Raw genomic sequence first — 57,671 nt, 5'->3', positions numbered from 1 at the left:
TAATCGCTTCGCACTGCCGCTCCGGCGACAGCCGCTCAAACCCCAGCTGCAAACGGGCTGCTCGCTGCGTAATCTGACGCCGTAGTGGAGCCAGCAGGTAATCGACCTGCCCATACTGATAATGAAAGCGAGCGACCGCTTCTACATGCTCGCCCAAACTGCGTCGCTGTTGCAGACCCGGCCGCCTGATCGGACCAAAACGCCGCCCCAGGTGCAGCAACCAGCCCAGCAGGAGCGCACTCCCGGCTAACAGTGCCTCAGGCGCATACGTCCAAATCAGTTGTGACAAGGGAGGCCACTGGCTATAACGCTGAATATGAACCCTTGCGCTGTTGCGGGTGAGCCAGCCCAGCAAGTGCGCATGATCGAACAGGCCTATGTCATAGTTGGACCAGATGCTGACATCCTTCAGCACAGCCACTTCCCCCTGACCTAAACTCAGTAGCAGCATATCCACCCCGTTCCCGGAACGAGAAACAGCCTCCACTGTCGGGTAAATACCCTCACCCGGCTCAGCAAGGGTCGGCGACAACGACATGCTACCGGCCTGTTGGATGAGCATGTTCGGTCCCCCAAGTGGAGCAAAGCGGCTCAACTGCTCCTGCTGGATATCGGCCTCGCGCTGCCGGATATTGACTCGGACCCTCTCCCGAGCACTCACGTCTGCTGCTTCCGTTTCTGATGCTTGATTCGCACGGGCCTTGTCTTCAGAAAGCTCATCGGGTGTCGGCGCGGATACAGTTGATGTTTCCGGGTCCGATGCCGTGGTTTTGCTCCTATTCAACTGCTTGCCCTGAGCCTCGTCAGACTGCTTGCGTTCTAGCTGAATGCCCAGTGCCTCGGCTAATGGCTGCGCCTCTACCTCAGAGGTGTAGGGCCAGATCAGATGACCACCGGAACGCACCCAAAGCAGCAGTTGATGCACCGCCTCAGGATCATTCGCCAGATACTCGGTATCGGTCAGCAGCAGTGTATCCTGCGCAGCCAAAGCTTCCGGGTTTACCGGATAACGGCTGTGATCGACACCCAGTCCGCGCTGTTCCAGAAAGGCGCCGGCGGCATAATAGCGGTTACGCTGTACCTCAGGACTTGGCCCGTTGTCGACAACCTCAGTATGTCTTTCCAAATTGGCAGCCACCAAGTAGCCGATCCAGACCAGCAGCAGAACAATCAGGATTCGGAGTATTGTCGCCCCCATCACTTCAGCACCTTCTGCAAAGACACCAGCAGTTGCTCAATCACGGCACGTGAAGGCAATTCATGTGCGTATGCCAGACGCAGCCACACCCTCGTCAGGCGGTCAAACACCCCGTCCAGGACCAATTCGGTATGCCGGCGAACGGCGGCCGCACATTCCAGCTCCGTATGCCAGGACTCAACTTCAACACCATGATGGTGAACCAACCGGTGTAGCGCATAGCGATACACAAGTGACAACGCCGCACGCATGTCGCCCTGATCCAGCGCCGCCGCGACCGCGGCATTGATATCCTGCGGCAGACTACCGGCATCGATGGACATACCCATCAGCACTTTGGGAGCCTCGACGACCGTCTTTTCCGGGTCCGGCAACATATCAGGTGCACGCAAATAGCGCATCAACACCCGTGCCAGCAGGATCAGCAGCACTGCGATACCAGCCCAGACAACAGCTTCTGCCACCTGAAACAGGCCCGAACCATCCAGCGACATTGCATCCTGATTATCGAGCCAATCGATCAGCCAATCACTCAACCAGTCACTGGAAGCGTCTTCCGAGGCCTCACCCTCCTTCCAGCGCCACTGAGTAACTTCCTCTTCCACCACAAAGGGCGGTGACTCCAGCAGCGTCAGCATCTCTTCTTTGGACTGTTCAGGCATCATGCTTCCCGCCGACTCGGCAGCCAGGACACCCCCTGCAGGCAGGACCGTCAACGCGGTGATCAGCAGCAAACTTCCACACAGCAGCGAGGCTAAGGTAGCCGACGATGCCGCGCTCTGCTCACTGCGCTGGCGGGCTATCCGCCGGAACAACAGATCCAGATCCCAGGCTTCCAGTTCGATGCGGCGGTTGATATACAGACAAAAGCCCCCTGCAACATAAAACGGGGCGACAACAGACATGCAGAGCAAAGCAAAGGCATTGCTGGCATGCGCCAGCAGATTCCCATCGTCACCGAGAAACAGCCAGGTATCGATTTCGATCTGATCGCCCAGCAGCATCATGACCAGCACAGGACCGGCCATCATCAACAGGAACTCGACATGCGCCAGTACTACCGTCATCCAGGATGCCGCCGAACTACAGTTGGAGGACAGTATCCGCCAGCGACTTTTCCGCTGTGGCCCTTTTTGCTTTTCCAGCACGGTAATCGGTTGACTGAAAGCGCGCCAAGGATCAAAACGGCGCCACAGCAATACAGGCAGCGCGCCAAACACCAGGGTACCAAGCAACTGTCGTCGCGTCAGACCTCGAATTGAGTGCTCATTAAACACAAAACGGCTCAACAAGAGCAGCGGCCAGCGCTCCAGCAGCGGCTTCAGCCACCAGATAACCAGCATTACCACCCAGGGGTTTTGATTGAAGACCAGACTCAGCAACAGAAAGCACAGCCCGGCAGGCACCAGCCAAGCCAGCCACAATGGTAGAAACCAGCGGCGCGCCATCAACGCACCCAAATCCACGGCTTGCCAGGGAGTGCGCACCTTTGCCCGGATCTGTAGCTCAGACAGATTCACGGCGCCCCCCTAAGTTCGAGAAGAAGCAGAACCAGAGCACAAACAGCCAAAGCAAAGCGCCTGTCCCGAGTTTGACCGCCACCGGCAGGGTACTGCTGGACGACCAAAAGGCTTCCAGAAAAGCAGCTACAAAAAGCATAAACATCGCGCCGTACATCAACTTGACCGCTTCCGCCGCTGCCCGGCGCAAGGCGTCCAGTCGCCGCCAGCGACCCGGATGAATCAGGGCATGTCCGATCATCAGCCCGGCCGCACCACAAATGACGATTGCGGTCAGTTCAAAAGCTCCATGCCCGATCACGAAGGGATAAAAGGTAATGGCAAACCCGGCACGGGTCAGGTAACCGGCCACGGCTCCCAGATAAAGCCCGTTATGGAGCACGATCAATACAGTCCCCAGACCGAAAAACATGCCTCCGGCGAATGCCTGAAAGGCAATACCGATGTTATGACTGATGTAGTAGCCAAACATGGCCAGATCGGTTTCTGCATCTCGTTCCGGCCCCAAGCGTTCGTTGGCCGGATCATACATGGACTCCAATTCGGCCGCCTGTTCGGTCGAAATCAGACTGTAGGTGAAAGTTTCACTCAGATAGGAGCCAGCGCCCATTACCAGCGCGGGCAGAATAAACAGCAACGCCGAGCAGAGCAGATAGCGACGATGCCGCCTTAAGGCGGCGACAAATTCGGCCAACGCCTGTCCCAGTCGCTGCATCGAGGCACCGGTATCACGTCGGTAGAGCAGATGATGCCCCAGCATCACCAGTCGGTTAAGACGGGCCACCAATCCTTCGGAATATTCTCTTTGACGCGCCAGTGACAGCTGGCCACAGAGTTGGCGATAGCGCTCCGGAAAGGCTGCGTCCGGCGTGCCGCCGCCGTTGAGACAGGACTCAACCTGAGTTTCAAACTGCTGCCACAGCCACTCATGCTGCTGCTCGAAGTCCTTTTCTTTCATCCTTCCATCCGCTTACTTGCGCCCCAGCAGCCAGGCTCCCATGCCTTTCAGGTGCTTGAGACTTGCACCCCCATGTTCACCGGTCAAAGGTGCCAGTAGCCCGGCCAGCTCTTCCTGTCGGGATTGACTGATCGACCCGCTTCTTACGGTCAGACTGATGATCCCCTGGCGTTCTTCCCTCGTCAGCGCCTGCTGCGGCATGATCGGCTTGATTGTATCGTCAATTTTGAAAGACGGCTGACTGTCAACGTACACAACCAGACTGCCGGCTGCCAGATCACCCAGTCGCTGGAAACGACCGGTCAGCGCCATGCTGACAAGCCCGGCGACATAGAACAGTGGCAGAAAGTCGGCGGCGCGCAACAAATTGCGAATCACGGAAGCACTCCAGCCAATGGGGGTGAAGTCTTCATTCACGACACGCAGCCCCATTGATTTTTTACCTGGGGTTTGGCCACCTTTAAACACTTCAAAAAAGACCGGATAAAACCATTCCAGCAGGAAAGTGAAGATCAGAAACAGCCCTGTTCCCAGTCCACCCAAAAATTCGGAGATAATCGCAAGCACAACATACACCAGCCCACGCCAGCCGAAATCTATCAAATACGCCAGAATACGGGGGACAGGCCCGGCCATCGTTTGGACAAAATCGATACCTTCGGGCGTTTCGACACTGCAGTGGTTATCAAGCAGCCTGGATGTCTGCATGCGATCTACCGCCGGCTTAGTTGCGCTGGTCGATATTCTGATTAATCTTGTAGTTCAGATACAGAACGTTCAAGAAGAAGGTCAGGATCGGGCCGCACCAAGTCGGCTTACCAGCGCTCTGAGTCACGCGGTTAAGACGGTTGCGGAATTTGAAGGCCCATACGATGAACATGATGGAGCTGACCAGGCTCAGCACACTGCTGACTACGGCCAAAACACCGGCACCTTCGGTAACAAAGGAGACCACCAGCGACAGCGCCATGTTAGCGACATACAGCACGACCGCTGCGCTAACAAACCCCTGCGAAATGCGGTCAGAGGAGACTTTGTTCAGCTGCTGGGTACGGCTGTACAGCCAGTAGATACTGTAAATACCCATAGTAATGATCGACAGGCCTAACACGGCCCAAGTGCTGAAACGGGTGAATGCGGACAAGTCGCCGGCGGCATGCTGGACTTCCAGTTCCGCTTCAGGTGCTACGTAGGGGTTGTCTACAACTTGGTTCATGATTCTTCCTTAAAAAGTACAGTTGAGTCTCGCTGCATGAGGCCATCCAAGCTTGGCACGAATCCTATCCCAGGCACTATTGTTTGCCAATAGGGAAAAGTCCTCAGCATGGCATTCCCCCTGCGCCAAGAGTAGAATCTTGGCTGTTTTTTAACCCCAATCTACAGGCATATTGATGGCTCAGTACGTATTTACGATGAACCGAGTGGGCAAAGTGGTACCGCCCAAGCGTGAAATCCTCAAGGATATCTCTCTGTCCTTCTTCCCCGGCGCCAAGATCGGTGTGCTTGGCCTGAACGGTGCCGGTAAATCCACCCTGCTGCGGATCATGGCGGGTGTCGACAAGGACTACACCGGCGAAGCGCGCCCCATGCCCAACATGAAAGTGGGTTACCTGCCGCAGGAGCCGGAGCTGGACGACAGCAAGACCGTGCGCGAAGTGATCGAAGAGGCCGTATCGGATGTAAAGAACGCACTGACCGAGCTGGATCAGGTCTATGCCGCCTACGCCGACCCGGATGCGGACTTTGATGCTTTGGCCAAGAAGCAGGCCGAACTGGAAAACCTGATCACTGCGAAGGACGGCCACAACCTGGATCAAGCACTGGAACGCGCCGCCGACGCCATGCGCCTGCCCTCTTGGGACGCCAAGATCGAGCACCTGTCCGGCGGCGAACGCCGCCGTGTGGCCCTGTGCCGCCTGCTGCTGGACCACCCAGACATGCTGCTGCTGGACGAGCCGACCAACCACCTGGATGCCGAGTCGATCGCCTGGATCGAACGCTTCCTGCAGGAATACACCGGTACCGTGGTGGCGATCACCCACGACCGTTACTTCCTCGACAACGCCGCTGGCTGGATTCTGGAACTGGACCGTGGCCACGGCATCCCCTGGGAAGGCAACTACTCCAGCTGGCTGGAGCAGAAAGAAGCCCGTTTGGAACAAGAGGCCAAGTCTGAAGCGTCTCACCGCAAAGCGATGAAAGCCGAACTGGAGTGGGTACGCCAGGGAGCCAAAGGCCGTCAGACCAAGTCCAAGGCGCGTCTGAAAGCATTCGAAGAGATGAACTCCCGTGAATTCCAGCAGCGTAACGAAACCCAGGAGATCTACATTCCGCCGGGGCCACGCCTCGGTGACAAAGTGATAGAGTTGCACAACGTCACCAAGTCCTACGGCGACAAGCTGCTGTTCGAGAACCTGAACCTGGCCATCCCGCCGGGTGCCATTGTCGGTATTATCGGTCCCAACGGTGCCGGTAAATCAACTCTGTTCCGCATGCTGACCGGGGAAGAGAAACCGGATTCCGGCGAGATCGAGATCGGCTCCACCGTGCAGCTGTCCTACGTTAACCAGTCGCGTGAACTGAACGGCAACAACACCGTGTTCCAGGAGATCTCCGACGGTCAGGACATCATCACCGTGGGCAACTACCAGACCCCGGCCCGTGCCTACTGCGGACGCTTCAACTTCAAGGGCTCTGACCAGCAGAAATTCGTCAAGGACCTGTCCGGTGGCGAGCGCAACCGTCTGCACATGGCCAAGCTGTTGAAGGAAGGCGGCAACGTACTGCTGCTGGACGAACCAACCAACGATCTGGATATCGAAACCCTGCGTGCACTGGAAGAAGCACTGCTGGCCTTCCCGGGCTGCGCCGTGGTGATTTCGCACGACCGCTGGTTCCTCGACCGTATCTGTACTCACATCATCGCTTATGAAGGCGACTCCAACGTGGAGTTCTTCGAGGGCAACTACAGCGAATACGCCGAGGACTACAAGCGCCGTTTCGGTAAGGATCATCAGCCAGAGCGGATCAAGTACCGCCGCATGAGCTGATCCACTTCTGATACAAAAAGGGCCACTGTCAGAAAATCTGTCAGCGGCCCTTTTTCGTTATGGCAGCGCTTCGGTTCAGCGCCGAAGATCAGTCATTCTGGCTGGGTTCGGCTGCATCACCCGCCAGACAATAACGGTCACGCCCCGAGTCCTTGGCCTGATACAGGGCTTCATCCGCTCGTTGCAGCAGACCCGAGCGATCCTCCCCCTCGATAAGGGTGGCAATACCAATACTGGTGGTAAAACTCACCTCCTCCCCGGTAGGCACTTTCAACCGGGTCTGATGACAGGCAGTGCGAATCTGCTCTGCCAGCGATATTGCCTGATTCTGATCAGTCTCTGGCAGCGTCAACAGAAACTCCTCACCCCCAAAACGCCCGGCCAGATCAGTTTTGCGTTTGGCGTGATCCTTCAAAATACGGGCAAATTGCTTTAACACAATGTCCCCAGCAGCATGGCCGTGGTTGTCGTTGAAGCTCTTGAACTTGTCCAGGTCAAACAGCATCACCGTCAGAGGCGTACGATGTGTATGTGCCTCTTCAATGTCGCCGTCCAACTGCTCCATTACCTGACGTCGGTTGGCCAGCCCGGTGAGGGGGTCACGTGTAGCCTGCCGGTACAGGATCAGCAACATGCTGAGCTGGTTCACAGAAGCCCAACCGGCAATAAGCCCCAGCACCGCCAACAGCCACAGATCGTTGAGCCCCGGCACCAGGCCGAACTTACCGGTCCAGAGCTGGGTTACCAGTTCCACCAACAGCACAAAGATGGCAAACCCGGCCACTTCGAACATCGTCAGCGGGAATATCGCCAACATGGTCATGATCATGAAGGGGAAAAAGGCGTACCCGGCCAATACCTCAGACGCAAACCCTTGCTGCAACAGCACCATATTGCTCCAGGTCTGAAACACCGTCAGTACAAGTACCAGCAGTAACAGACGAATGAGCGATATTTCGAGTCTATATGGATGAGAGAACCAGAGGCCCAACAGAAGGCAGCACGCGCTGGCAGCAAGGCGGCCATAGGCGATGGTGCTACTGACCGCTTCAGGCAGGAGCAGCCAGTCGATCAAAATCCAGCCGCTTTGCAGCACCATTAACATCCAGGCGATCAGCCTTACACGCGTGAACAGATGATGACTGCGTGTGTGGTTGAAGTAGCGCGAGTGTCGGCCCGCTCTCAGCAGATCATTCATGATTTCGAACATACCTCGCCTCGGTAACTGTCGGTTACAAGATACGCCAGACTAGCGGAAGCTGTCACAGGTCATATTGATCTGGGGCAGCCGGGCTCCACAATGTCGACAGAGTGTAATACCATGCCTGAAGTAACTTCGATCAGCGAGGATTCCGAGCGTGAATACCAACAACGAACGCCGCCGCTTTACCCGCATCCCCTTTGACGCCGAGTGTGAACTGCACAGCGACAAGGGTTCGGCCGTGGTGCAGCTGGTCGACATATCCCTTCGTGGCGCGCTGGTTGAATCAAGCCACCCTCTGCCTGTCGGCATGAATGACCACGTCAAGCTGCATCTGTATCTTGCCAATGACATCCTGATCGAAATTCCGGCCATACTCACCCACTCTCAGCCCCCCCAATATGGTTTCACCGCCGGCGAGATGGAGATCGACAGCATCACCCACCTGCGCCGCCTGGTTGAATTGAACCTGGGGGACGAAGCACTGCTGGAACGTGAGCTGGAGCAGCTGCTGTCGGATGACGAGAGCGCTCAGGTCTGATCAGATCGCATCCAGCGCTTCCGACAGGGTTTTGACCCCGACCACTTCCATACCACTGAGCGGCTCACGCGGCACATTCGCCAACGGCACGATCGCTCGCTTGAAACCATGCTTGGCCGCTTCACGAATTCGCTCCTGACCATTGGGCACCGGTCGAATCTCGCCGGACAGCCCCACTTCGCCAAACACCATCAACTCCTGTGACAGCGGCCGATCACGGAAACTGGACACAATCGCCAGCAACAGCGCCAGGTCAGCACTGGTCTCCAGCACCTTGACCCCACCCACCACATTGACGAATACATCCTGATCGCCGGTCATCAAGCCACCATGCCGGTTGAGCACCGCCAGCAGCATAGCCAGCCGGTTCTGCTCAAGGCCTACGGCCACGCGGCGCGGGTTGGACAGATGCGAAGTATCCACCAGCGCCTGCAGCTCTACTAGGAGCGGGCGAGTTCCTTCCCACACTACCATCACCACACTGCCGGGGCTGGGCTCGCTGCCACGGCTAAGGAAAATGGAGCTGGGGTTCTTCACCTCTTTGAGGCCGTTTTCCATCATGGCGAACACGCCCAGCTCGTTGACGGCTCCGAAACGGTTCTTGTGGCTGCGAAGCGTACGGAAGCGGCTATCGGATGATCCCTCCAGCTGCAACGAACAGTCGATCATGTGCTCCAGCACCTTGGGGCCAGCCAGCGAGCCGTCTTTGGTCACATGACCGACCAGGAACAGCACGGTACCAGTTTGCTTGGCGTAGCGGGTCAGAAACGCAGCGCTTTCGCGTACCTGTGATACCGAGCCCGGTGCCGATTGTACATCGGTCACATGCATCACCTGAATGGAGTCGATCACCATCACCTTTGGCTGCAATTCATTGGCCAGGTCACAAATGGTTTCTACCGAGGTTTCCGACAGCATCTGCAACTGGTCTGCTTTCAACCCGAGTCGTGCCGCGCGCATCGCCACCTGTTGCAACGACTCCTCACCGGTGATGTACAGCGCGGGCATCTGCGCCACCAGATGGCACATGGTCTGCAGCAGCAGGGTACTCTTGCCCGCACCGGGGTGGCCCCCGATCAACACTGCCGAGCCCGGCACCAGGCCGCCCCCCAGCACCCGATCCAGTTCACTGCTGCCACTGGAAAAACGCGGCATCTCTTCCAGCGCCACCTCACTGAGGCTGACCACCTTTTTCTGCTTGCCGGCACCTCCGGCATACCCCTCAAACCGATTGCTGCGGGCACCACCGGCATCAGAGCCTAAACGCACTTCCGTAATGGTGTTCCAGGCCCCGCAGGCGTTGCACTGCCCCTGCCACTTGCGGTAGTCGGCGCCGCAATCATTGCAGACAAAGGCGGTTTTCGGTTTGGCCATCGGGGTGTCTCCTGAAGCGTTAGGGTTTACACTGAGCATCTGTTCACGTGGACTCGATTGTAGCAAGCGGCGGTGTCTCGGGTCAGCCTCGGCCCCCGAACACCACCGCCGGATCAAAACAACAAGGAACCAATCCCAATGAAACTGGAAACACTCGCTCTGCATGCAGGTTATGAGACTGACCCGACCACCAAGTCGGCGGCCGTACCCATCTACCAGACCACCTCCTATGCATTCGATGATGCCCAGCACGGTGCCGACCTGTTCGACCTTAAGGTGCCTGGTAACATCTACACCCGTATCATGAACCCCACCAACGATGTGCTGGAAAAGCGTGTCGCTGCACTGGAAGGCGGAATCGCGGGGCTGGCTGTTGCATCCGGCATGGCGGCCATCACCTACACAGTGCAGACACTGGCCGAAGTGGGTGACAACATCGTATCGACCAGCGAACTGTACGGCGGCACCTACAACCTGTTTGCGCACACACTGCCGCGTCAGGGTATCGAAGTGCGCTTCGTCAACAAGGATGATTTCGCCGGACTGGAAAGCAAGATCGATGCCCGTACCAAGGCGATCTACTGCGAATCGGTCGGCAACCCTTCCGGCGGCATCGCCGACATCGAAAAGATGGCCGAAATCGCTCACCGTCACGGTGTACCGCTGGTGGTGGACAACACCGTCCCCAGCCCGTCACTGTGGCGCCCAATTGAACAGGGTGCCGACATCATCGTGACCGCCGCCACCAAATATATCGGTGGCCACGGTACCACCATCGGCGGCGTGATTGTCGATTCCGGCAAATTCCCCTGGGCCGAGAACAAGGAGCGCTTCCCGCTGCTGAACCAGCCGGATGTATCCTACCATGGCGTGGTCTACACCGAAGCATTCGGCCCGGCCGCCTTTATCGGCCGCGCCCGTGTGGTGCCGCTGCGTAATATGGGGGCAGCCCTGTCACCGATGAACGCCTTTATGTTGCTGCAGGGTCTGGAAACCCTTTCCCTGCGCATGGAGCGCATCTGTGAGAACACACAGAAGGTGGCCGAATACCTTGAGAACCATCCAGACGTCACTTGGGTGAACTATGCTGGCCTGCCTAGCCACAAGGATTACGCCCTGGCGCAGAAGTACATGGACGGCAAGGCATCCGGTATTCTCAGCTTTGGTCTCAACTCAGGCCGCGAAGGTACGCGCAAGTTCTATGACGCTCTGCAGATCTTCCTGCGCCTGGTGAACATCGGTGACTGCAAGTCGCTGGCCTCCATTCCGGCCGAGACCACGCATCGCCAGCTAAATGACGAGGAACTGAAATCCGCCGGCGTTTCACCGGAAATGGTACGCCTGTCAATCGGCATCGAGCACGTTGATGACTTGATCGCCGATCTGGATCAGGCTCTGGCTCAGGCCCACAACTGATCTGACACTCTGAACCGTACAGCCGGGGCATGCGTAACAGTCGAAAACGGAGAACAAAATGAAACGTTTACTGACAACCCTGTGTGCCCTGCTGTTCGGACATTCCGCTTCGGCTTCAGAGCCCAACACCGATGCGCTCTATCACCACCAACTTAAACGACTGCATTCAGCCGAAGTAGTCGACCTGCGCGAGCGCTTTGCCGGAAAGCCCATGCTGGTGATCAACACTGCCAGCTTCTGCGGCTTTACCGGCCAGTTTGAAGGATTGGAAGCGCTGCATCAGCGCTACAAGGATCAGGGATTGATGGTGGTTGGCTTTCCGTCGGATGATTTCAATCAGGAAGCCAAAAACGAGGAAAAAAGCGCCGAGGTCTGCTTCGTCAACTTCGGCGTGACCTTCGACATGTTCAGCCCGATTCACGTCAAAGGCGACAATGCTCACCCCATCTTTCGCGAGATTGCCCGCCAGAGTGACACCCCGCCGCGCTGGAACTTCTACAAGTACGTGATCGATCGTGATGGCAAAGTCACGGCGGCGTTTTCCAGCATGACATCCCCTGACAGCGACAAACTTAGAAAGGCAATTGAAGCTGTTCTTTGATGCTTACAGGCCGGTTACATCCAGCGTCTTGTTGTACGACAATATGCATCATACTCTTCACCAAACAGTTCCTGCAGCACTCGCTCTTCCGGCCGGATCTGAAAGCGGGTGATATAGACCACAAACCCCGCCAGCCAGAGCGGCGACAGCAGGTGCCCGAGTTGCAGCATCCATGCGGTCAGCAACAGCAGAAGCGCCAGATACATCGGGTTTCGGCTGAGCTTAAACACGCCGTAGGCCACCAGACAGCTGGTTTTTTCAGGGCAGTGCGGATGCACCGTAGTGCGCGCACGAAAGCAATGTAACACCGCCAAGGTACCCATAACACCTGCCAGAACCACCGGAACCAAAATCCACAACAGAGGCAGTTGGAACAACACCCCGCCCGGCCAGAGCCAGGCCCCAAACCAGCCAAGACCCGCTGCCGTCAGGAACACCAGCGGTGGCGGTATCAGCAGTTCAAGCGGGTGTTGTTTGCGCATGCTTTATTCCCTATTCGATACAGTGTGATTCGACCGCTGATCTCTGGCTTGCTCGCTCAAAAGAGATACCTCGCCATTACGGGCTATACCATAGGTCTCAAAATCCTGCGCCAGATAAAGCGTGCCGCTGTAATGGTGTGCAGCTTCTGCACGCAGCAGCTCGATCGACAGATCGCGTGGACGCCTGGGCTTGAGCAGATAACGTGGGCTGAAATGGGTCAGCAGCAGCGCCGGGATAGCGCGCGCCTCGGCGAAGCGTGCCACCTGGGCAGCACAGCTGTGCTGCGGCTCAGGTCCTACCTGCTGCAGCACCTCTTCAGTGTAGGTCGCCTCATGCACCAGCAGCTGCACGCCCTCACAGGCCTCACCCAACAGTTCAGGTTGGTCGTTGTCACCGGCGACCACCACTGCCCGCGCAGGATGCGAGGCGATGCAGTATTCCCGCCCATCCAGCTCACGACCATCGGGTAACGTCACGTGCTCGCCCTGCTGCAAGCGGCCATACAACGGCGATGGCATCACCCTTTCTGTCTGCAGACGCTCGGTATCCAGCCGTACCGGGACATGAGCTTCCTGCAGCCGATAGGCCCAGCTCTCGGTACGATGGCTGAGTTCAGTCGCCGTGATGCTGAAGCCACCCCGTTCCAGCTCCAATGTACGGGATACCTCAACAAACTCCAGCGGATAGTCGATGCGCAGCTCGGTATGCTCAATCACGGCCTGCAGATAACGCCAGACCGCCGCCGGCCCCACCAGTGTCAGCGGCGCCGTACGCCCATTCAGCTGACAGGATGCAAGCAGCCCCGGCAAGCCGTAACAGTGATCGCCATGCACATGGGTGATCAGAACCGCCTGCAACTGCAGCGGTGACAGGCGAGTACGCAGCAGCTGATGCTGGGTCGCCTCACCGCAGTCCACCAGCACCCACTGCCGCCCTCGCTCGGGCTGAATGGCGGTAGCACTGACATTGCGCTGTCGGGTGGGGGCGCCGGATGAGGTGCCAAGAAAGGTGAGTTGCATGGGTTACTCCCCTGGGCCACCCAACCAACGCTCGACCCATTTGCGCACAGGTGAGCCGGCGCGGAACGCTTCCACGGCACCCATGCGGTAATGCTCGGTATAGGGTTTCTGACCCGAGCCAAGTATTCGGTCATAGGGACAGCTGTCTGTAGGATCGACATAGAGGATCGTCGCCGCGCCGTTACTGCCGCTGTAGGCTTCAAGGCAGAACTGGATCACCGTTTCACTGCTGCCGACCACCAGCACCAGATCATGTCGGGTCAATGAATTCATCAGGGTAAACAGGTCACGATAGACCGGCGCCACCTCACCGAAGAACACCACATTAGGCTTGAAGTGCGGCGGGTGAGCAACGTGATCAAACGCCTCATAGCCGATCGGTTGCACCTCATCTTCGGCCAGATTGACCAGCTCCAGCAGGTTGCCATGGATGTGTACCACCTTCGAGCTGCCGGCACGTTCGTGCAAATCGTCCACGTTAGTGGTCATCAACGTCACCCGATCGCCGTAGCATTGCTGCAGTTCGGCAATCGCCTGATGCGCGGCGTTGGGTTCTAACCCTTGCAGCGCCGTGCGGCGGGCATTGTAGAATGCATGCACAAGGTCGTAATTTTGCTCGAAGGTGTCGATGTGACAGACATCCTCGATACGGTGATTGTGCCAAAGGCCATCCGGCCCGGTGCGAAAGGTGGGTACACCGGACTCGGCGGAAACACCGGCACCGGTAAAAATAATCAAACGCTTGGACATTGTTACCTGCTTCATGACCCGTTAACGGTGTTCAGTACCTGACGCTCCAGCTCGGCTGCCAGTGCCGGTTCGAGCTGCAGCGCGGTTGCCAACTGGTTAAGCCAGGCACGTTCCATGGGGTTTTGTTCATCAATGATCGCGACACTGACCGCATAGATTTCACGCCGTGCCTGTGGCGAATCGGCACTACGCGCCAGCACATCGGCATCCAGCGGCGCATCAAATTGCTGCTGAATCCAGGCATGCAGCTCGTCATCCGGCCCCAGGCTTTCAATCTTGCTGGTCAACAAGGCGCGCTCGGCTGCATCAACATGACCGTCTGCACGGGCGGCCATTATCATCGCCTGCAGAATTTCAAGCCCACGCCTCTCCTGATCCGGCCCTTGCAGCTGCTCAAGCGGCTGCCCTTCCGGCTGGTTGTTGGCTGAAGGACTCACTGCCGATGCCGGCGACTGGGACTGATAGTTCTGATATGCCTTCCACGCCAGCACGCCGACTCCTGCCAGCGCACCATACTTCAGCGCCTTGCCACCCATCTTGCGACCACGCTTGGAACCCACCAGCAGCCCCAGCGCACCGCCACCGAGCAGGCTCTTCATATCGATCCCACCGGCACCACTGCCGCCAGAACCGCCCTTGAACTGCGAGGCCAGTTGGCTAACCATTCGGTTAACATCACCGCCCCCGGTAGAGCCGCCCTGACCACCGGAGGCCTGGTTCATCAGTTGCTTCAGAATTGACATGGCATTCATAGGCTTTTGCGCGAGAACCCCGTTTCGGTCTGGCCGTTGGCCTGAAATACGGGGTGGGATAGCACGGGGCTGAGCCCCACCTGTTCTCGCTCCTCCCTTTTGGCTTGCTATCTTGGGTTGGGGTTTGTAATGGTATGTGGATACACCGGCTGTTGTGATTTATCAACTGCAAAAGCAGAAACAGTCAAAGGCTTTATACCTGTACCCAATCATCTCTTTCAAACAGTTCCACAGAGTTTTGCCGTGTGATGAAACAGGCACCAGCAAGTTGGTAAGCGCCATCGCAAAGTATTAGCTGCCTGTGCGGCAGCGAACCGTCACACGGTCGGAACCGGTGTAAATCTGGCTTTCTCAGCTGCCTGTGCGGCAGCGAACAACAGACGATCCATAGGTGCATGCGATTTCTTTTTCTCAGCTGCCTGTGCGGCAGCGAACCGGAATCGCCAGAGCTTCGTGCCTTCGCTTCTTTTCTCAGCTGCCTGTGCGGCAGCGAACAGGGATGATGTGGCTAAAGCTAGGCTAGTCACTTTCTCAGCTGCCTGTGCGGCAGCGAACACAACCATTGCATGGTGAGTGCCTGCACTGGTTTTCTCAGCTGCCTGTGCGGCAGCGAACTATGGCACATGCGTTGCCCCAGGGTTTACTCTTTTCTCAGCTGCCTGTGCGGCAGCGAACAGTGGTTCTCGCGGTGATCACGTTGCATGATGTTTCTCAGCTGCCTGTGCGGCAGCGAACTTACAGACTCTGGCGTCAAGAAATCAGCGCGTTTTCTCAGCTGCCTGTGCGGCAGCGAACAAAAATCCGTTTTGGAATGTAAAGCTGCTTAATTTCTCAGCTGCCTGTGCGGCAGCGAACGGTGTTCAGGGTGTTCATGAACAGATCGGGGCTTTCTCAGCTGCCTGTGCGGCAGCGAACATACAGCGACTCAGACTGTGTTGGCCTCAGCATTTCTCAGCTGCCTGTGCGGCAGCGAACAATACCCGGACCTAATGGTAGTTCATTCTATGTTTCTCAGCTGCCTGTGCGGCAGCGAACATCAGCAGCTTACTCCCCGGCCCCTTCTTTTTTTTCTCAGCTGCCTGTGCGGCAGCGAACGTTCCAAGTCCGCACACTCCTTGCCACCAAGTTTTCTCAGCTGCCTGTGCGGCAGCGAACGGCAAGCCCTGCATCAACAATCTGTTCCAGGCTTTCTCAGCTGCCTGTGCGGCAGCGAACCTCAACGCAGTTAAAAACATTGATGAGGATCTTTTCTCAGCTGCCTGTGCGGCAGCGAACCATCACTGGAATCAGCGGTTGCATCGATCAGCTTTCTCAGCTGCCTGTGCGGCAGCGAACACGCGGCCTCATCCACCGCTGCCAGCTCTACTTTTCTCAGCTGCCTGTGCGGCAGCGAACTTGTCGTCCATAGTCGTCTCCTGGAAAGTGGGTTTCTCAGCTGCCTGTGCGGCAGCGAACGTGAGGCTGTTTACGTCGACCTTTTTCGGAGTTTTCTCAGCTGCCTGTGCGGCAGCGAACCGGTTGTAACATGGGTTAGCGGTTATGTCAGTTTTCTCAGCTGCCTGTGCGGCAGCGAACAAGAACAATAAATCTATAAACTTCTGATTTTTAAAGAACAAACATACAAATGCTCTCCTACCCCCTTTTTTCAAGGAGGCAGGTAAGTGTTTGATTTAACAGTCTAGTTTTCTTTACACCCGAAAAGGGTCAAAACCAGGGGATCGTTGCCTGTCGGCTTAACCCATAGGTGTTGAATTCAGCACTGGTTGGCTGTTCCCTCAGCTCACCCTGCTCTATAAACAGGGTGAAGCTCTGTTCCGTGCTTTGGCTTCTCAGGTGCACATAAGGCAGGTCCGGTCTGCGTTCCACATTATCGGGGATTGCAGCTGCCGCCTGCTCCCAGGTTTCGCCCTTGCGCTTCATTCGGCGCCGACGCAGACGTTCGCTGCTGGTTTTGAACTGACGCCGCGAAACTGTCCGGTATTGCACCAACTCAGGGACCGACAGGATGTCCGAACACTGGATGTGGTCCGTCATGCCCTTCAGCCAATTCTGTGTCATCAGCTGCGATAGTGCAGCTTGATCCCCATGAAGTCGCAAGCGGTCTCCAAGTCTCCGAGGGGATTGGCTATAGCCCGGGAAGCTGACACCGATTTTACTGGACTCGAGCGTTACCAGTGCACGATGCAACTTCCCATAGAGTGCTCCCATCAGGAAACTGACCGGAAACTCCGGGTCCGGCAGGAGCCTGATTTCCAGATAGGCATCCATATCAACCGGCCTCCCCGAATACCCCGCCGCGAATCAGCGTTGCCATCACAAAGTGCTGGTCGCCTTCAGCTGGCGCGTTGTCCTTAAGTACCCAGTTATCCAGCAGGTTATAGAAATCCGCTTTCGCCTTGGGCTGGCGGTAGGCCTTGCCCTGGGTTGTCACCGATCCATAGGGCTCAACGGCAATTGGGCCAAGGTGAACGCCTTCATCCATCGGATACCAGGTATCAATGGTACGCAGGGCATTACCGACCTTCTGGGAATGCATCCCGGCGATGCCTTGTACCTGGTACAGGGTGCGACTTTTGTCCCCCTTGCCTTTGTCCAGAATCAGCTCCTGTGACGGGAAAACTTCCTGACCGGCTCCAATACGTGCAAAGGCAGTCACTTCCAACAGAACATGCTGCTCACCCGCCAAACCAAATTCGATCAGTTCCGACAAGGCTTTCAAGCCCGCTGCGTTGTTGCCTGTTTCCTCAAAACCACGCATTGAGTAACTCAGCGCATCGAAGTCCCAAGTTTGTTCGCGCACACCCTGTTTGAGATGCGAAACCTGCACTTCTACTTCTTCTACGCCTACCCGATTACGCCACAGGAACCGGCCGTTCGCCAAGTTGGTTGCGTAGCGATGCGCCAGTGCCGCAAAACCATGCTGCTGCACATATCCACTGATCACCTCATTCAGCTTCTGCTGATAGTCGGCGTTGTTGCAGGCAGACGGAGTGCCGGCACCGGACAAAACGCGCAGGGTAAAACGCAACATCAGAGTATCAGCTTCGCTCGGCAGGGTGGCCACATCGACCGTTTGCAGATTGGGGTTCTCAATCGCCGCATCCAGTTTGGCAGGGTCTTGGTCCTTCGTTTTCAACCGGTTGGAGATGGTTCCACGTACCGACTTTTCACGCACTTCAATGGGCTGCCAGTTGTCCGCATCCTGTCGGTTCGACCAGTTGCCTGCGAACATCAGCGCATCGGATACATCCAGCTTACGCTCGAATGCCAGTACAGATGCGGTTTTCAGGGTTTCTTGCTTAGCCATGTCAAAACTCCTTTTCTGCCTCACGCTGTGCAGTCTGTTGATAGTCGTTGTTCAAGCGATAGGTGTCTGTATCCAGGTCATTATCCACATACCAGAGGAAGTCATTGAACGATTTGAAGCGGTGTGGACTGACCCACTGCCCGACGGAATAGATCCCTTCCACAAACCGGAAGGGGGTTGTTTGATCGCGGGCTGCCTCTACCTGCCCGGCTTTACACAGCTCCGACAGTGCTGCAAATCCAATGGGAATAGGCACTAGCCATCCGGGGTGGTCGCGACGGATAAACCACTCGACCCCCTCTTCCGTTTCACGACAATCGTGATTGAGGCGTGACAGGTCCAGCCACGCATCCAAAAGATCCGCATCAGGGTCAGTTTGCTGCATCAGGTCTCGATGTTGCTGTAACAGATCATCCCTGAGCACCAGCGCGAACCCAGGCAACAGTTGCTGCTTGAGACGGCGCAGCTGACGTTCCCTCACGTCCGGTGTCTCATCGACTCGGAGCAACCAGGGGCGGCGCTGTTTTTGTCCCGGCACCGGCGGCTGAATAGTGCCACCCGCTACACGCAACGTGGCAAGCAGGTCAGCCACCTGCTGAGCAAAGGCTTGTGTTTCGTCTTCCCCACTCAGGCGCACGTCTTTCAGATCAACTTCAAGCACCAGGCTGATGTCCAGATGGATACGCCCTTCTTCAACAATGGCGGCGGTCTTGCCGTCTTTACCCACAGGGTTGCGGGTCAGATGAAAGGCGCGGGTATAGCCGCCTTGCGTCACCTGTGCCTCATATTGATGACAGACCACACCAACTCCGTTGAACGCCACATCCAGATTGGCCGCTGCACATTTACGCTCCAGTGCGTGCATCATGCCGACAAAGGCGGTCATGGCCGGGAAGCCCCAGGTAAATACCCCTGAAATGGCGTTGGCGTTCTGAATACGCAGCCGCGGCAGCACCAGTAAAGTATCGGGCTCAGACATCCAGCACCTCCCGCAAGGCATTCAGTTTCTTGTCGATACGGCGGCTCCATTCACTATGCTCAGCATCCCCTGCTGGGAGGCCCGACAGTGCCTTGTTCACCTGATTGGCAAACCGGCTTTGCACCTCTTCTACCCAATCGCCAAAGGTACGCCGTGCCGCAAATTCTTCATCCAGTTCGGCGCGCCAGGGGTCAAGCCACAGCTGTTCGGCCTCGACCAGACGACAATCGGGATCCGCCGACCAGCCGGGCTCCAGTTGATGCAGGTGGGCACTGAACAGGACCAGCTCCTCGATCAAGGCATCAACATAGGCATCAACACGTTTACGGGTGTGAACATTGACCGGTGGATTACTCAGCAAAAACTTGTGCAGTCGTTTCATTAGCCAACGAGGCTGCTTCTCATACATGAAACGGGGGAAAACAGACTCTACTTTCAAGGGAGGCTTGCTGTCTCGGGCGTGCCAAACCGGCGGCAGAGAGGCCAGTAGGTAGTTATTGCCGCCCCGTTCGCTGTTGAGTTGAGAGATATTCTGCGGCTTAGTGCCTCCCAGCTTTTGGGTGGCGAAGTTCGGGTAATCAGCATGACCCGTTGAGAAAAGCTTGTTTTCCCTACGGGCCTGACGCGCGGCTTTGGCTTCCTCACTGAAACGGTCGTGTTGGATGCGTTGAAAAATACGATGAGACAATGACGAAGGGTAAAGTGGAGACAGCAGGTGAAAGTCATCATTCCGGGTCGGTTCCTCCCCGACAAGCCAGTAGATCTGCTTGGCTCGGGTACTGGAACGGTCACTTCCCTTGCTTTGGGTGATCGATGCAAAGGACTCTAGATACTCTCTGGCCTTGGCCGGATCGTCACTCAGAGCATCCAACAACTCGGCGTTTTGCTCCAAAGCCAGAGCAAGGAGGGTCTGCCCCTGATATTCCAGTTTGAGGAACTTGTATACATCCAACGCAGCGGCATTACCCACCACATCGGTGGCATAGTTATCGCCCAGCAGGTGACTGCCAACCCAGGGTTTATCCGGCAAGGTGTCGGGGGGAATAAAAAGACTGGTGCCCTTGGCATCAGGGTGAACCGCCTTCAGGGTATGCGTCACCACCTGCAATTGCCCTACACGCCGGGCGGCATCTTCGATCCAGTTGTCGAATCGGTACTGCCCCTGAAGCTCCGCATATTTGGGGTCGTCAGGCTCGAGTTTTTCTAGCTTGGCAGCCAAACGCTCATCGATGAACATCTGTATCAATTGCTTCAGTTCTGCGCTTCTTGCGCTGGGCTCCTGCTTCATATCGCCTCCGTGAGCCTGTTCCAATTTTGTCTAACCTCTGGCACCTTACTACCGGCGCTTGGTAAAACCCAGTGCCGGGTGAAACACCCAACCATTGTCATTCTGATCCAGCGACAGCGTACCGAAACGCCGTGCACATACTTCGGGACTCAACCCCATCTCGTCAGCCAGCGATTCCAGCGCTTCAAGATAATTCACCACGCCCCAGGTCACGATGCCATCAGCCGATTCAAGCTCGGCTTGATGGAACAAGTGGTCCACCGGAATATAGATATCCCGGCGCTGGTGGCGATTAAATTCAACCCGGTGCAGGCATGCATTTACCCCCTCTTCATCCGGCAACAACACCAGATCATCCTGTTGCGTAGGACTGTTACGGAAGCGCTGCTTGCGTTGCAACATGGCCGTGAGCATGGCACCGGATTGGCGGTAACAACTGGCGGCGGAGAGCGGTTGTGTCACCCGGCTGCTGCGTCGACGCCGATTGCCACCGGAGGCCTCCTGGGCCTGAGGCTCACCCAGCATCTGTGACTGCAGACGGGCGTGTTCCAGATCGACCAGGTTATCGCGAGCCCGGAGTTCGTCACGTGGCCGTATGCGGGGCCGGGCGTCGATCACATCCCGCTCCTCAGGATGCAGAATTTTTTCCAAATCATGACTGTTCAACAAACAGTCATAATCCTCGAATCCGGGGCGGCAGAATGCGGGTTGCCCTCTGCGTTCCAAAGCCCGCAAATTGGTGTGCATCAGGACGATATTGGGCGTTGCGCAGGTTTCCGGTCGGTGCCGGCGGACACGCCCGGCCAGCTGAATCAGCGAGCGCATGGAGGACGGCTCGACAATGGCCCAGTCATAATCGTGGTCCCGGCCAACCTCTGAAACCGGACTGGCCAACACTATAAAGAGCTGATCCTGTTGTGGATAAGCATCTATGCGCCGGCGGATATCCGACCGATCAAAGACGGCGTGACTGTCCTGTCGATTCAGCGCTCCATCCAGTTGCTGCTCAATCGCGGAACGGATCAACAAGGGATACTGGGAATGATAGACACAGAGATGAATCAACGTGCCGGTCTCGGCACCTATTCGGTAAATAGTCTTGGCGACGTCCACCAGCGGTTCGATATTAGCCATGCGGATCAGGCCAAAGCTAACCTTCTTGTCGGTGTGCGGGTCAAGAGTATGGTGACTTTTATGCAGACGCTGAGCCTGTTGCAACAGATCTCGCGCAAAGTTCTGGCGCAGCTCATCCTGCTGTCCCGACAGCAGCGATATCCGCGCCAGTTCTGCACGGCGACGTACCTCATCCTGCGCCAGCTTCTGGTGACGCTTCTCGACAAAGCCGCGATGGGCCTGTGAATAACTCTGCTCGTCCGGGCAGTCCTGGTGCAGGCGATCATGCTCATCAAACCAGGCACAGCAGATATTCACAGGCGTTCCCGGCTCGCCACGGTTGCGCTGATATTCTTCCCGCCCCGCCTTGTAGGCACGGAACAGCCCTTCGGAGAGTGACGGCGGCAGCGTTGCCGAAGACAGGAGAACACGGCTGCCCAACAAGCCTGACCAGTACACCAACCGTGTCAGGGCCGGCAGGTCGTTCAGGTCAAAATCGTCGATTTCATCCAGCACCAGATCACTGCTCATCAGGCGCAGCATGGGGGCGATCTGATGCCCGCCGCGCTCACTTTCGGTCGCCGGCACCAGATGATCGACCGTACACACCAGTACCGGGGCCGAGATCAGCGCCTTGATGCGATCATCGTGTCCAGCCGTTTTCAGTACGGGATGCTCGGAAAAATTGCCTTCATAGACCACATGGCTGTCTTCTGGCACCAGTGACTGTGCCGATGCCGAACCACTGTTCTCGGCCTGAGCTTCATAAAATTCATACAGCTGGCGGCTGGCACTGCCACCCACTCTGACAGCTAGCTCATCATCGCCAAGGCTCAACCGGTCACGATAGGCCTGCCCGGTCTGCAGCGTCAGAGTTCTCAGCCCCAGCGCAACGGAGAAACGGGCGCCCTGCTGCGGGTTGGCCAGGGCATAGAGGATACGCCCGTTCGCCAGTGTCTTGCCGCATCCGGTCGATGCCATATTGATACCGAAAAAGCCCTGGTTGGCGGCTTTTTCCCTAAGCCCTTCGGCCAAATCGAAGGCACGATCCTGCCATCTGAAACGTTGGGCTTTGCTCCGCTGGCGGAATCCCTTGTGTCGCGCCAGCCGGGGCAGGTTGTCGCTTAATGTGGGCAGGTGATGGCTGACACTGCGGCTGACTTTGGCGACCCCTAGCAAGTGCTCATCCAGGCGCTGGCACAGCTCTCCGCTTTTGCGCTCGGTGTTGGCATAGAGCGGATAATCGGTTTCGCCCCGTACACGGTCGCAGGATTTGGTCAGACTGGAATAGTGATGATCAGACAGCATCAACGACAACCGGGCCAGATGCATGACATAGGCGTTGTTCAACCAGCTATCAGCGGCACGATCCATGCGCTGCTGCAGACGCTGGGCATACTTTGCGGCCTGGGTACGCCAGCGCCGAGTGGCTACCGGAAGAGGTGCGTTAAACGTCCAATAGGGATGGATCGCCTTGAGATCGGTGTTGTCGTTGCGCTGATTCCACTGCGCATCGATATCCAGCAACGGCGCTTCAAGATCCTCGGATCTCAGCCCCTCAAGTTCGGGGCGACAGGGCAAGCGGTGATGGGTCAGCACCAGCCAACCGATCGCCTGCGCCAGCGGCGGCAACGTCCGAAAGGGATAGGCTTCGTCATCGCCCAGGCCGTCTCTGATCAGTCCTGGCAGCCAGGCATCGCTGGTGGCTTCTGAATCAATCAGACGGGACAGCCAACCCGCATCGTCATCCGTGCCAACGAATGACTGAAACAAACGCAGCGAGATCCATTCATGTCGATAAAGGTTGGCACCTTCAGGCCCCTTGCCCTGCAGCCGCAGCTGGAAAGCGGCGCACGCCTTGCCAAGATCATGCAGCAGCGCGGCCATGGCGGCCAGCAGCTTTATATCCTCGGCGGTGTGCCAGTCATTTTCATCCTGCTGCCGCAGAATGTTGCGCCGGGTGGTGTTGGTCGGCGCGGCGCCTTCGGCATTGAAACGACCGGTATCACCGACGATCCACATCAGCTCGCTGTGGTCCTTGCCCCTGATCCAGTGACAGGCCACCGCCGTGTTTTTACGTGCCGTTTTACGCAGCAGTTTACGCAGCGTGGTCAGGCCATCCCAGGTGATAGGCGTCTGCCAGGTGCGATCCCCTCTTCGTTCGGCAAACTGGTCCAGAATACGGCGGGTTTCGGTCAATGCATTCTTGCTGCAACGGGAGATCAGCAATACGTTCATGCGGCTGGTGTCCCGAGTGTCGTAGCGATCTCTTTAAGCGTATCGATCATGGAGTCCAGCGCTTCGGCACGAGTCAAAGACTCTATACATTGCCGCCGGAATTCTTGCTCCTCTTCTCCTTTCACCGCCGATAGAAATGCCTGCGGCAAGACCAGAGCATCCTTGACCAGATCGGCCACATCAAACACCAGCCCTCCCCGGCGCGTTTTACCGTGCAACACAGCCAGGCCATGCGGCAAGCCCAGTACCCAGGTTGCTGTAGCGCCCAACCCGTACGCGAGATAATTACCGTGATCGAGAAAACGGTTGGCCGGATCGGTGCCGCTGCCACGTTTGGCACGGACAAAATCCCCGTAGTCCACGGCCCGTGCCGCCAGCTTGAACAGATGCTTGGTCAATCGAGCCTCTTCAGTCAGCAGTGCGGTGACATTGGGCGCTTGTTTGATGTTGTCACGGTGTTGGTCCAATACAGGCACCAGTTGCTCAGACGCAATCGAGAATCCCTGCTCTTTCAACGACCGGTTTTGCAGCCAGTGCTTCTGAAGTTGATTGAGTCTCGCCTGCTGGATCATCCTTGCCGCTTCCAGCCGTTTTTGATCATCAAACCAGAAGCCCACCCAGTGCTGCAGGTATTCAGTGGGCCGGTACTCGCTTTGCGGTGAAAACCAGGCCACTTCAATATCCACTTCATTGGCACTGAACAGGGGTGTTCCGCCCCCACCGCAAAAGCCCACCAGAACTTCTGCCTTGGCCAGTTCACGCATGGCGGCCTGGGTGATGGAGGTGCCGTTGCCCAGTAATACGGTGGTGGTATTGGCGATGGGGATGTTCCAGTAGTTGGAACGTCGCCCCTCGTCGGTGACATATTCCACACGGCCGCCGTTCACCAGCACCCGGCAGTATTCCAAGTAGTAAATATTAGCGCGTTTGGAATGAAGAATGGTTTTTAGATCTGAAGGTGAAAAATCATCCATGTTGCATCCTGCCACCATTTATCCACAATTTTAAAACCATTCCTGCCGGTCACCTGCTGCTTGGCGAACAGTTGTACTTTCCAAAAAGTCCTTTGTTTTCAAGATGGTCATATCTTCTCCGTGACTCCTTGATCATCAATCATTTCATACTAGCCACTTTAACGGTCAGGCTACAGTCTCTTAGCCTCAAGATCCCCCCACCCCGGCCGATACCCGTCTATTATTTGATCAGAATACCAAGCCCTCGAGGTTGTTATGAAAATCCAGTCTCCACCGACCCAGATCTATTCCTCTCGTCCACAGTCGGTCCCGGTTGCCGAGCGAGGCAACGGCAAATCGCAGGATGCAACGCAGGTGTTGCTGGGCAAACTGGCCGAAAAGATTCCCGGCATGACGACCGAGAAGCTGTCCGGGCTGGATGCCCAGAACTTCACGCCTGACAAAGTGGCGGGACGCATCAGCGATTTCGTGGCGGCCGGTCTTGCGGCGGCCAAAAACAGAGGCGCCTCGGACGAGCGGCTGCAGCAGATGTATGACGCGGCTTTGAAAGGTGTGGAGACCGGCTTCAAGGAAGCACGTGAAATTCTGGACAATCTCAATGTGCTGCAGGGTGATATCAAGACTCAGGTGGATGAAACCGAGCAGAAAACCTTTGATGCCCTGGCAGAGATAGCACCGGGAAGTCGGGATGCCGTAGCACAGGCAGTACTGGGTGCAGCCGAGCGGTATCGCAACGCCGAGGACATGTCACTGACCGTGAAGACGCAGGACGGGGACGAGGTAACCATCAACTTCAGCCGCAACCAAAGTTACGACGCCACCTATGGTGCCGGGGCCGACAGCCAGGGCAACTCGGTTGCGTGGATGGATGTGAGCCGCAGTGAAAGTACTCAGTACCAGTTTAGCGTTAAGGGCGAACTGGATGAGGGTGAAATCGAAGCACTGCAGCAGATGGTGCGTGATATTTCAGGCGTGGCCGATGAGTTTTTCAATGGCGATGTGCAGAAGGCGTTCGAGCAGAGCGCAGGGATTCGTTTTGATTCATCCGAGCTGAGTTCAATGGACCTCAGCATGAGTTACAGCCGTTCACTTTCGCAGGCCGCCAGTTATGAGCAGGTTGGCAGCCTGGAGCAACCCGCAGACAAGCCGGGATTGCGTTTGGGTCAGTTGATGAAGGATCTGGCCGAGTCCGTGGGTGCGCCCTCACTCGGATTCCTGCAATCGCCGTCTCAGGCCGGACGCGACCTGATGACCGGGCTGGTCGAGCAGGACGGCCGTTTCTCGGATGCCATCAAGGAGCTGCAGGACAGCTATCGCAATAATCTGAAGCAGTTGCTGGATACGGTATTGCCGCTGAAGGCGGAGCCCGCCGCTGAGTCCGCTGCCGAAAACGGGTCAACCGACAAGGCTTGATCCCATCGGGCACAGCTTGGCGGCGTGCCCCTGATCAACTTGCGTACAGCCGATCAAGCGCCTGTCGAATCCGTTTGACCGCCTGTACCGACTCAGCATTGTCGCCGTGAACACAGAGTGTGTCCGCCTCAAGCCTTACTTCAGAGCCCTCCAGCGTTGTAACAATGCCTTCCTGAGCCAGCCTCAATGACTGCTCCACTATGCGGTCCACATCGTGGTAGACCGATCCGTCCACCGAGCGCGGCACCAGATAGCCAAGAGTGTCGTAGGCCCGGTCGGCAAAGGCTTCAAACAGCAGCGGTACGCCAAACTCGGCCGCAATCGTCTTAACCGGACCATTGTCTGCCGTGGCCATCAGCATCAGTGGCAGGCTGGCGTCATAGCAAGCAACACCTTCCAGTACAGCGCGCAGAATGTCGTGGTCACGCATCATGTCGTTGTAGAGCGCCCCGTGGGGCTTGACGTGGTTCAGCGTCAGCCCGTGCGCACGGGCAATACCGGCCAGTGCGCCGGCCTGATACTGGATCAGTGCAACGATCTCTTGCGGATGGCACTGCATACTACGCCGACCAAAGCCGACCAGATCGGGGTAGCTGGGGTGGGCACCGATGGCGGTACCGGCATGTCGTGCCAGCATCACGGTGCGTGTCATGGTGACCGGGTCAGACGCATGGAAGCCACAGGCCACGTTGGCCAGCTCCACCAGCGGCATTACCTGATCATCCAACCCCATGTGCCAAGGGCCGAAGCTTTCGCCCATATCGCAGTTGAGCAGCAGGCGTTTGGTATCAGTCATTCAGTTGCCTAACCAGATCAAGCAGTTCAGTCATGCTGTGGATATCGTTGCGTTGCAGGATCAGCTCACGCCCCAGCTGCAATGCCATCGCTTCACATTGGGCGCGCCGAGCCGCGTCTTCAATGGTTTCCAGGTCGGCCACATGGGCCAGGCCGATGGTGCGGCGGATCAGTTCGGTACCGGCAAAGCCCAGAGTGTCGGACCAGATCTGCAACATGCGACGTGCCTGCCAGCGCGGATTTTGCAGGCTTTCATCGATTGTTTGCTCCGCCATCAGGTGGCTGAACTCACGGCTGAATTCATGCCAAAGCTTGTCGATCTGAACCAGCAGCCAGCCACGCCAGTCCTGGCGCTCCTGTGCATCACCGGCCTGTTCATGCTGACCGCACCAATTCAGCAACAGATTGCCGATCACGCTACCAACATCAAAGCCGATGGGGCCGAAATAAGCAAACTCCGGGTCGATCACCTTGGTGCTCTGCTCGGTCACGAAGATGGAACCGGAGTGCAGATCGCCATGCAGCAGGGCTTCGGCCCGATTGAGGAACGCATACTTGAGGTCGGCCACCTCGACCTTCAACCGATCATCCTGCCACAGGGCCTCGGCCGCCTTGCGCAGCGGCGGGTTGATGGCGTTGCGCTCGTGATCGCAGTAGGGATCGAGGAAGAACAGGTCTTCCGTGATCTTGCACAGGTCCGGGTTGATGAAGCGTTTCACCAGCGCCTTTTTTTGATGGGCATCCAGGTGCATGTCACTGGTGTGGAACAGCGTGCGTGCCATGAACAGGCCCAGGTGCTGTGCCAGCAACGGCAGTTTGCGCCGCTCATTCAGTGCATGCCGCAGGTTCTGATGCTCGCCCAGATCCTGCATGATAATGGCCGCCAGATCATGTTCGTAATGGTACACCTCAGGCACCCACTCACCGGCGTGTTCGGCTTCCAGCACCAGCGATTCCGCCTCGATCCGAATCCGATCCAGCGACAATGGCCAGCCTTCACCAATGATGCGCACGTAAGGCAGCGCCTGTTTGACGATAACGCTGGCCCCTCCGGGCTCGGCCACGCGATAGACAAAGTTGATGTTGCCATCGCCGATTTCGGTCACGACCAGGCTGGCATCATCATTGAAAAGACGTGTGTGACGGCGAACAAAAGCGATAATGGCCGCATCATCCGAGAACTTGTGCTTCGTCATTGGGATTCCCGTAGCTGAAGTTTAATGGCCCAATTCTGACAAAAAACAGCGGGGCTGTAAGCGCCTCGGCAAGACTCTTTTATCTACGGGTTATAACGCTTAAGCTCTTCGCCTCTACTCACCAGCCGGATCTCACGATGAAAGACCTGATCTCCACCGCCCTGCGCTACCGCAACCATCGCCTTGAACTGCTGGACCAGCACCAGCTGCCTGACCGCGAGCTCTGGCTGCACTGTGATTCGGTAGAGGCAATGGTGGCGATGATCCGCAAGCTGCAGATTCGCGGCGCGCCATTGATTGGGATTGGCGCTTCGCTGCTGCTGGCGCACCTGGCGGAGCAGGGTTTAAGTGAAGATCAGCTGCGCGAAGCAGCCGCCACGCTGCGTGAGGCCCGACCGACCGCCGTCAATCTGATGAATTGTCTGGACCGCATGCTTGCGGTGATGGATCAGGGAGCCGATGCACTGGTGGCCTGTGCCGAGAATCTGTTTGAGGAAGATGTAGCCCTCTGTCAGCGCATGGCAGAGCATGGCGCTGCCTTGCTGCCGGAAGGTGCTCAGGTGTTGACCCACTGCAACACCGGCAGCCTGGCCACCGCCGGTGCCGGCACCGCAATCGGGGTGATTGCCGAAGCATTCCGGCGCGGCCGACTCAGTCACGTCTGGGTGGATGAAACCCGTCCCCTGCTGCAGGGCGGCCGACTGACCGCCTGGGAGATGTGCCGACTCGGCATTCCGCACCAGATTCAATGCGACAGTATGGCGGCGATCCTGATGCGGGATGGTCAGGTGGATGCCGTGCTGGTGGGCTCAGATCGTATCGCCGCCAATGGTGACTTCGCCAACAAGGTGGGCACCTACAATCTGGCGGTCAACGCGCACTACCACAAGATTCCGTTCTACGTGGTGGCGCCCTGGACCACCGTTGACCCGCACTGCCCCAACGGCGATGCTATCCCGATTGAGCAACGCAGCGCCGAAGAGGTAAAAGGTGTAAGCGGCAGCTTTGGTGAAGTGCGCTGGAGCCCGCTGGAGTCACAGGTGTTCAACCCTGCGTTCGATGTCACCCCCGCCGATCTGGTGACCGGTTGGGTGCTGGATACGGGAGTGTATGACCGCGATGGCATCGTTGCGGCCATCGCGGCAAACAACCAGCGTGAATTCGCAACTGCCTGAAAAGCGTTGGCGAGGCCGTCAGCGCAAGGCAAAAAACGGCGAAATGAGGGAGTTTACAGATCGTAAATGACCGATTTGAGCCGTTTTTTAACGCCGCGGTGACAACGCAGGTAGCTTTTCAGGTAGTTGTCGGTTCAAAGCGTGGGTGGCGATCAGCTATATCAGAGCCGGTAAAGTTCGCCACCCAGCCTTCCGGGTTGTTGAACAGGCGCAGAGCAGTGAAACGCGGTGCCGGCCCCATATCGAACCAGTGAGTGATGTTGGCCGGTACCGAGATCAGGTCGTTCTTGCAGCAGTGCACCTGATACACCTTGTCTTCCACATGCAGGTAGAACATGCCTTCGCCATCGACGAAAAAACGCACTTCATCTTCTGAATGCGTGTGTTCGCTGAGGAATTTCTGCCGCAGGGCTTCGCGCTCGGGATGATCCGGCTGCAGGCTGATCACATCCACGGTGACGTAGCCTTCCTCGTTTTTAAGCCGTTCGATCTCCTTGCGGTAGGCCTCCAGGATCTCTTCGCTGGCCATGCCCGGCACAATCTCGCGGTCGGCCTCCCAGCGCTCGAAACGCACGCCTATGCCACTGAGGATCTGTTGAATCTCATTGAAGTCGGTGCTGCTGCCGAGCAGTTCGGCGCTCTGGTCGGCATGGATATGGATGGCGCTCATCGGTGGCTCCTCAAGAAAGTGTAATCTGGTCAAAGTTTTCCACAGCATTGTGGCGCTCGGCTCCGTCCGGTCGCTCGCCGCGCATCAACAGGCAGGTCTGCATGCCTGCAGCCTTGGCCGCGTCCAGCTCGGCCACCACGTCCGACAGGAACAGAATCTGACTTGCAGGCAGGCCGATACTGGCACTGATGCGTTCATACGCAATCGCTTCACGCTTGGCGCCGGTGGTGGTATCAAAGTAACCGCTGAACAGCGGAGTCAGGTCGCCGAAATCGCTGTAGCCGTACAGCAGCTTCTGCGCCTTCACCGAGCCGGAGGAAAAAATGTGCAGCTGTTTGCCGCTGTCGTGCCAGCGCTTCAGCCCTGCGTAAGCGTCCGGGTAGAGGTGGCCGGTAAAGTCGCCACTCTCGTAGCCCTGGACCCAGATCAAACCCTGCAGTGCCTTGAGACTGGTTTCCTTTTTGTCCTGATCGATCCAGTCGATCAGCCCCTTGGCAATGGCATCGAGATCATCGGCCGCGACATTCAGGGCGACCGCTGCCTCTGCAACGGCCGGTTCGTTAGAATGGCTGTGGATAAAGTCCGTCATCCGTTCACGGGCATAGGGAAACAGCGTCTTGTGGACAAAATCGATATCGGTGGTGGTGCCTTCAATATCGGTCAGGATGGCGTTGATGCCGCTAAATGTAGCCATGTTGATGTTCAGACTCCTGCGCTCAGACGGCGCATTTCCAGTTCGCAGGCGAAGAGAAATTCCAGCCCTTCCAGATGGCGGCGTGCTTCATTCATGTCGTGACCCCAGGTGTAGAGACCATGTCCGCGAACCAAAAAGCCCCACTGCAGCGCTTCAGGCTGCCAGCGCTGGCTCAGCTCGGCGGCCAGCGCCTGCATGTCCTGAGCATTATCCAGAATGGCGATGCGGATGCTGGCATCATGGGTGTGGTTGCCACTGAGCGATTTCTGCATTTCGTAACCGCTGATGGTCAGCCACTGACCCGACTCCAAACGAGACAGCACCGTGGAGGCCACCGAATGCGTGTGCAGCACGGCGCCGATCCGGTTATCAAGCTGATACAGGCGGGTATGCAACAGGGTTTCGGCCGAAGGCTTGAGCAAGCTGGCCTGAGGCTGACCATCCAGATCCACCTGCAACAGCTGCTCGGGCGTGAGATGCCCCTTGTGACAACCCGAGGCGGTAATCAAGGCACGCTCTGGCCCTGACCGAACGGAAAAGTTGCCGCCGGTCGCAGGACACCAGCCCTGGGCATCAATCCACTGCCCGGCATCGATAATCTGTTGTGCCGCGGTATCGATCATGCAAAATCGTCCTCAACGTCAGAGAAAAAGCTGAACTCATCCGCATCCTGCCAGGCCGGAAAGTTGTCCCGAAACCGCTGCAGGTCGTCGGCATTCAGGGTGCCGGTTTTGACGAAAGCTTCACCGACAGAGGCATCCAGCAGCGCCTGCCCCTTGAAGTCCACCAGCAGGCTGTCGCCACTGTACTCCAGCCCCTTGCCGTCCTCACCGATGCGGTTTACCCCCGCCACATAGCACTGGTTTTCGATCGCCCGTGCCAGCAGCAGCGTGCGCCAGGCATTGCGACGTGGCGCGGGCCAGTTGGCCACAAACAGTGCCAGGTCATAGTCATTGCGGTTGCGACACCAGACCGGGAAGCGCAGGTCGTAGCAAACCTGTGCCAGGATGCGCCAGCCCTTGTACTCGATCACCTTGCGGCTGTTGCCGGCCACGTAATACTGATGCTCGTTCGCCATGCGGAACAGGTGACGCTTGTCGTAATGCTCAACGGCTCCGTCGGGCGTTACAAACAGCAGCCGGTTACGATACCCCTGATCCTCGATCACTACGCTGCCACACACGGCGGCACCCAGTGACGCCGCCTGTTCCTTCATCCATCCCAGAGTCGGACCGGACATGGACTCGGCAACCTCATCCGGGGCCATGGTGAAGCCGGTGGTAAACATTTCAGGCAGTACGATCAGGTCAGTCTGCCCAGCCAGCGGCGCCATCAGCTCGGCAAGACGGGTACGGTTCGGTTCCGGCTGCTGCCAGTCCAGTGGAGTCTGGACCAATGAAATTTTCAGATTCTGCATAGTCGCTCCGCGGCTTGATCAAGGGTAGTTTCGCTCTTGGCGAAGCAGAAGCGCACCAGACGCATCTCAGGGGGTTGTTGATAGAACACCGATAACGGAATGGCCGCAACGCCCGCCTGTTCGATCAGCCAGAGGACAAACTCGGTGTCCGGAAGTTCACTGATGGCGCTGTAGTCCATTACCTGAAAATAGGTGCCCGCTGCCGGTGTAAACTGGAAGCGGCTTTTCTCCATACCGGCGTTGAATCGGTCACGCTTGGCCTGATAAAACGCGGGTAACGCCTGATCATGCTGCGGATCGTCATTCAGGTAATCCGCCAGCGCCAGCTGCATCGGTGTGCTGGTGCTGAAGGTCAGATACTGGTGGATCTTGCGCAACTCGGCTGTCAACGGGGCCGGAGCGACGCAGTAGCCGATCTTCCAGCCGGTGGTGTGGTAGGTCTTGCCGAAAGAGGACACCACGAAGCTGCGCTCAGCCAGCGCCGGATAGCGGTTGATGCTCTGGTGTTCAGCGCCATCGAACACGATATGCTCATACACCTCATCGGCCAGCAGCAGAATATCGGTGCCGGCCACCAGGTCGCTCAGCTCCTGCATATCGGCGGCGGCCAGCGTCTGCCCGGTCGGATTGTGCGGCGTATTGAGGATAATCATGCGGGTATTGGGGCTGATCGCCTGTCGTACCTGCTCCCAGTCGATCTCAAAAGCGGGGGGTTGCAGCGGGATATGCACCGCTTTGCCACCATTGAGCGTGATGGCCGGATCATAGCTGTCATAGGCCGGATCAAACACCAGCACTTCATCCCCCGGGCGCACCACCGCCGAAATGGCCGCGAACAGTGCTTCTGTTGCCCCGGAGGTCACCGTCACCTCTGTTTCCGCATCAACCATGCGACCGTAGCAGCGTTCCACCTTGGCGGCGATCGCAGTGCGTAGGCCTGGCACACCACTCATGGGGGCATACTGGTTGGCGCCTTGGCGGATATAGTGATCAACTCGCGACAGCAGAGCCTGTGGGCCATCAAAATCGGGAAAACCCTGCGACAGGTTGATCGCCTGGTGCGCTTGCGCAAAGGCGGACATGCGAGTAAAGATGGTCGTTCCGACCTGTGGCAGCTTGGTATCGGGGTAATGCATGACGGGCTCGGGTTTGTGATAGAGGTCAAATAGTACCGGAGAGGGCCCGACACGCTCAACAAATGCGCTGGTCTATCGGCGCCTGAGAGGTAGAATAGCGCATGCTGGACTGGATTCTGGAGCACAACGGCTTCATTTTTGAAGCAGCCATACTGGCTTTGGTCGTGTTGTATGTAGGACTGAAAATCAAATAACTACTCTGTCCGGAGTTGCAATGACGAATCGTACACCCCTGTATCGGCTGGCGCCGCTGCTGGCCATGGGACTGGCAAGTCCCACTCTTCAGGCTGACGAGAGCCTGTACCTCAGCGAACAGGATTTTCTTACCGATATTCCCGAAATCACCTCTGCCACACGGCTGACCCAGAAACTGACCGAAGCCCCCGCCTCAATCAGCATCATTGATCGTCAAACAATCGTCGCCTCGGGTGCCCGTAACATTCCCGATCTGCTGCGGCTGGTCCCCGGCTTTCAGAGCTATCATGTCAGTGCCAACAAATTTGCCACCACCTACCATGGTGCCAGCGACAACTTCCCGCGCCGGCTTGAAGTGATGGTCGACGGTCGCAGCGTGTATCTGCCACTGCTGGCAACCGTTGACTGGACCTCTTTGGGCATCAACCTGCAGGATATCGAACGGATCGAAGTGGTGCGGGGCTCCAACGTGCCAACTCAAGGCTCCAACGCCTTTATGGGTTCGATCAACATCATCACCCGCTCACCAGCCCTGCTGAGCGGTGGTTACGTCAGCGCCACCGGTGGCAGCATGGACACCCGAGACCTGCAGTTTGGCCATGCCGACCAATTGAGCAGCTGGAACTACCGCCTGTCGGGCGGACATGAAGAGAATGACGGTTCTGATCTCTATGGCGACGCGCTCAAGCGCAACTATCTGAGCTTCAGCGGCAGCTACACACCCACCCTTACCGATACCCTCTGGATTCAGGCGGGTGTGGACCGTGGGCATACGTATGTGGGAGGGGCTGACAAACTCGAACCCTTTAGCAAACGCGATCATGATGCCAACTACCAGTCGATCAAGTATCAGCACCTGTATTCGGATACCGGGACCATTCAGTTGACGGCTTATCACAACTACCTGGACCTGGAAGCACCGGCGATGAGCTTTGAGCGTGTTGGTGATTTTATCGGAACCGACAATCCGGCAATCGTGAATGGTTTTATCGCGTTGAATTCCCCTCACGAAGACTCTGAGCATGGCACCGCCCACAGCTACGATACCGAATTGCAGCTAACGGATCAGATAGGCTCTTTGGAACTCGTTGGCGGTTTGGGTTACCGCTACGAAACCGCCGAAAGCGATGTGTTGCTGCAAAGCGGCAAGGTGACCGAAGAGCGCTGGCGCCTGTTCAGCAACCTGGACTGGGATTTTGCCCCTCGCTGGAGCCTGAGCACCGGTTTTATGTACGAGGACAGCTCAGAAAACAGCGATGCCCTGTCCTATCGTCATGCACTGATTCACCGGCCTGATGAGCAGAGCAGCTTCCGGCTGGGTTACTCCATCAGTGAGCGTTTGCCTTCTCTACTGGAACGGCATGCAAACAATACCATCTATGCACCTGCCGGCCTGTTTGGTCCAGACCCCGTTGTCTATGATCTGGACAAGGCCGCTAACCCAGACCTTGGCCCTGAAAGGATCAAAACGTATGAACTGGGTTACTACCGCGCATTTGATGATCACCAGGGACATTTCGACCTGCGCCTGTTCCACGAGCAACTCAGCAACGTGATCAGCTCCTATTTCTTGCCGACTGACGAGCTTGCTCCCCCCCCTCACCCAATGACCCAGGGTCGCGTGTCTACTAATGAGAACAACTTCGGCTGGGAAAACCAGGGCGTTGAAATTCAGCTTCATCGACAACTCAGTAGTCAGCTCTCGGCACTGCTGAACTACACCTATACCAACACGTTGACTGATCGCTGGGAGACCAATAAAGATCTACAGGGACAGACTTTGATATTCCGTGATGCGATCACCCCCGAACACACCGCATCATTAATGCTTAGCTGGACTCCTGCTTCTGATTTAAACTTGAGTTTAATGCACTACTATATGGATAGCGTGCACTGGTTCGAGGGTGGTCTTCGCGAAAGCTATCAGCGCACAGATCTGCGTGCCGCATACAACTGGCAGCTGAGCGCAGGTACTGAACTGGAAACCGCACTGACAATTCAGAATGCTTTCGGTCCAACATACGAAGAGTTTTATCAGTACAACCTGTTTGACCGTCGAGCCTGGCTGAGACTGACGCTCAGATATCATTAATCGGGAAGCAGAGATAATTTCAGGGATGTCATTATTACGCAGGACAACGACCCGACTGAGGCATTGGCTGCTGTGCAGCCTTGTGATCTGTCTTGTGCCTCTTAGAGCGGCCGTAGCCGGGGAGTCACTGATCGTGCTCAGTGACTTCAGCCCCAGTTATAATCAGGTCTTGTCGGCCATTCGGGAGCATTCCGTACACCCGATTCGAGTACTGACTCTCGATCAGTTCAAAACCGATGACAGCCGCGCACCTGTTATTCTCGCAGTGGGTACCCGAGCCTGTGAACGCATGCTGGAGCGCTACCATCCCGATTCAAGCCTGATCTGCTCTTTCCTGCCATCGGCAACCTTTGATCAGCTCAAGCGCAAACTGCTGCCGAAAGGCTCGTATGCATCGGTCAGTGCCATTTATATTGACCAGCCTCTGGCACGCCAGATCCGGCTGGCCCGCCTGGTCAAGCCGGCTGCCGCCATATTGGGAACCGCATTAGGCAGCAACAGCCTCAATATGCGTGATGGGCTAGAGCAAGGCGCACAGGCCGAGGCATTCGAGCTGTCTCTGGTTGAATTGACACGACAAGACAATCCGGTCGAGCGTCTGACGCCAGTGGTGGAAGGCAGCGATCTGTTCCTGGTTGTTCCAGACAGTTCGGTGTTCAACCGTGCCATTTCCAAATGGCTGCTCTATCTGTCATTACGCCACAAGGTACCGGTGATCGGTTTCTCTGCCAGCTATACAGAAGCCGGTGCCGCAGCGTCGGTTCACTCGTCTGCAGCACAGATCGGACGCCAAAGTGCCGAATGGCTTAACCTGCTGCAGAACGGCGGCAGCCTGCCCAGTGCCAGCTTCCCACGTTACTTCGATGTCAGTGTTAATCCGGTTGCAGTACGCACCCTCGATATTGAGCCACTTTCAGCCGAGTGGCTGCAGGAAAAACTGGCGCGGACCGAGGCAGATGGCTGATGCCGGGCACACGTAGCCGGCTGAGTATTCGTCATCGCGTACTCCTGCTGTCGATTATTCCAATGCTGGTACTGGCAACGATTCTCGGCAGTTATTTCATCTACAGCCGCCTTTCGGATAACACCGACAAATTGATTGAGCGAGGCAAGATTATGGTCGATCTGCTCGCCTCCGCAGCCGAATTCGGTGTCATCAGCGGTAACCAATACCAGCTTCGCGTTCTGAGTCAAAAAACCCGGTACAGTCATGCTGAAGTACTGGATGTCCTGTTTTACGACGATACGTTCAATCTTTTACACCGCAGCGGCCAATTTGCTGTAGAACTGAGCGCCGAGAGCCCGGCTCTGCAGTCAACATCGGGCCAGTGGATATTCCTGTCGCCGATTTTCAGCAGTGCCCTGCTGGCAGACAATAATCCCGAGCTGAGTATCCATGCGCCTGAGCCCGAGCGAATTGGCTGGGTAGCGGTCGTATTATCGGCCCACAACAATATCGCGACACGTCAAGAAATGCTGCGCAACAGCCTGCTGCTGATCAGCCTGGGCCTGATGCTCACCGCCATTCTGGCAAGCCGTTTTGGCCGCCGCATCACCCAACCGATTCGTGGGCTTAGCCAGGTTGTCGAGCGCCTGGAAGCGGGCCATCTGGATACCCGTGCCGCCACGACACATACAGCTGGCGAGCTGGGTTTGTTGGCACGGGGCATTAACCGCATGGCCGCCAGAATTCAGGCATCCAGCCAGGAGCAGGAACAGCAGATCAACCGGGCCACACGTCAGCTCACATCCACCCTGCGCCACCTGGAGCGTCAGAATGAGGAGCTTACCGTTGCCCGCCGTGAAGCGGATAAAGCCAACCGCTCCAAGGACGAGTTTCTGGCCCGCATGAGCCACGAGCTGCGCACCCCGCTCACATCTGTACTGGGCTTTTCGCGCTTGCTGGAGCAAACCGAGCAGTCGGCTGAGCAGCGGCACTACTGCAGCATCATCAACCAGACATCCAGCCTGCTATTGACCATTATTGACGATATTCTCGATTTCTCACGCTTGCAGTCCGACGCCATCCAGCTCGAGCAGATTCCGTTCGATCCAACCCTGTACTTCAATAACCTGTTGCAGATGCAGGCACCAATGGCGCTGGAGAAAGGTCTGCAGCTAAGATCTGAGCTGGACCCGGAGTTGCCACCGGCACTGTTGGGTGACCCAACCCGGATCGGTCAGATACTGACCAACCTGTTGAGCAACGCAATCAAGTTCACAGACTATGGAGAGGTCTGCTTCAGAGTCAGGTCTCTACGGCAGGATTCAGTCTGCCATATCGAGTTGAGTGTGCAGGACACCGGCATTGGCATTTCCGAGCAGCAGCAACAACATCTGTTCAAGGCGTTTATTCAGGCCGACAATACCATCAGTCGCCGCTTTGGTGGTTCTGGCCTTGGGCTGGTCATCGCCCACCGTCTGACTCTGCTCATGGGGGGAGACATCAGGCTCAGCAGTGAAAAGGGCAAGGGTACCTGTGTTCACGTAAGCCTGAGCTTGCCTCTGGCAGACGCCGATACGGTCGTTTCGCCACTTTACCCCGCTGAGCCAATACCCCATGCAGCATCCAGTTATCAGCTACCCTGCAAGCTGAGGGTGCTGCTGGCGGAAGACAATGAGTTCAACCGGATACTGCTGACCAAGGCACTCGGCCAAGCTGGCGCTGAAGTCATTGAAGCCCGCACGGGCGTAGAAGCGTTGCAGATATTCCATAAGCAACCGATTGATATGGTATTGATGGATGTACACATGCCGCAGATGGATGGTATTCGGGCCAGCCATGAGATTCGTCGGCACTCAGACTCATTGCCGATCATCGCGCTGACCGCCAACGTCATGACCCATGAACATGAGGCTCTGCTAGAGGCGGGCGTGAATGAAATTCTGCTCAAGCCTGTGGATCTGAGCACCCTTTTCCGACTGATGTCGCTTCATTGCCCGGTGGATGAAGACGCCGTTGCCACCCTGAGTGACTATGCGCCAATGCCTGCACTGCTGGATCAGGTCGATACCGGTGAGTTGCATACCGAGCTCCAGCATCAGGCGCAGTCCGTTTGCGCCGCTGTCCGATCAGGTCAGTTTGATCAAATACGTACACACTCACATCAGTTGTTGGGACTTGCCGGCCTGTACCAACTGCCAGAACTGGAAACAGTGGTTGCCGAATTGCATCAGGCAGCTGTTGCACACGATCTGGAGGCCTGCTGGCGTAACAGCCACCGCCTGACCCGGCTGATTGAACACCACCAGTATGTGTGATCAAAAACGCCGATAATAAGGCTCAGAAGCGATCAACTGCTCCAGATCCGCCATGATCAAAGCCAACCGGGCACGGGCTTCACGATCATACAGATAGGGTTCAAGCCCGTCTCTTGCTGGTGAGTGATCAGTATCACCCTCATGCACCGCCACGCAACGGCGCCTGATCTCTTCCAGCTCAGGGTCATGCAGCGCGGCAATACCTATGAACAGCTCCCACTCTTCGCGCCGGGCGGTGCCATCCTGCAACCGTTGCATGAGTTGCAATACCGCGCGTCGTTCAGGTCGCCAGGTGGGTGCCCGCCCATAGGTCAGAGCGACCACCAGCCCAACGACCAGCCACAGTGAGATCAGAAACGTGAGCAGATACTCCATCCCTGATCAGCTCAGATACTGGCCTCGGCTTAATGCCTTGGCCGCTCCCTGTATTGCGTTCAGATGCCCCTGTTCAAGCTGCTCCATCTCACGCTGATACTCCAGCTTGAGCTTTTTCGGTAAGGCCTTCCATTCATCCTTGATCGGGATGTGACTGGTTTTGTCATGCACTTCGGTGATCACCTGCAATGTCTCTTCCTGCAGCAGCTGGGGACGAAAATTCTCCAGCAGTACTTTAAGACGAATACAGCCCTCGGTTGCTGTCATTTTCTCATCATGCAAAATGGCATGTGCAACCAGCCGGATACTTTCACTCAGATATTCCTGCCGTGCCTCAAACTGCTTCAGCCATTCGGCTTCCTGAGCCGCCTGCTGGGTCTTGCGCGATTTTTCCTGCTGCAGCTGGCGAAAAATGATCGCTGCCAATACGGTGATCGCAACCAGTCCGGCTGCAATCAGGCCATAGATCAGTGTATTGTTCATGCTAAACCTCAAGGACAGATGGATGCCGTTTGCAACCTATTATGCCAAATACGGCCTCTTCTGACTCATTACGGAGCTGTCATGTCGAGCGATCAACATTACGAGCGTTTGATCAGAATGTATCAACAGGCCCCCATCAACCGCCTGTACCCGTCCCAGCTTACACTGGATAAGGGGCACGCCCGCATTGAGTTGGCGCCGGACCCTGGCCTCTGCCACGCAGCAGGAACCCTGCACGGTTCAGTATTGTTCAAGTTACTGGATGATGCCGCCTATTTTGCTGCAGCCAGCCGAGTACAGGATCAGTTTTTGGTAACGGCCAGCTTTCATACGTTGTTCATGCGACCGGCAAAAGTGGGGGCTCTTCATGCCGTCGGCCGCTTGATCAGTGCCGGGCGCCAGCAGCTGATTGCCGAAGCCAGCGTGTATGACGAACGCAGCCGTGAGCTGGCGCGAGGCCAGGGCTGCTTTAGCCGCAGCGGTATCATGCTGGATGAGGTAACTGAGCAGGAGAGGTCTTAGCGACCCCTCCTGGAAACCTTTTACTCGAACGTAAAGCTGCGAGGCTTCAGGTTGTCCGGCTTGAGGAACGGCTTGTCGCCGGTGTTGTCATGCTGGCCCAAGACCTTGCCGTTGAACTCGGTACCGTAGCGCGTATGCTTGTGAAAGTTCAGGTGCTTTTCACGAGTCTCGGCAGCATCACCGGTAAAGCGCGGGTCCTGCGGGCGCTCCTGACTGTTAATGTACCAGGCCACATTCCAGGCATCCTGCTCGCTCAGTGAACCCGGCTTGCCCAACGGCATGTTCATGTGGATAAACGAGGCCGCCGTATAAATACGGCTGATACCGGCCCCCCAGTTGTAAGAGTTGTCACCCCATACCGCAGGAAATACAACCTTGCCGTTGACGCGCTGGCCATTGCCGTCATCACCATGACAGATTGCGCAGTTTTCCTGGTATACTTTCTGGCCAGCTTCATAGCTGATATCAGCCGGAATCTGCTTGCCCAGACTGCTGAAACCACGGCCGCTGATATTACGCTCATACACCTTCGCGCCGGTTGCCAGCCACTGGTGGTAGGCGCTGAGGGCTACCATTTCATCACTGCCATAGGCCGGCGGCTTACCATTCATTGAGTAGGCAAAACAGCCGGCGATGCGCTCTTCCAGCGAGTTCACATGGCCGTTTTTGCCACGGAAATCAGGCAGTGTGGTAACCGCAGGCCAGACCGGGCCGGACCAGTTCTGTCCGCCTTCACCCATATGGCAGTTGCGACAGCTGTTGTCGTTGAACACATATTTGCCACGCAGTTGCTGGGTATTGTTGAACAGATCACGCCCCTTGAGAATCACTTCCCGCAGTTCGGGATGGATGCTTTTATCGGCGTATAGATCTTCCAGTGTGGGTGCCTGGTGTACATAGGCACCTTCCTTGTGAGCCGGCAGGTTAACCGGAACTTTCAGCTCCGCCGCATGTGTGGCCGATGTCAGTACGGCAGCAGACACCGCCACTGCCAGCGCATTGAAATGGTTCATTACTGACCTCCTTCGACAACAGTGACAGGCTGAGCCGCCAGATACGTCGCGACCGCTTCAATCTCAGCATCAGTCAAACGCTCGGCAACGCCGGTCATCAGCTGCACTGGATCGTTGTGACGGCTGCCACTCTGCCAGGCCTTGAGTTGCTGGCGAATATAGGTCGGATGTTGGCCGGCAATGCCTGGAAATGCAGAACCAACACCCGCATTACCGGGACCGTGACAACTGTTGCAGGAAGGCACATGCTTGCTCCAGTCGCCGCGCAGAGCCAGCTTTTCACCCAGGGCCAGTACCTCTTCACTGGCGCTGGACGCTTTCACTGCAGGCACTGGTTGCGACGCGTAATAGGCGGCAACGTCCAGAATCTGTTGCTCGCTGAGGTTATCCACATTCGGCTGCATGATCGGGCTGACCCGGGTACCCGCGTTGTAGTCCTGCATCTGCTTGGTCAGGTATTCGGCACTCAGTCCAGCCAAGCGCGGAAAACCACCTGCATCATTACCGGCACCGTCCATGCCGTGACACGCCAGACAGGGCGCACCACTGCCATCCCCCTGCATGACGATTTTCTGTCCGTCAGCGGCCACTCCCGCTGCCTGCGCAGTACCGCTGGCCAGCACAACACCGGCCAACATGAGGCGCAATCCTGATTTGAACATGGCACTCTCCCCATTGCTCATGTCTAATTTAGAATAGGCTTAACCGGCATTAGTTTATGCCAAAAAATGACATAAATCATGAAAGGGCACCTCTCTTTGGTCTGAGAAGAAGGATTTCACCTGTTCAAGACAAGCGTATAAGCCTTTTGCCCAATCCACTGGCCCGGCGCACTCGCGCACGTACGGCATCATCCAGTCGGCCCGGGTGGCTCAGCAACAGGGTGAACCAGCGACTGGCGCGTGTAATACCAGTGTATACCAGCTCCCGCGTCAGCACCGGGTTGACCGCGGGTGGCAGCAGCAGAGCCGTGTGTGCAAATTCCGAGCCCTGCGACTTGTGCACAGTCATCGCGTACACGGTTTCGATCGCCTGTAGCCGGCTGGGCAGGACCCATTTGAGATTGCCGTCCGCGAGCGGGAAGACCACGCGCAGCCCAGTGGACCCATCCGTCTCCTGGCGCATAAGGGTAATACCGATATCACCGTTCATCAGTCCCAGACTGTAATCGTTACGGGTGACCAGTACAGGCCTGCCTTCATACCAACCTTCACTGCGTAATATCAACCCGGCACGCTGCAGCACAGCGGCAATACGTGCATTCAGCCCCTCGACTCCCCAGGGGCCGCGGCGCAGCGCACAAAGCAGTTGAAACTCACCAAAGGTGTCCAGTACTCGTCTGGCCCAAACGTCTTGTGTCTGCTCATCATAGCTTTCGGGTCTGTGTGTACTCAGCTGCTCAAGATACTCGCGATAGCCGCGAGGCTGCATTCCTTCATCCGTGGCCGGCTGGGGGCCGCCATCCAGTATCAGGCGATCCAGAGCCCTGTCAGCATCACCCTTGAGGTGAATCCAGCCAAGATCGACATAACCCGCCGCCAGCACGGTATTTACCGCCTGTGGCTGGCCACTGTTGACGGCTCGCGCCAATGCTCCTATCCCACTGTCGGTACCAAAGCGGTGGCTGTGTCTGAGCATCGCAATGGCTTGCGCCAGCGGCTGCTCAGAAGGACTCCCGGATTCAGACTGCCACTGCGCCAAGTCCTGCCCGGTACGCCGCTGCAGTTGCAGCCAGGTTTCACGGCTGTAACCGCCTCGTTCGGCACCTTCGCACAAATCCCCCAGTACCGAGCCGGCTTCCACTGAGGCCAGCTGATCCTTGTCGCCCAACAGAATCAGCCGTGCCCTGGCCGGCATCGCAGCCAACAACTGGTGCATCATTTCCAGGTCAATCATGGAAGCCTCATCCACGACGACCAAATCGGCATGCAGCGGGTTATCCACATTGTGGATAAAACGGCGTGTGTTGGGCCGAGCTCCCAACAGCCGGTGCAAAGTTGTTACCTCCTGCGGAACACCCTGCTGCATCTCTGCAGGCAGGCGTCCAATTGCGCCGCTGATTGATTCGGTCAACCGCGCCGCAGCCTTTCCTGTGGGCGCCGCCAGCCGAATACGCAGGGTGCGACCTTCATCACGGGCGAGACTCTGCTGCAGTGCCAGCAGACGAACAACCGTGGTGGTTTTGCCCGTACCGGGACCACCGGTGATGATGCCAAAGCGACTGCCCGCCACCAACGCACAGGCCAGCTGTTGCCAGTCCAAGTGCCCCTCTTGCAGATGAAACAGCTCTGACAGGCGTTGCCGCAGGCGAACGTCATCCACCTCAACCGGTTGCAGGCGCTCGGCTATCCGCTCAGCGACCTCCACTTCGTAACGCCACTGGCGGTAGAGATAAAGACGGGTAGTGCCCGGTTCCAGCACCAGCGGTGCGGGCGGATCACCTGCACTGACCAGCACCGTTTCCGCCAGCACCTGCAGCCACTGACCACGCCCAAGCCCCTGCAACAATTCAACCGGTCGATCTGGCAGAGCTTCGCCAAATTCTCCGTCTGGTGGTAGTGATAGAGCACTGTCCGGCGCCGAGAGCAGACTATCCAGATCAACGCAGATATGTCCTCGGCCCAACTGGTGGCTGACCAGCACAGCCGCCAGCATCACCAGCGGCGAGGCATTGGGATCAAGGTCATTCAGGAAGCGACCCAGTGCCAGATCCAGCGACCGTATCCAGCCCCGTTCCTGCCAGCGCTGCAGCAGCGATTCCAGCACAGCCCAGTCGGCCAGCGCTGGATGCAAAGAGGCTTCGGTTGCGAAAAGATCGACCTGTTCAGACATGAGCACTCTCCCTGTTGGTCAGCAGTGCATCCAGTGTTTCAATCAACTGCGCTGACGGACGATCAATGCAGCAGCCATGCTGCTCCGGTTCTGTAATGCCACGCAGAAACAGATAAAGAGCACCGCCTACATGCTGTTCGTAGCCCCGGATGGGGTCATCGGCATAACCTGGCAACCGGGCCTTGAGCAGCCGGTGCAACGCCAGCAGATAAAGCACATACTGCACGTCGTAGCGCTTATCCAGCACCGCCTTTTGCATCGCCGCAGCACTGTAGTGACTGTTGTCCGGCCCCAACCAGTTGGACTTGTAATCGGCCACCCAGTAGCGCCCCTGATGCTCGAACACCAGGTCGATAAATCCCTTGAGCATACCGCCCAGCTGCTGCGGCGCCAGTGCAGGACGCGGCTGGCCCGGCAACACCTGCTGCGTGATCAGGCGGTCCAGTCGACTTACCGGCACCTCAGCCACCTCCAGCCAGAACTCCATCTCGGCCTGATACTGTTGCAATTGCGCCAGCGGTACACTTTGCCCAACCAGTGGCAGGGGGATAGTCAGCAGCTTCTGCAACCAATCGTCCAGCACCGGCAACCAGGGTTGCCATTCCCGCCGCTGGCAGCGCGGTGCCAGAAACTGGTGTCGCAGTGGCGCCTCCCGTGCCACTCGCTCAAAGCCCTCTTCCGCTGCCCATTCCAGTACACCGTGCAAAAAGGTACCCGCCTGAGGGCCTTTCCAGAAATGATGCGGATCATAGGCAAACTCAACCACAACGGCACGCGTTGACGGCTCATCCAGATTTTCCCGAGCGGTTTCTTCACGGGCACTTTCAGCCGGCTCAGCCTCGGCGGGCTGCTCCTGCTCGGCCCGCCCCTGCAGCTGGCTGATCGCACTGTAACTGGCGATCCACCAGCGTTCAGCTGCAACCGGTCTATCGCAAAGGCGTGCCGGTGCCAGTGCTGTTACAGTGGCAGTGTCCGGCAGCAACTCGGCATCGATTGTCGGCGGAGGCTCCACTTCGATCACACCGGCACTGACCAGCGGTTGCAGCCGGGCCTTGAGCGTCGCGCTGTCGGTTTTCGATTCGCAACCCAACAATTGGCCGAAAGCGCTTTTGTGCAGACTAAGCGAACGGTTGTATTTGATTGCAGCCACCCCCAGCCAACACGCGAACACGGGGCGGGTCAGTGCCACATAGAGCAGGCGCAGATCTTCCTGAAGCCGCTCGGCTTCTGCAGCCCGCTTGGCGCTTTCATCCTTGCTGTCCAGTTCCAGTACACTGCCCTGCTCCGACTGATAGCGGTAGCTGCCGTCACTGGCAGTCACTTCACGGTAGGCACAGATGAAGGGCAGAAACACCAGCGGATATTCCAGCCCCTTGGACTTGTGAATGGTCACCACCTGCACCAGGTCAGCATCACTTTCCAGCCGCATGATGTGTTCATCACCCCCCTGGCCGCTGTCCATGATCTGTTCCTGCAGGTAGCGAATCAGGGCCTGCTCACCTTCCAGCTGGCTACTGGCCGCCTGCAGAAGTTCGGCAAGATGCAGCAAGTTAGTCAGCACCCGCTCACCACCCGCATCCTGTAGCAGACGGGCAGGAAGCTCAAAACTGTCCAGAAGGTGGCGCACCATTGGCAGAACACCCTGCCGCTGCCAAATGTCACGCAAATGGCGGAACCGCTCCACTGCCTGTTCCCACAGCTGCTCATCACGGGTTATCTGTTCCAGGTGAACGTAGCCCAGATCCAGCGTTCGACTGGCCAACGCACCCTGCAGCAGGCCCGGCTGCTCCGGTTCGGCACAGGCGCGTAGCCAGCGCCAGAGGTCCTCAGCTTCGGCACTGGCATAGACCGAAGCCTGATCGGAAAGGTACACACTGCGAACGTTGCGTTGCTGCAGGGCACCACGAACCAGCCGGGCCTCGCTACCGTTGCGCACGAGAATGGCGATATCACTTGGCCTGATCGGGTTCAGCTGGCCATTCTCGGAGCGAAAGCCAGCCCGTTGCTGTTGCGACAGTGAAAGCAGGTGACGAATCTGGCTGGCACTGTGCTCGGCCATCAGCCTGCGGTAATCACCGACGGCTACCCCGTCAGCCGCGTCCTCCTCCAACAGCCAGTGCGTCAGGGCTGATGGCCGTACGCCTTCAACCTCAAATACCGTTTTGCGGCCGTTGGCATCCACCGGAATAAACGGCAACGGGTTATCACCCTCACGGGCAAAACGGAAGGCACCACTGGCCTGGCTGGCTTCAGCATGCTCAAACAGCCGGTTGACCGCCTCCACCAAGGCTTTTGATGAACGGAAATTGCGCCCGAGGGTATAGTGGCACCCTCTGGTATCACGTCGTGCCTGCAGATAGGTATGAATATCGGCACCACGAAAGGCGTAGATCGCCTGTTTGGGGTCACCTATCATCAACAGTGCACATTCTGAGGGGTCGGCATCCGGCAGATTCGTGCCGCGATAGATGCGGCTGAAAATACGGTACTGCAGTGGATCGGTATCCTGAAATTCGTCGATCAGTGCGACCGGGTACTGACGACGAATGGTTGCGGCAAGGCGATCACCACCTTCACCCTGCAGTGCGTGATCCAGCCGCACCAACATGTCATTGAAGCCGAGCGCCGCTGCGCGCTCGCGGGATCGATCAAAACGCTGCTGAATCCATTGCGCCGCATGCAGCTGTACCGGTTGCAGCGGAGGCTGCAGCTGCAGGTAATCCACCAGCTCCTGTAACAGGTCGAATACCGGATGCTCCGGCGTCTGGTCCTGCATCTTTTTGGCTGTTTTATCGGTCAGCTTTGCACGCGCAAAGTGGGCCAGCTTGTCACTCGACAGCATGCCCCCTTCAGCCCAGACCACCATGTCAGCCAGCTTTTCAGGCAGGGCTTCCGGCTTGTAGCTGGTGTTATTCAGAATCTTCTTTTGGGCAGCACTGATCAGCAGCGTTTCAATTTCGTCGTGCTCAGCCAGCCAGAGGGTGCGTGCCCGCTGCTCCAGCTGCTGCTTCTGTGGCAGCCAGTCGTTCAACTTCCGGGCATATTCTGCAGGGGACTGAGCCTCGCTGATACTGCTGCCCTGATATCGTACCTGTTGATCACCCGGCTGCAGCAGGGGTTTGACCGCCTGCAGCAGAGCATCGGGATCAGCGGCCAGTTCACTCAGTGCTTCGGCCACGATCGGCGACAGTGCGTAGCACCAGCTGCGCCAGTAGTCACGTGCCATCTCGGCCAGCAATTCGCTGTCATCCTGCTCCAGCTGCTGGCGGAACAGGCTGCCGGTATCAAAAGCGTGCTGGGTGAGCATGCGCTGGCACCAGCTGTGGATGGTGTATACCGCGGCTTCATCCATCCACTCAGCGGCCTGCTCCAGTTTGCGGGCGGCCAGCGCTCGTGCCTCTTCCATGGCAAACTCGGGCTCGGCGAGCAGCTGCTGCAGGAACGGATCAGGCGCGGACTGACCACGAAATACGCGCGCGGCATCGGCCAGGCGAGTGCGGATTCGGTCACGCAATTCACGGGTGGCTGCATTGGTGAAGGTCACCACCAGAATCTCAGGCGGTAACAGGTCACGTTGAAAGCGAGTATCAGTATTGCCATGGCCCAGTACCAGACGCACATAGAGCGCGGCGATAGTGAAGGTCTTGCCGGTACCGGCACTGGCCTCGATCAGGCGATGCCCATGCAGTGGAAAAGCCAGCGGATTCAGTGTCTGTGGCTGAGTGTGCGGTGTAGTCATACGCTCTCCCACTGCAGCAATTCCGCCTGGTCGATCAGGGGTTGATACAGTGCATACGCCCAATCTTCCAGCCCCTCCTCCAGCAGGCGGTCAAAGTTTGGCCACGCCCGCTGCAGGTAACGGTCCCGTATGCCCTCCCCCGGGAAACGACTATCTCCGTTGTAGGCGTGGTAGGCCTGTGTAATTGGATCTTTCCCATCAGCAGCCGTCAGCAGAGCAAGGCCAGTTCGACAGGCCAGCGGCGCCGGCTTTTCAAGCGCCTGCAGGTAATGGGACAGCAGTGTATTGAGCTGCGCTTGTGCCTGTGTGGCCGTGATCGGCCTGATCCGGGCACTGGTATCCGGCCCGACCAGAAAGGTGGTCAGTGAGTACCCGCTTGCACTGACGGCAAGGTGATCCAGCCATGCCCGGACCAGCCGGTGCCAGCGTGGTGCTCCCTTGTCGCTGATGGCCTGAGGCGAATGCAGTATCAGAGCCAGTTCCGGCCCCGAACGGTGTCGGTAAAGCCCACTGAGCCAGTCTTCCAGCATCACCTGCCCTCCATCCACTTGCAGACACAGCTGCAACTCCAGCGCATCAGGCAAGAGTTGCCAGTCGGCGAATAACGGCTGTAGATGACGCAGCGTTGAAGCGGCCGGGCTGACGATTTCTCGCAGCGAACGTTCGCCGTAGGCACCCAGCGGCAACTCCCCCGCTCGCTGCCAGCGTGCCAGCTGCGTCTGAATGCCCAGCTCCGGTGTGTCGGCTTTAAGCCCGGCATCGATCAGGTCAGAACCCAGCCGATACTGGTCAAGCCGGTTAAAACGGAAGGGCTCATGCTCCTGCGGCATCTCTTCCAGCGTATCGAACCAGACATTGAGGCGCTGGTTGAAGAAGATTTGCACCGGGTTGCGCAGGAAACGCTGCAACGGTTTCAGACTTAGGCTTTGAGGCAACTCCATCGGAGGCGACTCTCCGGCCTCTAGCCTGTCCACTGCTTCATGTACGTCACGCCACTCGCGGGCGTAGGTGAACAGGCGTGGGTTATGCTCAAAGTAGCTTGGACTGAAAGGTTGCAACGGATGCTCGGTAGTCAGGGCATGTAACACTGCCTTACCGTCCTCTGCCGCCGTTGCCCAACCCTGCTGTATGTGGTCACGCAACTGAGCCACCAATACTGATGGCGGCTGTTCGGCATTATCACGTACACTGCGACCCACCCAGCTGATATAGAACGCATCTCGCGCCGACAGCAGTGCTTCCAGAAACAGGTAGCGGTCATCTTCACGCCTTGACCGGTCACCAGGGCGGTAGCGCCCCACCATCAGGTCGAAATCCATTGGCGGCTGTACGCGTGGATAGTCGCCATCGTTCATTCCCAACAGGCAAACCCGACGAAAGGGGATGGCACGCATCGGCATCAGAGTCGAGATGTTGACGGCCCCAGCCAGGAAGCGTTGTGACAGACTTTGTTCATCGATGCCATCAAGCCAGCTTTCGCGCACCACTTCCAGCGGCAGCGGACGATTCAACCCGGCTTCGGCACAAGCCTCCTGCCATTGCTGCAGCTTCAGTCCGAGCCGCTCCAGCAGTATCAGGTCCTGATCGCTGACGGGCAGCAAAAAACGCTCCAGCAGATCAGTAAGGATTAAACCCCAATCAATATGTGACTTTGGGGTTAGCAAGTGCTCACGCAACTGCAGCAGAGCGGCGATCAGCTCAGCCAATGGCCCCACTTGTGCCGCCTCCAGCCCCCCGACTTCGCCATAGGTCTCAATATCGGCGAATGTCTGTTCTTCGCCCATCGCATAACCCAGTAACATGCGACGCAGGCCGAACAGCCAGGTGTTCTGCTCCAGCCCTTCGGGCAGCTCCAAGCCTGCGCGTTGGGCACTGTCCAGCCCCCAGCGAATACCGGATTCACGAACCCAGTGCTGCAGTCGAGGCAGGTCTGTCTCGGCCATGCCAAAACGTTCACGCAACGCCGGCACCTCCAACAGGTCAAACAACTGACTGACGCCAAAACGCTCCTGCGGCAGCTGCAGCAAGAGTTCCAGTGCAATCAGCAGTGGCGCCTGACCACGGTTCTGCTGATCATTGAGGGTAAAGGGTATAAAACGCGGGTCCTGCCGCTGCAGACGGCCAAACACAGCACGAATATGCGGTGCATACTGGTTGACGTCGGGCACCATCACGATGATATCGCGAGGCCGCAGTGATGGATCCTGTTGAAACCAGTGCAACAGCTGGTCGTGCAGTATTTCGACCTCACGCTGACGACTGTGTGCTATCTGAAAAGTCAGTGAGTGATCACCTTCAACCCAGATCCGGGGAACATGAGATGTTGGCTCCAGCTCCAGAATATCCTGCTGAATCTGGTTCAGCAGTGGCAAAGATTCAATATCGCGTTCGGCTTCATCAAACAGATCGATGCGTTCAAACCAGTCCTGATAACGCCCGGGTTCATCAAACTGATCCAGCAAGCGAATATAATCACGGCCCTGCTTGCCCCAGGCCGCCAGCAGAGGCTGCGCATGCAGATGCAGCTGAGCATCACTCAATACTTCCGGCATACCTTCCTTGCGTACCTGCCGTCGTTTTTCACTGCGCAGCAGTTCCTTGCCATCGATAATATCGGCCCAATAGTGCCGGCAAGGGTTATGTACGCACAGCAAAACCTGGGTGTGGCGTGACAGAGCGGCCAACGCCTCAATGAACTGTTGCGGCAGTGCCGATATGCCAAACACCACCAGACGACGCGGCAACCCCGCCGGACGTTGACGCAGTGACTTGCAGCCATCAAGGAAGCGCTGCTGCAGATCGGCACGACTCAACATTCGCTGATGGTCATCGAGGTCCGCACGAATGGCACGCCAAAGCAGTGCCTGCCAGCGCTGATCATCCGACAACGGCTGAGGCTGACCATGGGCATCAATCAGGATATCCTGACCATCGGCCCATGCCTTTAACCAGTCGGCACGGTAGACCTGATACTGGTCAAACAGATCCGCTAGCCGTTCGGCCAGCTGGTATTCCTTGCGTGCACTTTCGTCATCCTTAAGAAAATGCGACAGCGATTCAAAGTCAGGCTGCTTGAGCAGGTCGGGCAATAGTCGCAGCAACCGCCAGGTCAGGCGAGATTTGTCATAGGGTGATGTTTTAGGGACTGCATCAGGGCCGAGGACAGCCCGATATGCCTGCCACAGAAAGGCCGAGGGCAGCTGAATGTCCAGCGCAGCCGCGATGCCACAGCCAGGCTGCTCCGGGTCATCTGTCGAACGCGCCAACGCCAGCTGCAGCCACTGGGCAATACCGTTGCTTTGAACCAGCACGACTTCGTTTTCCAGCACCCCAAGCGGGTTAATTTGCATCCATTGCACCAGCAACGTGCGCAGTGCCTCAAGTCGATTGCTGTGGATAATCGCCAGTCCCGAGGATACGGGGGTAGTTGAGTCATGTGCCATCTGCCTGGCTCCCTGTCATACAGCGTTCCGAACGGACTAGGATACACCGGCACTCGAAGGCACGACAGGACTGAGATCGACGTCCTCTCCTGTCTCCAATACTTGACAGATATCAACCCTCTACCAATTGCCTGCAGATCAGTTCACACTCTGCGCGTACAATCGTCCGACTATAAATAAAACAGCAGTGGTTCATATGTCACGTCACTCGCCATCCATCCGGCGTTACCTGCTCAACCGCACATTTCTTTTTTCTGCCATCGGATTTCTGGTGTTGCTGCTGGTCTGCCGCCAAGCCTATCAGGCCAGTGTACGTGACAGCGCTCAGGAAATTGCCCGCTCGGTCGCCGAAAGCACCTTCAACTCAATGTATCTTGTCATGAGCCAGGGCTGGACCCGGCTGCAGCTGGAGCAATTCATGCGCCAGCTGTCCAACACCGAGCACCCCGCTTCCAGCCTTAAAGTGAGTGTTTTCCGTGGCACCAAAGTAACCGAGCGATTCGGCTCCATCGAGCAGCCCGATCTGGATGCTTTGATGCGCGAGGCCATGCAAAGCGGTGAGATCATTGAGGAGAATGACGGTACTCATCAACGCTATCTGTATCCGCTTCAGGCCCGCGAAAACTGTACGGGTTGCCATACCAATGCCCGCGTTGGTGACAACCTGGGGCTGATCGAGGTACATCAGGATCTCAGCCGTCAGATGAGCGTTGCAAACCGAAACCTGCTGTATTACCTGTTGCTGCTTTCCCCTTTGCCCTTCCTGTTTGGTTTCTGGGCGGTGCGGACCGTGACACTGCGTATCAATCAGTCTGTAGAAGAGCTGAGCAACAGGATTTCACGAGTCGATTCGCTTGAGGATCTCAGTCAGCTGTCAAAAGACAAAAAGGATCTTGGTTTCAGGGAGCTGAATCACATATTCGGACAGGTCGAAGCGCTTGCTGAAAAATTACGCACCATCGCGGTGGACAAAGACCTGCTGGAGTTCGAAATCCGTCTGCTGGAGAAATTTGTCATCACGTCGGAAGTGGTACGGGACTGGCGCGAATACGTTAATCTGTTGATGCTGGATATCAACCAGGTCATTCCGATCTACACCATGTTTTCCATCTTCAAGGTGGACGATGAGATGTTTGATCTGGAAATTTTCTGGCTGCGCCCCCCCGCCAAGGAAACCAAGAAGATGATGGAGCAGGCGGTGCTCAATCGCCTGCAGGGCAACGATCATTTTTCGATACCCGGCGAGATTATTATTCACCACAACTCGGTACAGCTTGAGGGTCCCGAGATGGTGCTGAACACGACCGAAATTGAGTTACAGACCAAGTCTCTGTTGGTCGAAACACCCAAGATCGGTGGCATTGTCGGTATCGGTGTGCATGCCGATATCGTCAAGGACAGTACCAAGGTACTGGTACTGGAGAGCATTTTGTCCACCCTGCTCAATGTGGTCGGCTCGGTTAAAGCGATCTACAAGTACACCCGTGACCTTGAATACTATGCAACACGTGATCCGCTGACCAACCTGTATAACCAGCGCATGTTCTGGGAGCTGTTGGACTACGAACTGGATCGCTGCCATCGTCACGATTATCAGGTCGCCCTTTTGATGATCGATCTGGACAACTTCAAGGCGATCAATGACGGCTATGGTCATGCCATGGGAGACAAATTGCTGCGGCAGCTTGCTCTGGCCATGCAGGAGGTGTTGCGTACCGGCGATATTCTGGCCCGCTACGGTGGCGATGAATTTGTAGTGGTGCTGCCTGAAACAACGCTGGAACAGACCAGCGAAGTCTGTGAACGCCTGCTACATTGCCTGCAATCCTTCAGCCTTGAGACCGAGAAAGGCGGTCTGGTACGCGTCACCGGCTCGATCGGGGCAGGCATCTTCCCTGACCATGCGGATAACCGCAAAGACCTGTTCATGTTCGTCGATAACCTGATGTACCGGGCCAAAACTCAGGGCAAGAACCGTATCAGCCTGCCACATAAAGAAGATGTAGCGGATATTTTCAACGACCTTAACCAGAAGATGCTGCTGGTCAATGATACCATCGAGAATCGCAGCGTGGTGCCGGTTTTTCAGCCCATTCAACCACTGGATGAGGATACGCCTGCTGTAGAAGTACTCAGTCGTCTGCAGCTGCCGGGTGACAAACTGATGTCAGCCGGCGAGTTCATTGAGATTGCAGAGTCCATGGGCAAGGTACATCTGCTGGACTACATCGTAATGGAAAAGGCGTTCGCCAAGGTTCAGGAAACCGGCTATCAGGGCCTGCTGTTCATCAACCTGTCACCCCGTTCGATACTGGTGCGCGACTTCCTGCAAACGCTTCACGAGTTGACTCAGCGATACCGACTGAACCCATCCCGGATTGTGTTTGAAATAACCGAGCGCGACACTGTCAAGAACATGGGGCTGCTGGAGAACTTTGTCCACAGCCTGAAGGATTCGGGCTACATGATGGCCATCGATGATTTTGGCTCCGGCTTTTCATCGTTCCATTACCTGAAATACCTGCCAATCGATTTCGTTAAGATAGAAGGCGAGTTCATCGCCAACATGGGCAATGATCCTCGAGACCTGGCCTTTGTGGTCAGTATTACCGAACTGGCCAAGAAGCTGAACCTTAAAACCGTGGCCGAATTCGTGGAAACCGAGGAAGTGTTGCAGATGGTGCGAGACGTCGGCATCGACTACGCCCAGGGTTACCACATTGGCCGACCCGCGCGTGAAATGCCGGGCTTTGAATAAGCCCGGCATTTTTTTCGGTTCAACGAGCTTCCTGAATTAACCGATCAATGGCGCTGACGATTTCACCAGACAGTTGAGCCACCTCCTGATACTTGCGTTCAGCCTCAGGTTCTTTGCCATGATGCTTGGCCTCGATAATTTCGCCAATCAACTGATGCAGACGGTCATGCGGTTTCTCGATGGCCTGTAAAACCGATGAGTTACCGTAGCGTTCCTTGCCGGTAGTGTAGTACCAGCGGCCGAAATCGCATTCGTGTGATGATACCGCCTGCTCATGCGGAATATCCGCGTGCCCATCAAGAAATGCTCGTAGCCTCATCTTCCAGGCCTGATGTGCAGCTTTCGCCACTTCCAGCTCAATTACATCGTCCTGCGTCACTCTGAACTTTCGAATCACCCGCATCAACTGCGAGAGCTCAGAGCCTATGCCGGCAGCTGACACAAGGATATCCGACGCGCCGACCGAGGTTTCTTCAGCACCGGTACCAACGCGCTCGACCGACTGGTTAATGGTTTCACTGACCTGTGTCTGCTCCTCGGCAGCAGAGGCGATCTGCGCGGTCATGTCACGTATCTCATCCATCCCCCGCGTAATTGCCTGCAGCGCTTCCCCTGCACGCGCGGCAGTGGATACCGTCTGTTCAGACTGGCTCTGACTCTGCTCAATAACCCGAACCGTATGTCCGGTCCCTTCCTTGAGTGCACTGATCATGTCGTTGATCTCGGCTGTAGAGTTCTGAGTCCTGTGTGCAAGTGCTCTCACTTCATCCGCCACTACCGAGAAGCCGCGCCCCTGCTCACCTGCACGGGCAGCCTCTATTGCGGCATTCAACGCCAGCAGATTGGTCTGGTCGGCGATATCACGGATAACATCAAGGATGGTATTTATTTTTTCACTGCGGGTTTCTACATCCCGTATCACATCACGCATGGAAGCAACATCTGCTGCCAATGCATTAATGGCGTCAATGGCATCCTCTACAACCCGATGACCAATCTGTGCCTCTTCATCAGCTTTTTGCGTCACCTCTGCAGAACTGGCTGCGCTGCGTGCTACCTCTTGGGCCGTCGCAGTCATCTCGTTCATGGCTGTAGCGATCTCGGTAGTTTCGCGACGTTGGCGGTTCGCAAGTTCCAGCGTATGGTCACTGACATCAAACAGGTGTGAGCCGGAGCTGGAAACTGACGCGACTGCACGCATCAGTTCCTGAATCAACGCTTCAATACGGCTAATGAAATGATTGAACTCACTTGCGATGTCTGTCAGTTCATTCTTGCCATTAACCGGTAATCGTTGTGTCAGATCACCGTCACCACTTGATATGTTTTTCATCGCATGCGTGATTTGCAATAGTGGTTTTGCCACACTGTGACTGATATAAAGAGCAATCAAAACTCCCAGCACCAAAAATGCACCAATGATGGCCAGCAACTCATAAAAAGCTTGTTCATATGCATCAATGTAGCTGCTGCGGTCCATTGCCAATGACAGAACACCAATCGACTGGCCTGAAAAGTCCTGTAACTGGTTGGAGTAGATCGCGACAGGAGAGCCCTCCAGTTCTCCTGTCCCCATCTGCCCCTCCCCCCGAAGCGCAAGCTTGAATACATCGGGATCGAGCAGCGCCTGATCGCCCCACGTGGACGCGAACAATGTTTGTTGACCCGCATTATTCAGAATTAATGCGACATCCAGCCCGGTTTCCTGTTTGACTTGATCAAAAAACGATTGTCCCAGAGAGAAGCCAAACTCTACCGATCCCCAGTGATGCCCGGCCACTTCCAAAGGCACCATGCCACGGATGCCAAGGCCAGCCACTCCCTGCTCAACGCCACTGACCGCTACTCGTTTCTGATTGGTTTCCACAACAGTCTGGCGGAACCCGGAGAGGTCGTCTCCATACTTTTCCGGTCGATGCACACGCAACCAGGACACCGCTGGTGGTGTGTGAAACTGCAATTGGCGCAAGCCAAAATCTGATTGCAGTCGAGCAAAGGCACCCTCAAGTTCTGCCAGTAACCGGTCACGCGCCCCGTCCGACAGGGCGGCCTGAACACTTGGCTGGCTAGCAACCAGGGTCGCCATAGCTGTTGCCAAACGACGTTCAGACTCTATCCGTTCAAGTACCTTATCAAACTGAACTTTCAGCTCCCGCTCTTCTGCTGCATGGATAAGATTATTGAAGTCACGCATGACAGCTGGCAGTACCAATAACGCAACCAGCAGGAGTAAGAGGCAAAAACCACCTATAACACGCATTCGGATACTGAGATGGTTGAGCATAAGAGGGTCCTTTCTTCAGCTTTGTTTTATTTTTAGTTCGATCATACCTGTTCAACCAGACAGAAAACATGGATATAAAAGCTCACATTACTCACAGATACAAACATTCAGCGTTTTAACCATACAGTCACCGAAACCTGATGAGATAATGGCATCGCACGATTCAATCAGACCCCCATGGAAGCTGAAATGATAGATTTGACAGGAAAACGTGGTGTTATATTCGGCATCGCTAACAACAAAAGCATCGCCTACGGCTGTGCAGAAGTCCTCAGCGGCCTTGGTGCGGAGCTTTGCATTACCTACCTGAATGACAAGGCACGTCCATATGTCGCCCCTTTGGCAGATCAGTTGGGTGCCACTTTGGTACTGCCCTGCGATGTTGCCACTGAAGGCGAGCTTGAGCAGATTTTTGAACGTCTGAAGCAGGAGTGGGGACAGATCGACTTTGTTATCCATTCAATTGCCTGGTCACCCCTGGATGAACTGCACGGCAAACTGGTGGACTCATCTTCAGAAGGTTTCTGCAAAGCGATGGATATCTCGTGCCACTCTTTTATACGAATGGCGCGGCACGCACGTGAATTGATGCCTCAAGGTGGTTCACTGCTCACCATGAGTTATCATGGTGCTGAGCGTGTCGTGGATCACTATAACCTGATGGGACCCATCAAGGCCGCCCTTGAAAGCTCCGTACGCTATCTTGCAGCAGAGTTGGGACCAGAGCAGATCAGGGTTCACTCTCTATCCCCAGGACCCATGCCAACGCGTGCTGCCGGCGGTATTGATTCCTTTGATGAACTGATGGGGGATGCCATTGAACGATCTCCACTGCACCGGTTGGGGTCACCTTCCGATGTGGGAAAACTTGCCGCATTTTTGATCAGTGAACACTCATCAGCCCTCACAGGCAACCGCATCTATGTTGATGCAGGTCATCATCTTATGGCATGAAAACGCAATATAAGAGTTTTCCTATATACCCGGAAAGACAACACGCCTATTATGCGCCCTGAGGTTCACAAGGTGTGACCAAGACGACAGGAGTTCGTACCTCACCGCTTGCTTCAGGACTGAAGCAGCGACTGACAGGGAAGTCAGTGACAGGGCCCGCCGCAGGGAATGCGCCGGGCCCTTTCTTTTGTCTGGCGCCTGCCTGTGCTTCGCCCCAATGCAAAAACCCCGGCCTCAACGAGACCGGGGTTTCTGGTATTAAGTGCCTGGCGATGACCTACTCTCACATGGGGAAGCCCCACACTACCATCGGCGATGACGCGTTTCACTGCTGAGTTCGGTATGGGATCAGGTGGTTCCACGTCTCTATGGTCGCCAGGCGAAACTGGTACAAACCGGATCTGATTGAGCCTCGTGCTTATATGTCACGTTGCTCTGATTGTCTGTGTTGTTGCTACAAGC

Annotated in this window: 43 protein-coding genes, 1 rRNA gene, 1 pseudogene and 1 CRISPR repeat array (1 of these 46 running past the window's edge); of the genes and pseudogenes, 12 read left to right on the top strand and 33 right to left on the bottom strand. The window is 56.8% G+C overall.

Annotated elements, in window-relative coordinates; all coding sequences use genetic code 11:
* The 5 genes in view from BLV48_RS10870 to BLV48_RS10850 are tightly spaced (at most 16 nt apart) and all read right to left on the bottom strand, a layout consistent with a single transcriptional unit that may run on beyond the window.
* Positions 1-1,198: the 5' portion of a DUF4350 domain-containing protein gene (locus BLV48_RS10870; protein ID WP_091826811.1), read on the bottom strand. 122 nt of this gene lie to the left of the window's left edge; the window shows 1,198 of its 1,320 coding nt (coding positions 1-1,198); its start codon is at positions 1,196-1,198; its stop codon lies off the left edge, out of view.
* On the bottom strand, positions 1,198-2,718 hold the full coding sequence (locus BLV48_RS10865) for a DUF4129 domain-containing protein (protein WP_091826810.1): 1,521 nt from the start codon (positions 2,716-2,718) through the stop codon (positions 1,198-1,200). Before BLV48_RS10865 ends, BLV48_RS10870 begins: the two co-directional genes overlap by 1 nt.
* Positions 2,705-3,676 carry a stage II sporulation protein M gene (locus BLV48_RS10860; RefSeq protein WP_091826809.1) on the bottom strand — a complete coding sequence of 324 codons (972 nt, stop codon included), beginning with the start codon at positions 3,674-3,676 and terminating at the stop codon, positions 2,705-2,707. The genes BLV48_RS10865 and BLV48_RS10860 overlap by 14 nt, the downstream gene beginning before the upstream one ends.
* 12 nt (positions 3,677-3,688) lie before the next feature.
* On the bottom strand, positions 3,689-4,384 hold the full coding sequence (locus BLV48_RS10855) for an RDD family protein (RefSeq protein WP_091826808.1): 696 nt from the start codon (positions 4,382-4,384) through the stop codon (positions 3,689-3,691).
* A gap of 16 nt (positions 4,385-4,400) precedes the next feature.
* Entirely contained in the window at positions 4,401-4,892 is a 492-nt protein-coding gene (locus BLV48_RS10850) for a DUF4234 domain-containing protein (protein ID WP_091826807.1), read from the bottom strand.
* A gap of 175 nt (positions 4,893-5,067) precedes the next feature.
* On the opposite strand from BLV48_RS10850, the gene ettA reads away from it, so the two are divergent.
* On the top strand, positions 5,068-6,726 hold the full coding sequence (gene ettA, locus BLV48_RS10845; protein WP_091826806.1) for an energy-dependent translational throttle protein EttA: 1,659 nt from the start codon (positions 5,068-5,070) through the stop codon (positions 6,724-6,726).
* Positions 6,727-6,814: 88 nt separating this feature from the next.
* Here the strand turns inward: ettA and BLV48_RS10840 are convergent, their stop codons facing one another.
* On the bottom strand, positions 6,815-7,924 hold the full coding sequence (locus tag BLV48_RS10840; RefSeq protein WP_254775022.1) for a GGDEF domain-containing protein: 1,110 nt from the start codon (positions 7,922-7,924) through the stop codon (positions 6,815-6,817).
* Between the two features lie 160 nt (positions 7,925-8,084).
* Between BLV48_RS10840 and BLV48_RS10835 the strand changes: the two genes are divergently transcribed.
* Positions 8,085-8,468, top strand: a complete 384-nt coding sequence (locus BLV48_RS10835; RefSeq protein WP_091826804.1) for a PilZ domain-containing protein — start codon at positions 8,085-8,087, stop codon at positions 8,466-8,468.
* On the opposite strand, the gene radA is transcribed toward BLV48_RS10835, so the two are convergent.
* A complete protein-coding gene (gene radA, locus BLV48_RS10830; protein WP_091826803.1) occupies positions 8,469-9,842 on the bottom strand; it encodes a DNA repair protein RadA in 1,374 nt (457 codons plus the stop codon). It lies immediately after the preceding gene.
* Positions 9,843-9,980: 138 nt separating this feature from the next.
* Here radA and BLV48_RS10825 point away from each other — a divergent pair, with 138 nt between their 5' ends.
* Positions 9,981-11,258, top strand: coding sequence for an O-acetylhomoserine aminocarboxypropyltransferase/cysteine synthase family protein (locus tag BLV48_RS10825; RefSeq protein ID WP_091826802.1), 1,278 nt, complete (start codon positions 9,981-9,983; stop codon positions 11,256-11,258).
* A 58-nt stretch (positions 11,259-11,316) separates the two neighbouring features.
* The gene (locus BLV48_RS10820) at positions 11,317-11,859 is read left to right on the top strand and encodes a glutathione peroxidase (protein ID WP_091826801.1); all 543 of its coding nucleotides are present in this window, start codon (positions 11,317-11,319) and stop codon (positions 11,857-11,859) included.
* 14 nt (positions 11,860-11,873) lie between these two features.
* Here the strand turns inward: BLV48_RS10820 and BLV48_RS10815 are convergent, their stop codons facing one another.
* The 10 genes from BLV48_RS10815 to cas1f all read right to left on the bottom strand — a co-directional run bounded on the left by BLV48_RS10815 (position 11,874) and on the right by cas1f (position 24,762).
* Positions 11,874-12,341 (bottom strand): methyltransferase family protein, encoded by a 468-nt coding sequence (locus BLV48_RS10815; RefSeq protein ID WP_091826800.1) that lies wholly within the window; start codon positions 12,339-12,341, stop codon positions 11,874-11,876.
* 3 nt (positions 12,342-12,344) lie between these two features.
* A complete protein-coding gene (locus BLV48_RS10810) occupies positions 12,345-13,361 on the bottom strand; it encodes a ribonuclease Z (protein ID WP_091826799.1) in 1,017 nt (338 codons plus the stop codon).
* Positions 13,362-13,364: 3 nt separating this feature from the next.
* Positions 13,365-14,111, bottom strand: coding sequence for an SIR2 family NAD-dependent protein deacylase (locus BLV48_RS10805; RefSeq protein WP_175527644.1), 747 nt, complete (start codon positions 14,109-14,111; stop codon positions 13,365-13,367).
* An 11-nt stretch (positions 14,112-14,122) separates the two neighbouring features.
* Complete coding sequence (locus BLV48_RS10800; RefSeq protein ID WP_091826797.1) at positions 14,123-14,863, bottom strand: tellurite resistance TerB family protein; 741 nt, start codon at positions 14,861-14,863, stop codon at positions 14,123-14,125.
* Positions 14,864-15,150: 287 nt separating this feature from the next.
* A CRISPR array of direct repeats spans positions 15,151-16,438; the repeat unit is 28 nt; unit sequence TTTCTCAGCTGCCTGTGCGGCAGCGAAC.
* A gap of 129 nt (positions 16,439-16,567) precedes the next feature.
* Positions 16,568-17,131 carry a type I-F CRISPR-associated endoribonuclease Cas6/Csy4 gene (cas6f, locus tag BLV48_RS10795; RefSeq protein WP_091826796.1) on the bottom strand — a complete coding sequence of 188 codons (564 nt, stop codon included), beginning with the start codon at positions 17,129-17,131 and terminating at the stop codon, positions 16,568-16,570.
* 1 nt (position 17,132) lies between these two features.
* Positions 17,133-18,170, bottom strand: coding sequence for a type I-F CRISPR-associated protein Csy3 (csy3, locus tag BLV48_RS10790; RefSeq protein WP_091826795.1), 1,038 nt, complete (start codon positions 18,168-18,170; stop codon positions 17,133-17,135).
* Position 18,171: 1 nt separating this feature from the next.
* The gene (csy2, locus tag BLV48_RS10785) at positions 18,172-19,149 is read right to left on the bottom strand and encodes a type I-F CRISPR-associated protein Csy2 (RefSeq protein ID WP_091826794.1); all 978 of its coding nucleotides are present in this window, start codon (positions 19,147-19,149) and stop codon (positions 18,172-18,174) included.
* The gene (gene csy1 / locus BLV48_RS10780) at positions 19,142-20,437 is read right to left on the bottom strand and encodes a type I-F CRISPR-associated protein Csy1 (RefSeq protein ID WP_091826793.1); all 1,296 of its coding nucleotides are present in this window, start codon (positions 20,435-20,437) and stop codon (positions 19,142-19,144) included. Before csy1 ends, csy2 begins: the two co-directional genes overlap by 8 nt.
* Positions 20,438-20,485: 48 nt before the next feature.
* Complete coding sequence (gene cas3f, locus BLV48_RS10775) at positions 20,486-23,788, bottom strand: type I-F CRISPR-associated helicase Cas3f (RefSeq protein WP_091826792.1); 3,303 nt, start codon at positions 23,786-23,788, stop codon at positions 20,486-20,488.
* Positions 23,785-24,762: a type I-F CRISPR-associated endonuclease Cas1f gene (gene cas1f, locus BLV48_RS10770; RefSeq protein WP_091826791.1), complete on the bottom strand. Its 978-nt coding sequence runs from the start codon at positions 24,760-24,762 to the stop codon at positions 23,785-23,787. Before cas1f ends, cas3f begins: the two co-directional genes overlap by 4 nt.
* A gap of 255 nt (positions 24,763-25,017) precedes the next feature.
* Between cas1f and BLV48_RS10765 the strand changes: the two genes are divergently transcribed.
* The gene (locus tag BLV48_RS10765; protein ID WP_091826790.1) at positions 25,018-26,175 is read left to right on the top strand and encodes a DUF5610 domain-containing protein; all 1,158 of its coding nucleotides are present in this window, start codon (positions 25,018-25,020) and stop codon (positions 26,173-26,175) included.
* A gap of 34 nt (positions 26,176-26,209) precedes the next feature.
* On the opposite strand, the gene BLV48_RS10760 is transcribed toward BLV48_RS10765, so the two are convergent.
* Both BLV48_RS10760 and mtnK read right to left on the bottom strand, forming a co-directional pair.
* Entirely contained in the window at positions 26,210-26,971 is a 762-nt protein-coding gene (locus BLV48_RS10760; protein WP_091826789.1) for a 5-oxoprolinase subunit PxpA, read from the bottom strand.
* Positions 26,964-28,166 carry an S-methyl-5-thioribose kinase gene (mtnK, locus tag BLV48_RS10755; protein ID WP_091826788.1) on the bottom strand — a complete coding sequence of 401 codons (1,203 nt, stop codon included), beginning with the start codon at positions 28,164-28,166 and terminating at the stop codon, positions 26,964-26,966. The genes BLV48_RS10760 and mtnK overlap by 8 nt, the downstream gene beginning before the upstream one ends.
* 137 nt (positions 28,167-28,303) lie before the next feature.
* Between mtnK and mtnA the strand changes: the two genes are divergently transcribed.
* Positions 28,304-29,341 carry an S-methyl-5-thioribose-1-phosphate isomerase gene (mtnA, locus tag BLV48_RS10750; RefSeq protein ID WP_091826787.1) on the top strand — a complete coding sequence of 346 codons (1,038 nt, stop codon included), beginning with the start codon at positions 28,304-28,306 and terminating at the stop codon, positions 29,339-29,341.
* 118 nt (positions 29,342-29,459) lie between these two features.
* Here mtnA and BLV48_RS10745 read toward each other — a convergent pair whose 3' ends face one another.
* The 5 genes and pseudogenes from BLV48_RS10745 to BLV48_RS10725 form a co-directional block, all read right to left on the bottom strand.
* Entirely contained in the window at positions 29,460-30,011 is a 552-nt protein-coding gene (locus BLV48_RS10745) for a 1,2-dihydroxy-3-keto-5-methylthiopentene dioxygenase (protein WP_091826786.1), read from the bottom strand.
* A gap of 10 nt (positions 30,012-30,021) precedes the next feature.
* Positions 30,022-30,705 (bottom strand): acireductone synthase, encoded by a 684-nt coding sequence (gene mtnC, locus BLV48_RS10740; protein ID WP_091826785.1) that lies wholly within the window; start codon positions 30,703-30,705, stop codon positions 30,022-30,024.
* A gap of 80 nt (positions 30,706-30,785) precedes the next feature.
* Positions 30,786-31,328, bottom strand: a pseudogene (locus tag BLV48_RS10735) (methylthioribulose 1-phosphate dehydratase); the annotation flags it as partial.
* Positions 31,325-32,122 carry an amidohydrolase gene (locus tag BLV48_RS10730; protein WP_091826783.1) on the bottom strand — a complete coding sequence of 266 codons (798 nt, stop codon included), beginning with the start codon at positions 32,120-32,122 and terminating at the stop codon, positions 31,325-31,327. The gene BLV48_RS10730 and the pseudogene BLV48_RS10735, both read right to left, overlap by 4 nt.
* Complete coding sequence (locus tag BLV48_RS10725; protein ID WP_091826782.1) at positions 32,110-33,258, bottom strand: pyridoxal phosphate-dependent aminotransferase; 1,149 nt, start codon at positions 33,256-33,258, stop codon at positions 32,110-32,112. Before BLV48_RS10725 ends, BLV48_RS10730 begins: the two co-directional genes overlap by 13 nt.
* 214 nt (positions 33,259-33,472) lie before the next feature.
* On the opposite strand from BLV48_RS10725, the gene BLV48_RS10720 reads away from it, so the two are divergent.
* The 3 genes from BLV48_RS10720 to BLV48_RS10710 are packed head-to-tail and all read left to right on the top strand — an operon-like array spanning position 33,473 to position 38,806.
* Positions 33,473-35,545 (top strand): TonB-dependent receptor plug domain-containing protein, encoded by a 2,073-nt coding sequence (locus BLV48_RS10720; RefSeq protein WP_091826781.1) that lies wholly within the window; start codon positions 33,473-33,475, stop codon positions 35,543-35,545.
* Positions 35,546-35,570: 25 nt separating this feature from the next.
* A complete protein-coding gene (locus BLV48_RS10715) occupies positions 35,571-36,509 on the top strand; it encodes a hypothetical protein (RefSeq protein ID WP_139253910.1) in 939 nt (312 codons plus the stop codon).
* Positions 36,509-38,806 carry an ATP-binding protein gene (locus tag BLV48_RS10710; RefSeq protein WP_091826779.1) on the top strand — a complete coding sequence of 766 codons (2,298 nt, stop codon included), beginning with the start codon at positions 36,509-36,511 and terminating at the stop codon, positions 38,804-38,806. The genes BLV48_RS10715 and BLV48_RS10710 overlap by 1 nt, the downstream gene beginning before the upstream one ends.
* On the opposite strand, the gene BLV48_RS10705 is transcribed toward BLV48_RS10710, so the two are convergent.
* On the bottom strand, positions 38,807-39,181 hold the full coding sequence (locus BLV48_RS10705; RefSeq protein WP_091826778.1) for a hypothetical protein: 375 nt from the start codon (positions 39,179-39,181) through the stop codon (positions 38,807-38,809).
* Positions 39,182-39,187: 6 nt separating this feature from the next.
* Positions 39,188-39,664: a DUF2489 domain-containing protein gene (locus BLV48_RS10700; protein ID WP_091826777.1), complete on the bottom strand. Its 477-nt coding sequence runs from the start codon at positions 39,662-39,664 to the stop codon at positions 39,188-39,190.
* A gap of 81 nt (positions 39,665-39,745) precedes the next feature.
* On the opposite strand from BLV48_RS10700, the gene BLV48_RS10695 reads away from it, so the two are divergent.
* Positions 39,746-40,186 carry a PaaI family thioesterase gene (locus tag BLV48_RS10695; RefSeq protein WP_175527643.1) on the top strand — a complete coding sequence of 147 codons (441 nt, stop codon included), beginning with the start codon at positions 39,746-39,748 and terminating at the stop codon, positions 40,184-40,186.
* 20 nt (positions 40,187-40,206) lie between these two features.
* Here BLV48_RS10695 and BLV48_RS10690 read toward each other — a convergent pair whose 3' ends face one another.
* From BLV48_RS10690 to recC, 5 genes are all read right to left on the bottom strand, one after another.
* Positions 40,207-41,199: a c-type cytochrome gene (locus BLV48_RS10690; RefSeq protein WP_091826775.1), complete on the bottom strand. Its 993-nt coding sequence runs from the start codon at positions 41,197-41,199 to the stop codon at positions 40,207-40,209.
* On the bottom strand, positions 41,199-41,861 hold the full coding sequence (locus tag BLV48_RS10685) for a c-type cytochrome (protein ID WP_091826774.1): 663 nt from the start codon (positions 41,859-41,861) through the stop codon (positions 41,199-41,201). Before BLV48_RS10685 ends, BLV48_RS10690 begins: the two co-directional genes overlap by 1 nt.
* A gap of 124 nt (positions 41,862-41,985) precedes the next feature.
* Positions 41,986-44,031, bottom strand: coding sequence for an exodeoxyribonuclease V subunit alpha (recD, locus tag BLV48_RS10680; RefSeq protein ID WP_091826773.1), 2,046 nt, complete (start codon positions 44,029-44,031; stop codon positions 41,986-41,988).
* Positions 44,024-47,770 carry an exodeoxyribonuclease V subunit beta gene (recB, locus tag BLV48_RS10675; RefSeq protein ID WP_091826772.1) on the bottom strand — a complete coding sequence of 1,249 codons (3,747 nt, stop codon included), beginning with the start codon at positions 47,768-47,770 and terminating at the stop codon, positions 44,024-44,026. Before recB ends, recD begins: the two co-directional genes overlap by 8 nt.
* A complete protein-coding gene (gene recC / locus BLV48_RS10670; RefSeq protein ID WP_091826771.1) occupies positions 47,767-51,213 on the bottom strand; it encodes an exodeoxyribonuclease V subunit gamma in 3,447 nt (1,148 codons plus the stop codon). Before recC ends, recB begins: the two co-directional genes overlap by 4 nt.
* A 196-nt stretch (positions 51,214-51,409) precedes the next feature.
* Between recC and BLV48_RS10665 the strand changes: the two genes are divergently transcribed.
* Entirely contained in the window at positions 51,410-53,971 is a 2,562-nt protein-coding gene (locus BLV48_RS10665) for an EAL domain-containing protein (RefSeq protein ID WP_091826770.1), read from the top strand.
* Between the two features lie 19 nt (positions 53,972-53,990).
* Here the strand turns inward: BLV48_RS10665 and BLV48_RS10660 are convergent, their stop codons facing one another.
* Complete coding sequence (locus BLV48_RS10660) at positions 53,991-56,255, bottom strand: methyl-accepting chemotaxis protein (protein ID WP_091826769.1); 2,265 nt, start codon at positions 56,253-56,255, stop codon at positions 53,991-53,993.
* Positions 56,256-56,444: 189 nt separating this feature from the next.
* Here BLV48_RS10660 and fabI point away from each other — a divergent pair, with 189 nt between their 5' ends.
* Positions 56,445-57,209, top strand: coding sequence for an enoyl-ACP reductase FabI (gene fabI / locus BLV48_RS10655; protein ID WP_206842246.1), 765 nt, complete (start codon positions 56,445-56,447; stop codon positions 57,207-57,209).
* Positions 57,210-57,473: 264 nt separating this feature from the next.
* Here fabI and rrf read toward each other — a convergent pair.
* Positions 57,474-57,589: ribosomal RNA gene (rrf, locus tag BLV48_RS10650) — 5S ribosomal RNA — on the bottom strand.
* Positions 57,590-57,671: the final 82 nt, after the last annotated feature.

Origin of the sequence: Marinobacterium iners DSM 11526 (assembly GCF_900107855.1) — a bacterium.
GTDB classification, from domain to species: Bacteria; Pseudomonadota; Gammaproteobacteria; order Pseudomonadales; family Balneatricaceae; genus Marinobacterium; species Marinobacterium iners.
This window is presented reverse-complemented; position numbering and strand designations above follow the sequence as displayed.

Bases quoted from the DNA above. Each gene is read 5' to 3' on its own strand.
- BLV48_RS10850 (WP_091826807.1), bottom strand. From the start codon at position 4,892: ATGAACCAAGTTGTAGACAACCCCTACGTAGCACCTGAAGCGGAACTG.
- BLV48_RS10690 (WP_091826775.1), bottom strand. From the start codon at position 41,199: ATGAACCATTTCAATGCGCTGGCAGTGGCGGTGTCTGCTGCCGTACTG.
- BLV48_RS10720 (WP_091826781.1), top strand. From the start codon at position 33,473: ATGACGAATCGTACACCCCTGTATCGGCTGGCGCCGCTGCTGGCCATG.
- mtnC (WP_091826785.1), bottom strand. From the start codon at position 30,705: ATGGCTACATTTAGCGGCATCAACGCCATCCTGACCGATATTGAAGGC.
- BLV48_RS10805 (WP_175527644.1), bottom strand. From the start codon at position 14,111: ATGTCCAAGCGTTTGATTATTTTTACCGGTGCCGGTGTTTCCGCCGAG.
- BLV48_RS10730 (WP_091826783.1), bottom strand. From the start codon at position 32,122: ATGCAGAATCTGAAAATTTCATTGGTCCAGACTCCACTGGACTGGCAG.
- csy3 (WP_091826795.1), bottom strand. From the start codon at position 18,170: ATGGCTAAGCAAGAAACCCTGAAAACCGCATCTGTACTGGCATTCGAG.
- BLV48_RS10725 (WP_091826782.1), bottom strand. From the start codon at position 33,258: ATGCATTACCCCGATACCAAGCTGCCACAGGTCGGAACGACCATCTTT.
- csy1 (WP_091826793.1), bottom strand. From the start codon at position 20,437: ATGAAGCAGGAGCCCAGCGCAAGAAGCGCAGAACTGAAGCAATTGATA.
- ettA (WP_091826806.1), top strand. From the start codon at position 5,068: ATGGCTCAGTACGTATTTACGATGAACCGAGTGGGCAAAGTGGTACCG.
- recD (WP_091826773.1), bottom strand. From the start codon at position 44,031: ATGTCTGAACAGGTCGATCTTTTCGCAACCGAAGCCTCTTTGCATCCA.
- BLV48_RS10705 (WP_091826778.1), bottom strand. From the start codon at position 39,181: ATGGAGTATCTGCTCACGTTTCTGATCTCACTGTGGCTGGTCGTTGGG.
- BLV48_RS10810 (WP_091826799.1), bottom strand. From the start codon at position 13,361: ATGCAACTCACCTTTCTTGGCACCTCATCCGGCGCCCCCACCCGACAG.
- BLV48_RS10695 (WP_175527643.1), top strand. From the start codon at position 39,746: ATGTCGAGCGATCAACATTACGAGCGTTTGATCAGAATGTATCAACAG.
- BLV48_RS10815 (WP_091826800.1), bottom strand. From the start codon at position 12,341: ATGCGCAAACAACACCCGCTTGAACTGCTGATACCGCCACCGCTGGTG.
- BLV48_RS10765 (WP_091826790.1), top strand. From the start codon at position 25,018: ATGAAAATCCAGTCTCCACCGACCCAGATCTATTCCTCTCGTCCACAG.
- BLV48_RS10800 (WP_091826797.1), bottom strand. From the start codon at position 14,863: ATGAATGCCATGTCAATTCTGAAGCAACTGATGAACCAGGCCTCCGGT.
- BLV48_RS10855 (WP_091826808.1), bottom strand. From the start codon at position 4,384: ATGCAGACATCCAGGCTGCTTGATAACCACTGCAGTGTCGAAACGCCC.
- cas3f (WP_091826792.1), bottom strand. From the start codon at position 23,788: ATGAACGTATTGCTGATCTCCCGTTGCAGCAAGAATGCATTGACCGAA.
- BLV48_RS10700 (WP_091826777.1), bottom strand. From the start codon at position 39,664: ATGAACAATACACTGATCTATGGCCTGATTGCAGCCGGACTGGTTGCG.
- BLV48_RS10820 (WP_091826801.1), top strand. From the start codon at position 11,317: ATGAAACGTTTACTGACAACCCTGTGTGCCCTGCTGTTCGGACATTCC.
- mtnA (WP_091826787.1), top strand. From the start codon at position 28,304: ATGAAAGACCTGATCTCCACCGCCCTGCGCTACCGCAACCATCGCCTT.
- BLV48_RS10665 (WP_091826770.1), top strand. From the start codon at position 51,410: ATGTCACGTCACTCGCCATCCATCCGGCGTTACCTGCTCAACCGCACA.
- BLV48_RS10760 (WP_091826789.1), bottom strand. From the start codon at position 26,971: ATGACTGATACCAAACGCCTGCTGCTCAACTGCGATATGGGCGAAAGC.
- cas1f (WP_091826791.1), bottom strand. From the start codon at position 24,762: ATGGATGATTTTTCACCTTCAGATCTAAAAACCATTCTTCATTCCAAA.
- radA (WP_091826803.1), bottom strand. From the start codon at position 9,842: ATGGCCAAACCGAAAACCGCCTTTGTCTGCAATGATTGCGGCGCCGAC.
- BLV48_RS10840 (WP_254775022.1), bottom strand. From the start codon at position 7,924: ATGAATGATCTGCTGAGAGCGGGCCGACACTCGCGCTACTTCAACCAC.
- csy2 (WP_091826794.1), bottom strand. From the start codon at position 19,149: ATGTCTGAGCCCGATACTTTACTGGTGCTGCCGCGGCTGCGTATTCAG.
- BLV48_RS10715 (WP_139253910.1), top strand. From the start codon at position 35,571: ATGTCATTATTACGCAGGACAACGACCCGACTGAGGCATTGGCTGCTG.
- BLV48_RS10685 (WP_091826774.1), bottom strand. From the start codon at position 41,861: ATGTTCAAATCAGGATTGCGCCTCATGTTGGCCGGTGTTGTGCTGGCC.
- BLV48_RS10825 (WP_091826802.1), top strand. From the start codon at position 9,981: ATGAAACTGGAAACACTCGCTCTGCATGCAGGTTATGAGACTGACCCG.
- BLV48_RS10745 (WP_091826786.1), bottom strand. From the start codon at position 30,011: ATGAGCGCCATCCATATCCATGCCGACCAGAGCGCCGAACTGCTCGGC.
- recC (WP_091826771.1), bottom strand. From the start codon at position 51,213: ATGGCACATGACTCAACTACCCCCGTATCCTCGGGACTGGCGATTATC.
- recB (WP_091826772.1), bottom strand. From the start codon at position 47,770: ATGACTACACCGCACACTCAGCCACAGACACTGAATCCGCTGGCTTTT.
- fabI (WP_206842246.1), top strand. From the start codon at position 56,445: ATGATAGATTTGACAGGAAAACGTGGTGTTATATTCGGCATCGCTAAC.
- BLV48_RS10710 (WP_091826779.1), top strand. From the start codon at position 36,509: ATGCCGGGCACACGTAGCCGGCTGAGTATTCGTCATCGCGTACTCCTG.
- mtnK (WP_091826788.1), bottom strand. From the start codon at position 28,166: ATGACGAAGCACAAGTTCTCGGATGATGCGGCCATTATCGCTTTTGTT.
- cas6f (WP_091826796.1), bottom strand. From the start codon at position 17,131: ATGGATGCCTATCTGGAAATCAGGCTCCTGCCGGACCCGGAGTTTCCG.
- BLV48_RS10660 (WP_091826769.1), bottom strand. From the start codon at position 56,255: ATGCTCAACCATCTCAGTATCCGAATGCGTGTTATAGGTGGTTTTTGC.
- BLV48_RS10860 (WP_091826809.1), bottom strand. From the start codon at position 3,676: ATGAAAGAAAAGGACTTCGAGCAGCAGCATGAGTGGCTGTGGCAGCAG.